Annotated in this window: 59 protein-coding genes and 1 riboswitch (1 of these 60 cut by a window edge); of the genes, 40 read left to right on the top strand and 19 right to left on the bottom strand. The window is 71.6% G+C overall.

Translation table 11 applies throughout. The annotated features are described in order from the left end of the window. Position 1: 1 nt before the first annotated feature. Positions 2 to 997 (bottom strand): L-glyceraldehyde 3-phosphate reductase, encoded by a 996-nt coding sequence (gene mgrA, locus ADL15_RS23940; protein ID WP_067695298.1) that lies wholly within the window; start codon positions 995 to 997, stop codon positions 2 to 4. 59 nt (positions 998 to 1,056) lie between these two features. Beyond that, a riboswitch (glycine riboswitch) is annotated at positions 1,057 to 1,163 on the top strand. A gap of 96 nt (positions 1,164 to 1,259) precedes the next feature. On the opposite strand from mgrA, the gene gcvP reads away from it, so the two are divergent. Next, entirely contained in the window at positions 1,260 to 4,073 is a 2,814-nt protein-coding gene (gene gcvP, locus ADL15_RS23935; protein ID WP_067695295.1) for an aminomethyl-transferring glycine dehydrogenase, read from the top strand. A gap of 113 nt (positions 4,074 to 4,186) precedes the next feature. Here the strand turns inward: gcvP and ADL15_RS23930 are convergent, their stop codons facing one another. Then, positions 4,187 to 4,387 (bottom strand): DUF5999 family protein, encoded by a 201-nt coding sequence (locus tag ADL15_RS23930; RefSeq protein WP_067695293.1) that lies wholly within the window; start codon positions 4,385 to 4,387, stop codon positions 4,187 to 4,189. Positions 4,388 to 4,507: 120 nt separating this feature from the next. Here ADL15_RS23930 and ADL15_RS23925 point away from each other — a divergent pair, with 120 nt between their 5' ends. The 5 genes from ADL15_RS23925 (at position 4,508) to ADL15_RS23905 (ending at position 8,510) form a co-directional block, all read left to right on the top strand. Next, positions 4,508 to 5,725 (top strand): chorismate-binding protein, encoded by a 1,218-nt coding sequence (locus ADL15_RS23925; RefSeq protein WP_083971664.1) that lies wholly within the window; start codon positions 4,508 to 4,510, stop codon positions 5,723 to 5,725. A gap of 154 nt (positions 5,726 to 5,879) precedes the next feature. Further along, entirely contained in the window at positions 5,880 to 6,413 is a 534-nt protein-coding gene (locus ADL15_RS23920; RefSeq protein ID WP_067695290.1) for a sigma-70 family RNA polymerase sigma factor, read from the top strand. Between the two features lie 214 nt (positions 6,414 to 6,627). Then, positions 6,628 to 7,287 carry an AAA family ATPase gene (locus tag ADL15_RS23915; protein WP_067695289.1) on the top strand — a complete coding sequence of 220 codons (660 nt, stop codon included), beginning with the start codon at positions 6,628 to 6,630 and terminating at the stop codon, positions 7,285 to 7,287. A 21-nt stretch (positions 7,288 to 7,308) separates the two neighbouring features. After that, positions 7,309 to 7,800, top strand: a complete 492-nt coding sequence (locus ADL15_RS23910; RefSeq protein ID WP_067695287.1) for a peptide deformylase — start codon at positions 7,309 to 7,311, stop codon at positions 7,798 to 7,800. Beyond that, positions 7,797 to 8,510 (top strand): class I SAM-dependent methyltransferase, encoded by a 714-nt coding sequence (locus tag ADL15_RS23905; RefSeq protein WP_067695284.1) that lies wholly within the window; start codon positions 7,797 to 7,799, stop codon positions 8,508 to 8,510. The genes ADL15_RS23910 and ADL15_RS23905 overlap by 4 nt, the downstream gene beginning before the upstream one ends. Before the next feature lie 76 nt (positions 8,511 to 8,586). Here ADL15_RS23905 and ADL15_RS23900 read toward each other — a convergent pair whose 3' ends face one another. From ADL15_RS23900 to ADL15_RS23890, 3 genes are all read right to left on the bottom strand, one after another. Further along, the gene (locus tag ADL15_RS23900) at positions 8,587 to 9,282 is read right to left on the bottom strand and encodes a hypothetical protein (protein WP_198170986.1); all 696 of its coding nucleotides are present in this window, start codon (positions 9,280 to 9,282) and stop codon (positions 8,587 to 8,589) included. Between the two features lie 155 nt (positions 9,283 to 9,437). After that, positions 9,438 to 10,013, bottom strand: a complete 576-nt coding sequence (locus ADL15_RS23895) for a hypothetical protein (RefSeq protein WP_067695281.1) — start codon at positions 10,011 to 10,013, stop codon at positions 9,438 to 9,440. Positions 10,014 to 10,173: 160 nt separating this feature from the next. Continuing rightward, the gene (locus ADL15_RS23890) at positions 10,174 to 11,358 is read right to left on the bottom strand and encodes an endonuclease (RefSeq protein ID WP_067695278.1); all 1,185 of its coding nucleotides are present in this window, start codon (positions 11,356 to 11,358) and stop codon (positions 10,174 to 10,176) included. A 220-nt stretch (positions 11,359 to 11,578) separates the two neighbouring features. On the opposite strand from ADL15_RS23890, the gene ADL15_RS23885 reads away from it, so the two are divergent. The 4 genes from ADL15_RS23885 to ADL15_RS23870 are packed head-to-tail and all read left to right on the top strand — an operon-like array spanning position 11,579 to position 14,355. Continuing rightward, the gene (locus tag ADL15_RS23885; protein WP_067695275.1) at positions 11,579 to 12,667 is read left to right on the top strand and encodes a serine hydrolase domain-containing protein; all 1,089 of its coding nucleotides are present in this window, start codon (positions 11,579 to 11,581) and stop codon (positions 12,665 to 12,667) included. A gap of 57 nt (positions 12,668 to 12,724) precedes the next feature. After that, a complete protein-coding gene (locus tag ADL15_RS23880; protein WP_067695273.1) occupies positions 12,725 to 13,393 on the top strand; it encodes a maleylpyruvate isomerase family mycothiol-dependent enzyme in 669 nt (222 codons plus the stop codon). Between the two features lie 54 nt (positions 13,394 to 13,447). Further along, a complete protein-coding gene (locus tag ADL15_RS23875; protein ID WP_067695271.1) occupies positions 13,448 to 13,873 on the top strand; it encodes a RidA family protein in 426 nt (141 codons plus the stop codon). A gap of 2 nt (positions 13,874 to 13,875) precedes the next feature. After that, positions 13,876 to 14,355, top strand: a complete 480-nt coding sequence (locus ADL15_RS23870; RefSeq protein ID WP_198170985.1) for an NUDIX hydrolase — start codon at positions 13,876 to 13,878, stop codon at positions 14,353 to 14,355. Positions 14,356 to 14,909: 554 nt separating this feature from the next. Here ADL15_RS23870 and ADL15_RS23865 read toward each other — a convergent pair. Then, a complete protein-coding gene (locus ADL15_RS23865; RefSeq protein WP_067695429.1) occupies positions 14,910 to 15,677 on the bottom strand; it encodes an HAD-IIA family hydrolase in 768 nt (255 codons plus the stop codon). A gap of 284 nt (positions 15,678 to 15,961) precedes the next feature. On the opposite strand from ADL15_RS23865, the gene ADL15_RS23860 reads away from it, so the two are divergent. Both ADL15_RS23860 and ADL15_RS23855 read left to right on the top strand, forming a co-directional pair. Continuing rightward, entirely contained in the window at positions 15,962 to 16,594 is a 633-nt protein-coding gene (locus ADL15_RS23860; RefSeq protein WP_067695426.1) for a formylglycine-generating enzyme family protein, read from the top strand. Then, positions 16,594 to 17,148 (top strand): DEAD/DEAH box helicase family protein, encoded by a 555-nt coding sequence (locus ADL15_RS23855; RefSeq protein WP_157441571.1) that lies wholly within the window; start codon positions 16,594 to 16,596, stop codon positions 17,146 to 17,148. Before ADL15_RS23860 ends, ADL15_RS23855 begins: the two co-directional genes overlap by 1 nt. On the opposite strand, the gene ADL15_RS23850 is transcribed toward ADL15_RS23855, so the two are convergent. Together ADL15_RS23850 and ADL15_RS23845 are read right to left on the bottom strand one after the other, a co-directional pair. Next, entirely contained in the window at positions 17,102 to 17,899 is a 798-nt protein-coding gene (locus ADL15_RS23850; RefSeq protein WP_198170984.1) for a phosphotransferase family protein, read from the bottom strand. The two genes, ADL15_RS23855 and ADL15_RS23850, sit on opposite strands and share 47 nt — an antisense overlap. 9 nt (positions 17,900 to 17,908) lie before the next feature. Further along, complete coding sequence (locus tag ADL15_RS23845) at positions 17,909 to 18,511, bottom strand: TetR/AcrR family transcriptional regulator (RefSeq protein WP_083971650.1); 603 nt, start codon at positions 18,509 to 18,511, stop codon at positions 17,909 to 17,911. 96 nt (positions 18,512 to 18,607) lie between these two features. Between ADL15_RS23845 and ADL15_RS23840 the strand changes: the two genes are divergently transcribed. The 8 genes from ADL15_RS23840 to ADL15_RS23805 all read left to right on the top strand — a co-directional run bounded on the left by ADL15_RS23840 (position 18,608) and on the right by ADL15_RS23805 (position 29,868). Next, the gene (locus ADL15_RS23840) at positions 18,608 to 19,321 is read left to right on the top strand and encodes a siderophore-interacting protein (RefSeq protein WP_198170983.1); all 714 of its coding nucleotides are present in this window, start codon (positions 18,608 to 18,610) and stop codon (positions 19,319 to 19,321) included. A gap of 100 nt (positions 19,322 to 19,421) precedes the next feature. Next, positions 19,422 to 19,745, top strand: a complete 324-nt coding sequence (locus tag ADL15_RS23835) for a YciI family protein (RefSeq protein WP_067695258.1) — start codon at positions 19,422 to 19,424, stop codon at positions 19,743 to 19,745. Further along, the gene (locus tag ADL15_RS23830) at positions 19,742 to 20,977 is read left to right on the top strand and encodes an RNA polymerase sigma factor (protein ID WP_067695255.1); all 1,236 of its coding nucleotides are present in this window, start codon (positions 19,742 to 19,744) and stop codon (positions 20,975 to 20,977) included. Before ADL15_RS23835 ends, ADL15_RS23830 begins: the two co-directional genes overlap by 4 nt. A gap of 163 nt (positions 20,978 to 21,140) precedes the next feature. After that, positions 21,141 to 22,148, top strand: coding sequence for a glycosyltransferase family 2 protein (locus ADL15_RS23825; protein WP_232344303.1), 1,008 nt, complete (start codon positions 21,141 to 21,143; stop codon positions 22,146 to 22,148). Between the two features lie 11 nt (positions 22,149 to 22,159). Continuing rightward, a complete protein-coding gene (locus tag ADL15_RS23820) occupies positions 22,160 to 23,362 on the top strand; it encodes a mannosyltransferase family protein (protein WP_067695254.1) in 1,203 nt (400 codons plus the stop codon). A 157-nt stretch (positions 23,363 to 23,519) separates the two neighbouring features. Then, complete coding sequence (locus ADL15_RS23815; RefSeq protein ID WP_067695252.1) at positions 23,520 to 25,988, top strand: IPT/TIG domain-containing protein; 2,469 nt, start codon at positions 23,520 to 23,522, stop codon at positions 25,986 to 25,988. A gap of 248 nt (positions 25,989 to 26,236) precedes the next feature. Then, positions 26,237 to 26,506, top strand: coding sequence for a hypothetical protein (locus tag ADL15_RS23810; protein WP_157441570.1), 270 nt, complete (start codon positions 26,237 to 26,239; stop codon positions 26,504 to 26,506). 149 nt (positions 26,507 to 26,655) lie between these two features. After that, positions 26,656 to 29,868 carry a PAS domain S-box protein gene (locus tag ADL15_RS23805; RefSeq protein WP_067695247.1) on the top strand — a complete coding sequence of 1,071 codons (3,213 nt, stop codon included), beginning with the start codon at positions 26,656 to 26,658 and terminating at the stop codon, positions 29,866 to 29,868. On the opposite strand, the gene ADL15_RS23800 is transcribed toward ADL15_RS23805, so the two are convergent. Continuing rightward, on the bottom strand, positions 29,849 to 30,892 hold the full coding sequence (locus ADL15_RS23800; protein WP_232344302.1) for a hypothetical protein: 1,044 nt from the start codon (positions 30,890 to 30,892) through the stop codon (positions 29,849 to 29,851). The two genes, ADL15_RS23805 and ADL15_RS23800, sit on opposite strands and share 20 nt — an antisense overlap. 94 nt (positions 30,893 to 30,986) lie before the next feature. On the opposite strand from ADL15_RS23800, the gene ADL15_RS23795 reads away from it, so the two are divergent. From ADL15_RS23795 to ADL15_RS23775, 5 genes are read left to right on the top strand one after another with little or no spacing between them, the layout of a single operon-like run. Continuing rightward, positions 30,987 to 31,856: a hypothetical protein gene (locus ADL15_RS23795; protein WP_067695244.1), complete on the top strand. Its 870-nt coding sequence runs from the start codon at positions 30,987 to 30,989 to the stop codon at positions 31,854 to 31,856. Beyond that, on the top strand, positions 31,853 to 32,488 hold the full coding sequence (locus tag ADL15_RS23790) for a DUF4129 domain-containing protein (protein WP_067695241.1): 636 nt from the start codon (positions 31,853 to 31,855) through the stop codon (positions 32,486 to 32,488). Before ADL15_RS23795 ends, ADL15_RS23790 begins: the two co-directional genes overlap by 4 nt. Then, positions 32,485 to 33,765: a DUF4350 domain-containing protein gene (locus tag ADL15_RS23785; protein WP_067695239.1), complete on the top strand. Its 1,281-nt coding sequence runs from the start codon at positions 32,485 to 32,487 to the stop codon at positions 33,763 to 33,765. Before ADL15_RS23790 ends, ADL15_RS23785 begins: the two co-directional genes overlap by 4 nt. After that, positions 33,762 to 34,724, top strand: a complete 963-nt coding sequence (locus ADL15_RS23780; protein WP_067695236.1) for an AAA family ATPase — start codon at positions 33,762 to 33,764, stop codon at positions 34,722 to 34,724. Before ADL15_RS23785 ends, ADL15_RS23780 begins: the two co-directional genes overlap by 4 nt. Then, complete coding sequence (locus ADL15_RS23775) at positions 34,721 to 36,037, top strand: DUF58 domain-containing protein (RefSeq protein ID WP_157441568.1); 1,317 nt, start codon at positions 34,721 to 34,723, stop codon at positions 36,035 to 36,037. Before ADL15_RS23780 ends, ADL15_RS23775 begins: the two co-directional genes overlap by 4 nt. A 55-nt stretch (positions 36,038 to 36,092) precedes the next feature. On the opposite strand, the gene ADL15_RS23770 is transcribed toward ADL15_RS23775, so the two are convergent. After that, positions 36,093 to 37,058, bottom strand: coding sequence for a stage II sporulation protein M (locus ADL15_RS23770; RefSeq protein WP_232344301.1), 966 nt, complete (start codon positions 37,056 to 37,058; stop codon positions 36,093 to 36,095). 84 nt (positions 37,059 to 37,142) lie between these two features. Here ADL15_RS23770 and ADL15_RS23765 point away from each other — a divergent pair, with 84 nt between their 5' ends. Further along, on the top strand, positions 37,143 to 38,051 hold the full coding sequence (locus ADL15_RS23765) for an RDD family protein (protein ID WP_232344300.1): 909 nt from the start codon (positions 37,143 to 37,145) through the stop codon (positions 38,049 to 38,051). Here ADL15_RS23765 and ADL15_RS23760 read toward each other — a convergent pair. Further along, on the bottom strand, positions 38,044 to 38,898 hold the full coding sequence (locus tag ADL15_RS23760) for an oxidoreductase (protein WP_067695226.1): 855 nt from the start codon (positions 38,896 to 38,898) through the stop codon (positions 38,044 to 38,046). The genes ADL15_RS23765 and ADL15_RS23760 overlap by 8 nt on opposite strands. Positions 38,899 to 39,093: 195 nt before the next feature. Next, positions 39,094 to 39,510, bottom strand: coding sequence for a DUF4870 domain-containing protein (locus ADL15_RS23755; RefSeq protein ID WP_083971647.1), 417 nt, complete (start codon positions 39,508 to 39,510; stop codon positions 39,094 to 39,096). A gap of 45 nt (positions 39,511 to 39,555) precedes the next feature. Between ADL15_RS23755 and ADL15_RS23750 the strand changes: the two genes are divergently transcribed. Continuing rightward, complete coding sequence (locus tag ADL15_RS23750; protein ID WP_067695215.1) at positions 39,556 to 40,299, top strand: class I SAM-dependent methyltransferase; 744 nt, start codon at positions 39,556 to 39,558, stop codon at positions 40,297 to 40,299. On the opposite strand, the gene ADL15_RS23745 is transcribed toward ADL15_RS23750, so the two are convergent. Beyond that, positions 40,292 to 40,810, bottom strand: a complete 519-nt coding sequence (locus ADL15_RS23745) for a hypothetical protein (RefSeq protein WP_157441567.1) — start codon at positions 40,808 to 40,810, stop codon at positions 40,292 to 40,294. The genes ADL15_RS23750 and ADL15_RS23745 overlap by 8 nt on opposite strands. Positions 40,811 to 41,504: 694 nt before the next feature. Here ADL15_RS23745 and ADL15_RS54385 point away from each other — a divergent pair. Both ADL15_RS54385 and ADL15_RS54380 read left to right on the top strand, forming a co-directional pair. Further along, on the top strand, positions 41,505 to 42,581 hold the full coding sequence (locus ADL15_RS54385; RefSeq protein WP_198170982.1) for a hypothetical protein: 1,077 nt from the start codon (positions 41,505 to 41,507) through the stop codon (positions 42,579 to 42,581). 46 nt (positions 42,582 to 42,627) lie between these two features. After that, positions 42,628 to 43,371 carry a GNAT family N-acetyltransferase gene (locus tag ADL15_RS54380; RefSeq protein WP_198170981.1) on the top strand — a complete coding sequence of 248 codons (744 nt, stop codon included), beginning with the start codon at positions 42,628 to 42,630 and terminating at the stop codon, positions 43,369 to 43,371. Positions 43,372 to 43,593: 222 nt separating this feature from the next. On the opposite strand, the gene ADL15_RS23735 is transcribed toward ADL15_RS54380, so the two are convergent. The 4 genes from ADL15_RS23735 to ADL15_RS23720 all read right to left on the bottom strand — a co-directional run bounded on the left by ADL15_RS23735 (position 43,594) and on the right by ADL15_RS23720 (position 46,180). Then, a complete protein-coding gene (locus ADL15_RS23735) occupies positions 43,594 to 44,082 on the bottom strand; it encodes an SRPBCC family protein (protein ID WP_198170980.1) in 489 nt (162 codons plus the stop codon). 85 nt (positions 44,083 to 44,167) lie between these two features. After that, a complete protein-coding gene (locus tag ADL15_RS23730; protein ID WP_067695200.1) occupies positions 44,168 to 44,467 on the bottom strand; it encodes a hypothetical protein in 300 nt (99 codons plus the stop codon). Next, positions 44,464 to 45,426, bottom strand: coding sequence for a LacI family DNA-binding transcriptional regulator (locus ADL15_RS23725; RefSeq protein WP_067695197.1), 963 nt, complete (start codon positions 45,424 to 45,426; stop codon positions 44,464 to 44,466). The genes ADL15_RS23730 and ADL15_RS23725 overlap by 4 nt, the downstream gene beginning before the upstream one ends. A 22-nt stretch (positions 45,427 to 45,448) precedes the next feature. Next, positions 45,449 to 46,180 carry an AAA family ATPase gene (locus tag ADL15_RS23720; protein WP_067695195.1) on the bottom strand — a complete coding sequence of 244 codons (732 nt, stop codon included), beginning with the start codon at positions 46,178 to 46,180 and terminating at the stop codon, positions 45,449 to 45,451. 66 nt (positions 46,181 to 46,246) lie between these two features. On the opposite strand from ADL15_RS23720, the gene ADL15_RS23715 reads away from it, so the two are divergent. Further along, the gene (locus tag ADL15_RS23715; protein ID WP_067695192.1) at positions 46,247 to 46,642 is read left to right on the top strand and encodes a MarR family winged helix-turn-helix transcriptional regulator; all 396 of its coding nucleotides are present in this window, start codon (positions 46,247 to 46,249) and stop codon (positions 46,640 to 46,642) included. A 9-nt stretch (positions 46,643 to 46,651) separates the two neighbouring features. On the opposite strand, the gene ADL15_RS23710 is transcribed toward ADL15_RS23715, so the two are convergent. Continuing rightward, positions 46,652 to 47,620: an aldo/keto reductase gene (locus tag ADL15_RS23710; RefSeq protein WP_067695186.1), complete on the bottom strand. Its 969-nt coding sequence runs from the start codon at positions 47,618 to 47,620 to the stop codon at positions 46,652 to 46,654. 62 nt (positions 47,621 to 47,682) lie between these two features. Here ADL15_RS23710 and ADL15_RS23705 point away from each other — a divergent pair, with 62 nt between their 5' ends. Genes ADL15_RS23705 through ADL15_RS23695 form a run of 3 tightly spaced genes read left to right on the top strand, consistent with a single transcriptional unit; the run spans position 47,683 to position 50,121 of the window. After that, entirely contained in the window at positions 47,683 to 48,636 is a 954-nt protein-coding gene (locus ADL15_RS23705) for an ArsR/SmtB family transcription factor (protein WP_157441566.1), read from the top strand. Positions 48,637 to 48,638: 2 nt separating this feature from the next. After that, the gene (locus ADL15_RS23700) at positions 48,639 to 49,304 is read left to right on the top strand and encodes a hypothetical protein (RefSeq protein ID WP_067695184.1); all 666 of its coding nucleotides are present in this window, start codon (positions 48,639 to 48,641) and stop codon (positions 49,302 to 49,304) included. Continuing rightward, a complete protein-coding gene (locus ADL15_RS23695) occupies positions 49,297 to 50,121 on the top strand; it encodes a CPCC family cysteine-rich protein (protein ID WP_067695182.1) in 825 nt (274 codons plus the stop codon). Before ADL15_RS23700 ends, ADL15_RS23695 begins: the two co-directional genes overlap by 8 nt. A 31-nt stretch (positions 50,122 to 50,152) precedes the next feature. Here the strand turns inward: ADL15_RS23695 and ADL15_RS23690 are convergent, their stop codons facing one another. Beyond that, positions 50,153 to 50,464, bottom strand: a complete 312-nt coding sequence (locus ADL15_RS23690) for an EthD family reductase (RefSeq protein WP_067695179.1) — start codon at positions 50,462 to 50,464, stop codon at positions 50,153 to 50,155. A gap of 168 nt (positions 50,465 to 50,632) precedes the next feature. On the opposite strand from ADL15_RS23690, the gene ADL15_RS23685 reads away from it, so the two are divergent. The 7 genes from ADL15_RS23685 to ADL15_RS23655 all read left to right on the top strand — a co-directional run. Further along, complete coding sequence (locus tag ADL15_RS23685; protein WP_067695176.1) at positions 50,633 to 50,920, top strand: winged helix-turn-helix transcriptional regulator; 288 nt, start codon at positions 50,633 to 50,635, stop codon at positions 50,918 to 50,920. Between the two features lie 66 nt (positions 50,921 to 50,986). After that, positions 50,987 to 51,550, top strand: a complete 564-nt coding sequence (locus tag ADL15_RS23680; protein WP_067695409.1) for a carboxymuconolactone decarboxylase family protein — start codon at positions 50,987 to 50,989, stop codon at positions 51,548 to 51,550. A gap of 32 nt (positions 51,551 to 51,582) precedes the next feature. Beyond that, complete coding sequence (locus ADL15_RS23675) at positions 51,583 to 51,843, top strand: hypothetical protein (protein ID WP_157441565.1); 261 nt, start codon at positions 51,583 to 51,585, stop codon at positions 51,841 to 51,843. 45 nt (positions 51,844 to 51,888) lie between these two features. After that, positions 51,889 to 52,365 carry a nitroreductase/quinone reductase family protein gene (locus ADL15_RS23670; RefSeq protein ID WP_067695171.1) on the top strand — a complete coding sequence of 159 codons (477 nt, stop codon included), beginning with the start codon at positions 51,889 to 51,891 and terminating at the stop codon, positions 52,363 to 52,365. Positions 52,366 to 52,414: 49 nt separating this feature from the next. Continuing rightward, on the top strand, positions 52,415 to 53,230 hold the full coding sequence (locus ADL15_RS23665) for an NAD-dependent epimerase/dehydratase family protein (RefSeq protein ID WP_067695407.1): 816 nt from the start codon (positions 52,415 to 52,417) through the stop codon (positions 53,228 to 53,230). Between the two features lie 159 nt (positions 53,231 to 53,389). Next, positions 53,390 to 54,106 (top strand): hypothetical protein, encoded by a 717-nt coding sequence (locus ADL15_RS23660; RefSeq protein WP_157441564.1) that lies wholly within the window; start codon positions 53,390 to 53,392, stop codon positions 54,104 to 54,106. A 563-nt stretch (positions 54,107 to 54,669) separates the two neighbouring features. Then, positions 54,670 to 54,828 carry the 5' portion of a ParA family protein gene (locus tag ADL15_RS23655; RefSeq protein WP_067695167.1) on the top strand. It continues 786 nt past the right edge of the window, so 159 of the gene's 945 nt are visible here — the first part of the coding sequence; it begins with the start codon at positions 54,670 to 54,672; its stop codon lies beyond the right edge, outside the window.

The raw sequence follows: 54,828 nt of genomic DNA, 5'->3' as shown, positions 1-54,828 counted from the left end.
TTTACAGGTCGAGGACCGTGGCGTCGATGGCGTCCAGCTCCTCCTGCGACAGCGGGAGGTTGTCCAGCGCGGCGATGTTGTTCTCCAGCTGTTCGACGCTGGACGCGCCGATGATCAGGCTGGTCATCCGCGGGTCGCGCAGCGCCCAGGCCAGGGCCAGCTGGGCCAGGGACTGGCCGCGGCGCTTCGCGATGTCGTTCAGCGCGTGCAGCCGGCCCATGGTCTTCGCGTCCAGGGCGTTCTCGTTGAGGAACACGCTGGTGCGGATCCGCGAGTCGTCCGGGATGCCGTCCAGGTACCGGTCGGTGAGCAGGCCCTGCTGCAGCGGGCTGAACGCGATCGCTCCGGCGCCGGCCTCCTCCAGGGTGTCCAGCAGGTTGTCGTGCTCGGTCCAGCGGTTCAGGATCGAGTACGACGGCTGGTGGATCAGCAGCGGCGTGCCCAGCTCACGCAGGATCGCGGCGGCCTGCGCGGTCTGCTCGGCCTTGTAGTTGCTCAGGCCGACGTAGAGCGCCTTGCCGGACCGGACGATCTGGTCGAGCGCGCTCATCGTCTCCTCGAGCGGCGTCTCCGGGTCCGGCCGGTGGTGGTAGAAGATGTCGACGTACTCGACGCCGAGCCGCTTCAGCGACTGGTCCGCCGAGCTGATCAGGTACTTGCGGGAGCCGAAGTCGCTGTACGGGCCGTCCCACATGGTGTAGCCGGCCTTGCTGGAGATGATCAGCTCGTCGCGGTGGTGCTTGAGGTCGCCGTTGAGGATCCTGCCGAAGTTGGTCTCGGCGCTGCCCGGCGGCGGGCCGTAGTTGTTGGCCAGGTCGAAGTGGGTGACCCCGAGGTCGAAGGCGCGGCGCACGATGTCGCGCTGACGGTCGGCCGGTCGGGTGTCGCCGAAGTTGTGCCAGAGGCCGAGGGAGATGGCGGGTAGCTTGAGCCCGCTGCGCCCGGCGCGGCGGTACGTCATCGACTCGTAGCGGTCGTCGGCAGGGGTGTAGGTCACAGCCCCAGCCTAGGCATGCCGATCATGGTCATGTCCGCTGGTAGGTTGGTGAGGCCGGCTACACCCGCGCGGGAGAGACCTGGGTCCTGATTCTGTCAGGGTCCGTCGGCGCCGAAGAGGCAAATCCTCCCCGGAAACTTTCAGGCAAAAGGACCGCGTGGGCAGGCGACTCTGAAGTGCTCCGTCTTTCGAACGTGAAGGGCTGGGTATGACAGAGGGGGAGGTTGCGTGTCGACCTTCTCAACGCCCGGGAGCTGCCCCTATGACGTCGTCGTTCACCCACCGCCACATCGGCCCGCAGGCCGACGAGCAGGCGGAGATGCTCAAGGCCATCGGGTACGGATCACTCGATGCCCTGATGGATGCCGCGATCCCCGAGTCGATCCGGTTCCACGGTGAGCTCGACCTGCCGGCCGGCGCCTCCGAGGAGGAGACGATCGCCGAGCTGCGCGCGATCGCCGGCCGCAACACGGTGGCCACCCCGATGATCGGCCTCGGCTACTACGGCACGCACACCCCCGCCGTGATCAAGCGGAACGTGCTGGAGAGCCCGGCCTGGTACACCGCGTACACGCCGTACCAGCCGGAGATCAGCCAGGGCCGGCTCGAGGCGCTGCTCAACTTCCAGACCATGGTCACCGACCTGACCGGGCTGACCACGGCGAACGCGTCGATGCTCGACGAGGCCACGGCGGTCGCGGAGGCCATGACGCTCGCCCGCCGCGCCTCCAAGGTCAAGACTCCGGTGTACGTCGTGGACGCCGATACCTTCCCGCAGACCCTGGCGGTGCTGCGTACCCGGGCCGAGCCCCTCGGGATCGAGGTCACGCTCGTCGACCTGGACGCCGGCGACGCGCTGCCCGAGGAGTATTTCGGGCTGCACCTGCAGTACCCGGGCGCGTCCGGCGCGGTCCGTGACCACGCCGACCTGATCACCGCGGCGCACGCCAAGGGCGCCCTGGTCACGGTCGCCGCCGACCTGCTGGCGCTGACTCTGCTGCGCGCACCGGGTGAGATCGGCGCGGACATCGCGGCCGGTACGACGCAGCGCTTCGGCGTACCCCTGGGCTTCGGCGGCCCGCACGCCGGCTATCTGGCGGTGCGCAGCGGTCTGGAGCGCAGCCTGCCCGGGCGCCTGGTCGGTGTCAGCAAGGACGCCGACGGCGCGCCCGCCTACCGCCTCGCCCTGCAGACCCGTGAGCAGCACATCCGCCGGGAGAAGGCGACCAGCAACATCTGCACCGCGCAGGTCCTGCTCGCCGTGATGGCCGGCATGTACGCGGTCTACCACGGCCCGGCCGGGCTGCGGGAGATCGCGCAGCGCACCCACCGCAAGGCGCGCGCGCTCGCCGCCGGCCTCGCCGCGGCGCGTATCGAGACCACCCAGGCCGCGTTCTTCGACACGGTGACCGCGCGGGTGCCGGGCCGGGCCGCCGAGATCGTCGCCGGAGCCGCGGCCGCCGGGATCGACCTGCGGCTCGTCGACGCCGACCACGTCGCGATGTCGGCCGACGAGACCACCACGGACGCGCACGTGGCCGCGGTGCTGGCGGCGTTCGGCGCGCCGGAGAAGACCACCGGCCCCCGGGTGATCCCGGACGCGCTCGTGCGGACCAGCGACTACCTGAGCCACCCGGTGTTCAACACCCACCACTCCGAGACGGGCATGCTGCGCTACCTGCGCAAGCTCTCCGACCGTGACTACGCGCTGGACCGCGGAATGATCCCGCTGGGCTCGTGCACGATGAAGCTGAACGCCACCACCGAGATGGAGGCGGTCAGCTGGCCGGAGTTCGCGAACATCCACCCGTTCGCGCCGGCCGACCAGACCCGCGGCTACGAGGACCTGGTGGCCCAGCTCGAGGGCTGGCTCGCCGAGATCACCGGGTACGACGCGGTCAGCGTCCAGCCGAACGCCGGCTCGCAGGGTGAACTGGCCGGGCTGCTCGCGATCCGCGGCTACCACCGCTCGCGCGGCGAGACCCACCGCGACGTCTGCCTGATCCCGTCCTCGGCGCACGGCACCAACGCGGCCAGCGCGGTGATGGCCGGCATGCGCGTGGTCGTGGTGGCCTGCGACGAGAACGGCAACGTCGACCTCACCGACCTGGCCGCCAAGATCGAGAAGCACCGCGACCAGCTCTCCGCGATCATGGTGACCTACCCGTCCACCCACGGCGTGTACGAGACCTCGATCGCCGACCTGTGCGCGAGCGTGCACGAGGCCGGCGGCCAGGTGTACGTCGACGGCGCGAACCTCAACGCGCTGGTGGGCTTCGCCAAGCCGGGCAAGTTCGGCGCCGACGTGTCGCACCTGAACCTGCACAAGACGTTCTGCATCCCGCACGGCGGTGGCGGCCCCGGCGTCGGCCCGGTCGCGGTCCGCGCGCACCTGGCGGACTTCCTGCCCGGTAACCCCCTCGAGCCGGGCGACCACCACGCCGTCTCGGCCGCCCCGCACGGCTCGGCCGGCATCCTGCCGATCTCCTGGGCGTACGTACGGATGATGGGCCCGGACGGTCTCGCGCAGGCCACCGCGACCGCGGTCCTGGCCGCCAACTACGTCGCGGCCCGGTTGCGCGAGCACTACCCGGTGCTCTATGCCGGGGAGAACGGCCTGGTCGCGCACGAGTGCATCCTGGACCTGCGGCCGATCACCAAGGCCACCGGCGTCTCGGTCGACGACGTCGCCAAGCGGCTGATCGACTACGGCTTCCACGCGCCGACCATGTCGTTCCCGGTCGCCGGCACCCTGATGGTGGAGCCGACCGAGAGCGAGGACCTGGCCGAGCTGGACCGGTTCTGCGCCGCGCTGATCGCGATCAAGAAGGAGATCGACCAGGTCGCCGCGGGCGTCTGGCCCAAGGACGACAACCCCCTGGCGAACGCGCCGCACACCGCGTCGTCGGTCTCCGCGGACGAGTGGTCGCACCCCTACCCGCGGTCGGTGGCCGGTTTCCCGGAGGGCGTGGACCGGACGGCGAAGTACTGGCCGCCGGTGCGCCGCATCGACGGGGCCTACGGGGATCGCAACCTGGTCTGCTCGTGCCCCTCGCCGGAGGCCTACGAGAACTGATATCTAGGATGCGTGCGCAGGTCGCGGTCTTCGGATCGCGGCCTGCGCCGTCTCTCGCCAGGGCCGTCGAACCTCCGCCAATAAAACGGCCGTTTCGTTACCCTGAGTGATATTTACGCGGCGAGGCAGTGCACTGCCGGGCCGCGGTGCGGTTCGATCGTCGTGCCGTCCGGCAGCAGTTCGCCGGTGTCCTCGAACACGATGACGCCGTTGCAGAGCAGGCTCCAGCCCTGTTCCTGGAAGGTCGCCACGGTACGGGCGGCCTCCCGATCGATGGCTTCGGCTGAGGGGCATTGCGCTAGGTGCTGGCACATCAGGTTTACTCCGGTAGGGGGCTGTGTGAAGGTTCACAAAGTCGAGGCCGAACGTTACCTCACATCGAACGACAGCGGTTCACAGCGGTGACGGCGTCCGCCCACGAATTCACAAGTTCGATAGTCCACGCACACGGCCTCGGCGACCACTCTCCGGTACCTCCTCTCGGTGCTCCGCCGGGTGCTCCGGCGTCCTGCGGTGCCCGTCACCATGCGTTACGTACGTTCCAGTGGTTCCGGGGTGATTCCGGTGACCCTGCCGAGCTTGTGACGGCCTTCCTGGAGGGCAACGGACTGCCGGTGCGAAAGCTCGGCCGAACGGGTGACAAAGACCGGCCGGATGGCCATGGCGCTATTTGCGGGGCGTCGCTCTACGTATCCGCGGATGCCGGATGCGTGATGATCAACGCCACTGCCGGCGGCCCCAGTCCGGTCCCCGCGGTCCCGGACGTGTACGCCGTCATCTGGGTGCACGCCGAGGTGCCCGCGCAGGGTTCAACGGACGACTGGGCACTCGGTTCCTGGCACGCGAGCTGGACCCCCGGGCAGCACGCCGGCGCGGTGCAGCGGGTCCGCGACGCGATCGGCCGCGGCGACGTCTACCAGGTGAACGTGGTCGGGCACGCGTCCGCGCCGTACACCGGGAATCCGGCCGCGGCCCTGCGCCGCGTCGCCGCTCTGCCCGGAGCGCGGTACGGCGGCGTCCTGGCCGGCCCCGGCGGCCGGTGGGCGATCGCGACCGCCTCGCCGGAGACCCTGGTCGAGGTCCGCGACGGCCGGGTGATCACCCGCCCGATCAAGGGCACCCGCCCGGCCACCGCGGCCGGGCACCGGGAGCTGCTCGCCTCGGCCAAGGAACGCGCCGAACACATCATGATCGTCGACCTGGAGCGCAACGACCTGGCCCGGCTGCCCGGCACCGGCCCGGTCCGCGTCGACGAGCTGTTCGCGGTACGCCGGTGGAGTGGTCTCTGGCAGGCCGAGTCGGTCGTCTCGGCGGCCCTGGACGGCGACGTCGGCCTCGCCGAGCTGCTCCGCGCGGTCTGCCCCGGCGGCAGCGTCACCGGGGCGCCCAAGCACGCCGCGCTCGACCAGATCGCCGCCCTGGAGCCGGTGGGCCGCGGGGTGAGCATGGGTGGCCTGGGCTGGATCGGACACGACCACGTCGACCTGGGGCTGAGCATCCGGACCGTGGCGGTCGACGGCGCCCGGGTGCACGCCTGGGCGGGCGGCGGGATCACCGCGGACAGCGACCCGGCCGACGAGGTCGCCGAGGCCGCGGCGAAAGCCGGACCGCTGCGCGCCGCCCTGGCCGGGACGGTCACAGGCGCCGCATAGCCCCTTCCGAGCGTTCTCTACCTATTGCGTGCCACTCTCACCGTCCGCCCCCACGGCCGGGGGCCGAGCGCGTACCTTGGCGCACGCGTTTCACCGAGACGGTCCACAGTGGCGACCAGGCCGCGGTGGCTGCAGAGAAGGCGACACCCAGGTCATGCTCGAACTCCTCGACCCACCGGCGGTTCCCGCCCCGCGCTCCGCGAGCCCCGGGTTCCCGCGCTTCGCGCACGACAGCTCGCAGCGGCTGCACCACAGTGCGTATCAACTCTGCCGGGATTGGCACCTCGCCCAGGACCTGACCCAGACCACGCTGACCAAGCTGTTCCTGAGCTGGGACCGGGCCGCGGAGAGCGACAACCTTTCGGCGTACGCCCAGAAGGTCCTGCTCCGGACGTATCTGGACCACAGGCGCCGCCGCAGCTCCACCGAGTCCACTCCGGGCGAATTGCGCGAACCGTCCTACACGTCCGATCCCGATCTGCGGATCACCATGATGATCGCGGTGGACCGGTTGCCGGCCCGGGACCGGGCGATCGTGCTGCTGCGCTACTTCGCCGACCACACCGTCGAGCAGGTCGCCGCCGAGCTGAACGTCCCGATCACCGTGGTCAAGAGCCAGACCCGGCGCTCCCTGATCAAGCTGAAGCACATGCTGGTCGGCGACCGCGCGGCCCTGTTTGCGGCCTGACGCTATCGTCGCCCGCGAAGGGGAGTAGTCCTTTCGTCGGTCGTTCGACATCCTGGCGCCTCGCGGCGCCCGGCGGCCGGGCCCCGGGTCACGTACCCGGGGCGGACGAGACCTTCGGCCCTGCAGGTGACGTGTGTCGCCGCGACAGGGACCGGAGTCTCGGCGGTCGCGGGAAAACGGTCCTCTGCCCCGGTGGCGGGAAGAGGAAACGACCATGGCGACAGCCCTTGCCACCGCTTCGATCGCTCCGAGTGCCGCCCGCGACCTCCGCGGGCAGCGGGTCGGGGAGCTCAACTTTCCGGCGGGGTCGCTGCTGGTGGTGGCCGGTGTGCCGGGAGCGGGCAAGACCACGCTGCTGAAGCGGCTGCTGCCGCAGGCGGGGGTGCGGCTGCTCGACTCCGAGTACGGGCGGGTGCGGCTGAGCCGGTACTTCGGGGCGCTGCCGTACAAGTACTGGCGGCCGCTGGTGCACGCCAGCCACTACGTGCGGCTGTACCGCGCGCTGCGGGGACCGGAATCGATCGTGGTGCACGAGTCCGGGACGCGGAGCTGGGCGCGCCGGCTGATCACCGGGGCGGCGCGGCGGGCGGATCGTCGTACCCATCTGTTGCTCCTCGACGTCGACCCGGGCGAGGCTCTCGCCGGACAGCGGACCCGGAACCGGAAGGTCCGCCCGTCGGTCTTCGCCGCGCACTGCCGCAACTGGCAGCGGCTCCTGCGCGAGGTGGCCGATTCTGGTCACCCGATCCACCGGGAGGCCGCGACCATCACCGTGATCGACCGCGCGGTGGCGACCGAGCTGAGCGCGATCCGGTTCGCCGGTCCGCACCTGCTGCCGGACGCCCCGGTCCGGCAGCTGTCGGCGGTGGCGTAACGAGCCGATAGGCTTTCAGGCATGACAGTGAGGCCCATCCGGATCTACGGCGACCCGGTCCTGCGCACGCCCGCCGACCCGGTCACCGCGTTCGACGCCACCCTGCGCGAGATCGTCCGCGACCTGGAGGACACCGTCCGCGAACCCGGCCGCGCCGGTGTCGCCGGACCGCAGATCGGCGTGAGTCTGCGGGTGTTCTCCTACAACGTGGGCGGCGAGGTGGGACACATGATCAACCCGGTGCTGTCCGATTTCGAGGGGGAGCAGGAGGACGAGGAGGGCTGTCTGTCGCTGCCCGGCCTCGGCTACTCCACGAAGCGATCGATGTCGGTCACGGCCAGCGGCTTCGACCAGCACGGCGAGCCCCTGGTGATCCGCGGTACCGAGTTCCTGGCCCGGGCGCTGCAGCACGAGACCGACCACCTCGACGGCCGCCTCTACATCGACACCCTGACCGGCGACGTCCGCCGCCAGGCACTGCGCGAACTGCGCCGGGTCGTCCCCCGCCGATGACCGAGCCACCCGCGCCCCCGCCCACCGACACCCGGCGGTTCGCGGCCGCGTCGCTGGCGGCCGGGGACGCGACCGGCTGGTTCGAGGAGCTCTATGCCTCGGCGCGGGACGGCGACGCGGTCGTGCCGTGGGACGTGGCGGCGGCGAGCGTGCACCTGCGGGAGTTCCCGCTGCCGCCGGGCGAGGGCCGGCGCGCCCTGGTCGTCGGCTGCGGTCCGGGCCGCGACGCGGAGCATCTCGCGGCTCTGGGGTATGCCGTGACCGCTTTTGACATCGCAGCCACCGCGATCGAGCTGGCTCGTTCACGGCACCCGGAGTCACCGGTCGCCTATCAGGTGGCCGACCTGCTCGACCCGCCGGCGGCGTGGACCCGGGCCTTCGACCTGGTCCTGGAGAGCAACAACGTGCAGGCCCTGCCCGCCGGGATCCGCGCCCGGGCGATCGCCGGGGTGGGCGAGTTCGTCGCACCGGGCGGAACCCTCCTGGTCCTGGCCGCCGCAGCCACCGACTTCCCGCCACCGGCCAATGCCCCGGCGGCGCCCGCCGTTCCGCCGGGGACCAGTGGGGTGGGGGACGGCCCACCGTGGCCACTGACCCGGGCGGAGGTCGACGCTTTCGCCGGCCCCGGACTGCGCCCGATCTCGGTAGAGGAGATCGGGGCACCCGGCACCCGGCTGATCCGCCGCTGGCGAGCCGTCTTCACCCGCTGACCCGGCACGCCGAGCCCGCCGGGGGTCGGGCGGTGCGCCGGGCCCCCGCCCGGCGCACCTCAGGTGGGGCCGGCTGTCAGTGAGCGGCGAAGAACAGGAACATGTTGGTCGGGATCGGGCCGACCACGTTCTTGTTCTTGGCCTTGATCAGGCCGGACAGGTAGGTCCAGCTCTGGTGCTTCTGGATGGCCTTGTAGGTGGTGGCGCTGGTGACCCCGACCACCTGCACGTCCCACCACTCCGCCTTGCCCTTGTTCTTGGTGGTGATGAAGTGGTCGTGCCCCGGCGTGGTGAAGTTCTCCAGGGCCGGCTTCAGCTTCTCCGGAGTGGTCTTGTAGACCGGGGCGAGCGCCTCCGCCAGGCGCGTCATGTCCAGGTTCATCGGGTGGTCGACGCAGGTCAGCTTGTCCGGGCAGTCCAGGCCCTTGGCGGTGAAGCCGAGCGGCACCGTGATGAAGAGCGGGTCGAAGTCCTTGGCCGGCGCCACCTTGGCCTTCTCGCCGACCTCGCAGCCGGTGGTCGACGCCGCGGTCACGTGCGAGTCGCAGTAGAAGCCGTGGTTGTAGGTGAAGCTGGACCCATGACCGGCGTGGTTGCCCATGGTCATGCCGAATTCGTTCGGGCCGCGTCCACCGGTCGCGGTGGTGGCCTCGCCCTTCGGGTCGCTGCTGGAGGCGGCGTGCGCGATGGCGCCACCTCCGGCGGAGAGGGCGATCGCCGCGGCCATCAGCGGAATGGCTCGGGCGGTGTTGCGGCGGATGAGATCGAGCATGTCGGCGTCCCCTTTGACGCTCGCGGGCGCGCCCTCTGGCGGCGGCCCTGTTCGAGGAGTTCGGGGCCGCGCGGAAGCCGGATTGCCGCAGAAGCCACCTATCACTCGTAAGGGGTAAACCTAGTCATAAATCGCACCGGGTGGCGTGGAACCCGCTATCGGGCCGGGGAGCCGTCCAGCTTCTCGGCCACCCAGGAACGCAGGAACTCGCTGTCGGTACGGTTCACCCCGCGCGCCAGCCAGGCGAGGCCGGCACCCAGCAGTGCGACCGCCGTACCGGCACCGACGACCACCGGACCGATCAACGCCTCCCGGAACGACCCGTGCACCAGCGGCACGACAGTGTCGACGACACCGAGCAACACGATCAGCGAGCCGGCGACGGCCCCGGCCCAGAGCAGCGCCCGGCCCGGCTGGCTGCCACCCGGCGTGCAGCGGATCTCGCAGCCGGCCGGGACGGCGACGATCTCCCCTCGCAGCGACGGCTGGCGCAGATGGCGCGAGAACCGCACCCGCAGCAGCATCAGCCGGAATCCGTCCTCGCCGACGTGGCCGTACACCACCCGGTCGTCGGGGACCATCATCGGCGCCCGCCGCCAGGCCTGTGTCCCGCTCACGACCGCCGCACCCAGCCGCCGCCGGGCCTCCTGCGCCGGCACCGCCGAGACCAGGACGAAATCCGGGTCCCGCCCTCCGCGCGCCACACCGCCGATCCACCGACCGATCCCCATCCCGCGAGTGTCGGCCTGCCGCACAAGGGCGCAGACACGCCGACGCCCGGCGCGAGGGCCGGGCGTCGACGGGGGAACCGGGGGGACGGTCGTGGTGGTGGGGGTGGTGCGCCGAGGTCGGGCCGGCCGCACGCCTGGGCCCGACCTCAGCGGCCTGTGATCACCCGAAGATCGAGCTGACCCATTCCGGGTGGTCGATGAACGGGTTCCGGTTGTGCTGGTACGTGCTGTAGATGACCTGGTTGCGGTTCTTCTCGAACGCGTCCGGCGGGTCGGCGGCGTTCCACTGCAGCAGGACCGAGAGCTTGCCGATGTACGGGTTGGAACCGTTGGAGACCGAGTTGTTGACCTCCAGGTCGGCGAAGCCGTCGTCACCCGAGTAGCGGACGGCCATGTAGAAGATCATGCGGGCCACGTCGCCCTTGACCGCGGCGCGCGGCTCGAACGAGTCCGAGTCGGTGTAGTTGCCGGCCGCGCCGGAGACCGCCGAGCCACCGGTGTCGAAGTCCTTGTTGTCACGGATCGAGTTGACCGTGACGTCCTCCGGGCGCAGGTGGTGCAGGTCGGTGCCGGGGCCGGTGACGGTGCCGAAGTCACCGTGCGACTTGGCGTAGACGTGCTCGCGGTTCCAGTCGCCGACGTCGCCACCGTTGAGCGTCTTGGACCGGCTGGTGCCCGAGTAGAGCAGGATCACGTTCGACGAGTTCGACGGGTCCTGGTCGGTGACCTTCAGGGCGTTCCACACCCCGTCGTACGAGAGCTTGGTGACGCCGGTGGAGATGATCTTGTGCAGCGCGGACTTCAGCGCGGCGCCGGACTTGCCGGAGGCGGCCGCGTAGTACGCGTCGGTGCTGCTGGACGCGGTCGGCGTGGCGGTGGCCGTGGTGGTCGCGGTCGGGCTGGTGGTCGACGTCGAGCCCAGGGTCATCGCGGTCGGCGACTTCAGGCCGGCGTGCGAGAAGTACGCCTCCAGCGAGCCGCTGACGGTCAGCGCCTTGCCGATCAGCGACGGGTTGCTGAGCAGCCCGAACGAGGACCGGTAGGAGCTGGTGATCTGGACGTACAGCATCTTGGTGGTGCTGGTCTCGGTCTTGCTGTCGGCGATCGCCAGGGCGGTGTCGCCGGTGAAGTTGCTGAACTTCACGGTGCTGGTGGCGGTCGGCTCGCCGACGATGTAGCCGAGCACCGTGCCGGAGCCGCTCTGGCCGGCGATCGCCTGGGCGACGGTCAGCGAGGCGGCAGCCGTGGCGGGCGTCGAGGCCAGCGTGAAGAGCAGGGCCAGCAACGCGAGGAACGTGGGGACGGTCACCGCCAGAATGCGGCGATGCTGTTTCGGGACGGGCATGGGGGTGCTCCGTTTCGCCAGGCTGTATAGACAGCTTTGAGTGTGGGTGACCGGCGGCGATCGCCGTACATACCACATGAGTCATATCTGCCCGGCCGTTCTGGACGTGTGGATTTAACCTCAATGGTGCGTACCCGAAAGATGTTTCAGCCTGTCGGGTTCACCCAGGGTGCGACGCGCTCTCAGGGACGGTCGTTACCCTGCGTCCCGGGGAGGCTTCGTGACGATCGAACATGCGGCGCGGCGGGTCTGGGACGAGACGCCCGCCGAGGAGCTCGGCGTGGCACCGGCGGCGGTGCGGACCATGCTCGCGATGGCGGCCGCGCGCGGTGCGGCCGCGCAACTGGTGGTGCTGCGGCACGGCGAAGTGCTGATCGACAGGTCCTTCGGCGCGCCGCCGGACGTGCCGTTCCTGCTCTTCTCGGCCGGCAAACCATTGATCGCCGTGCTCGTCCATCAGCTCGCTGAGCAGGGGTTGCTGCGACTCGACGCGCCGCTGTCCGCTTACTGGCCCGGCTTCGAGGAAAACCACAAACAAGACATCACGGTACGACAGGTGCTGCAGCATCGGTCCGGTCTCCCGTACGTGAAAAGTCTGTACCGCGACGCCCTGCTCGCGCCGGACTGGCACCGATCGGTGCGCGCCCTGGCCGCGGCCCGCCCGCACCACGCGCCCGGACGGCTGCCCGCCTACCACACGCTGAGCTACGGGTTCCTGCTCGGCGAGCTCATCCAGCGGGTCACCGGGCGTTCACTGCGCGATGTCCTGCACGAGGGGATCCGGCAACCGCTCGGCCTGCGCGACACCCACCTGAACGCGCCGCCCCGGCGGATCCCGATGCGCGGCGCCCCGTCCGGCGGCCCGCGGGCGCTGCAGTGGGCGGCGAACCGGCGGGTCACCCGGGACGCGGTGATCCCGGCGGCCACCATCTCCAGCACGGCCCGGGACCTGGCCGTCTTCTACCAGTCCCTGCTGGACGCCCGGCTGCTCGCGGCGGACGCGGTGGCCGAGGCCTGCGCGCCGTCGACCAGCGGCGAGAAGGATTTGATCCTCGGCAACCGGATCCGGTGGTCGGCCGGGTTCCAGCTGGGCGGGCACGAGAACGATCCGCTGCGGCCCCGGCCGATGGGCAGACGCAGCAGCCGGCGGGCGTTCGGCCACAACGGCTCCAACGCCTGCCTGGGCTGGGCCGACCCGTCGCGCGGGCTGGTGATGGTCTACCTGACCAACCGCCTCGAGGGCAGTCCGGAGGGCTCGCCGTACCAGTGCGAGCTCAGCGACACCCTGCTGGCCGGGGTGCGGGAGTGATTTTGTTGCGGTGGCGTGCCCCTTGCTCGCCGGGGCGCGGCGGTAGAGTCGCGGCGCATGGAGCTGGATCATCTGGCGCATCTGCAGCGGGAACTGGCCGCTTTCCACGACTGCCTGAGCGATGACCTGACGGCGCCGGTCGTGCACTGCGGGGAGTGGACCCTGCGCGACCTGGCCGACCACCTGGGCAACGGCAACCTGTGGGCGGCCACCGCGGTCACGGAACGGCACGGGCGGTTCCCGCGGCCACCCGCGCCGGCCGACATCGGCCCGTGGTTCGCCGGCACCGCGCAGACGTTGACGTCCGCGCTCGCGGTGGACCCGGCGACCGAGGCGTGGACGTTCGCGCCGCCGCACACCGTCGGGTTCTGGCGACGGCGGCGCTGCCTGGAGACGCTGGTGCACCGGTGGGACGCGGAGCACGCGCTGGGTGGGGCGGGCGCGCTGGACCCGGCGTTGTGCGCGGACGGGATCGACGAGGTCTTCGACACCTTCGCGCCGCGGCAGGTGCGGATGGGCCGGATGCCCGTACCGAAGAAGTCGGTGGAGTTCGTGGCGACCGACCTGGACCGATCGTGGACCGTGGGCCCGGACCGCCCGGTGGCGACACTGGAGGGTTCGGCGGCGGACCTGTTCCTGGCCCTGTGGAACCGGCTGCCGTGGTCCGCGCTCAGCGGTGACCCCGAGGCCGCGCAGGCAGCGCTCCCAGGCCCGCTCGTCCCCTAGGCACCGGCGGAATAATCGGCAGACGGGTGCGGGAGGCGTCACGATAATGGGCCGGTGATCACTAAATTCAGTCCGGACACGGTGCATGAGACGGCTGGGTACAGCCATGTGACGATCTCGGAGGCGGGGCGGCTGGCGCATCTGGCCGGGCAGTGTCCGCTCGACCTGGGTGGCGCGGTGGTCGGGGAGGCCGGTGACTACGCCGGGCAGACCGCGCAGGTGATCGTCAACTGCCTCGCGGTGCTGGCGGCGGCCGGGGCGGCGCCCGAGGACGTGGTGCGGTCGGTGATCTATGTGGTCAGCCCGGACAGCACGGTGCTCGCGGCGGTGTGGGATCAGCTCAACGCGTCGCCGCTGGCGCCGGCGTTCGGCACCGCGAGCACGCTGGTGGGAGTGGCCTCGCTCGGCTATCGGGGCCAGCTCGTCGAGGTCGACCTGACCGCCGCCCTGCGGGACGAGCCGACGACTGACCGGGACTGACGGTGGCGGTCACCGAGATGCGGCTGGCGGCGTACGCGATCTGCGTCGAGGAGGACCGCGTGCTGCTCGTCCGGTGTCCGCCGGTGATCGGGCCGGCGCTGTGGACGCTGCCCGGCGGGCGGGTCGAGCACGGCGAGGACCCGGTGGACGCGGTGATCCGGGAGGTCGCCGAGGAGACCGGCTGCGACGGTGTGGTGGAGCGGCTGCTCGGCGTCGACTCGCGGGTGATCCCGTCCGCCGAGCGGCTGAATCGTGGTCCTGACCTGCACAATGTCGGTGTCTTCTACCAGGTTCGGCTCACCGGGGGCTCGCTCCGGCCGGAGCCCGGCGGCGCGACGATCGGGCCGGCCTGGGTCCGGGTCGGCGACGTCGCGGGCGAGGTCCGCTCGTCACTGGTCGATATCGGGCTGGCGCTGGCCCGGCAGAAGCCGGTCACGGGCCACGTCGCCCCGGTCGAGATCGCCGGACTGCTGCGCCACTGACCGTGACCGCCGCTGTCACCCCCGGATCGCCCCGCGACTCCCTGACCGCGGCTGGTGCTGAGGGTTGTCTCCAGGCCTTCCAGGCACCCCTCAGCACCAGCCGGAGTCGGTTTTGCGGGGATCGGACTGGCCGTGGCAGGCGGCTGCGGGGGCTGGTTGTCTCGGCCGTCGCAGGGGCGGTGCGGGTACGCGGTGCCTGTTCGCGGATGTCTGCCGCCCCCAGGTGGGCGGTAGGAGTCCGCAGGACCCGATCGCGTGCTCCTACCGCCCTCGGATACCGCCGAACGCGGATTCCCACTGCCCCCGCCAGCACCAACGCGGACCCCTACCGCCCTAGCAGCGCTGATCGCGTGCTCCCACCGCCCCATCGGCAACCGGATACTCGCTTGTGGAGAGCCTGCCTTCCCTTAACCGACAGGGCCTGCGGACGGGTGTTTCTCCTGGGGCTATCGCCGGGGAAATCCGGAGGCCGGGCTGAGGTGCCGTTCGGGTGCGATCGGCGGTTGGGTGGTCGGGCCGGAGACTGGCCGAGAGGGATCAGGGGTGCGGGTGGGTCAGGGCGGCGGGAACAGGGCGGGGAGGTCGGCTATGGAGTTGATGGTGTGGGTGGGGCGGGGGAGGGCTCCGGTGGCCTGCTGGTCGAGGTATTTGCCGGTGCGGACCTGGACCGAGGTGGCTCCGGCGGTGATGGCCATCGGGATGTCGGTGGTGCCGTCGTCGCCGACCACCCACAGCAGGTCGGCCGGGGCGGACTGGGCGGCCAGCCGCAGGAAGTCCTGGCTGGGCTTGCCCAGGACCCGGGCCGGTTTGCCGGCCGCGAACTCGATCGCGGCGACGATCGCGCCGGTGTCGACGTGGTCGCCGTCGGCGGCGCGGAAATAGCGGCCGCGCTGCAGGGCCAGCAGCTCGGCGCCGGCACGGACCGCGCGGAAGGCCGCGTCGAGTGCCGGGTAGCTGAGCGTCTCGCGGCAGTCGCCGACGACGACGTGGGTCGGCGGGCCGGCGTCCGGGCTGCGGTGGGCGGCCAACTCGTCCCGGACCGCGCGGTCGGCCAGGACCAGGACGCGGCTGCCCGGCGTGGCGGCGAGGATCTCCCGGGCCGCGATCACCGGGGTGAAGATCTCGCCGAGGGCGACCGGGATGCCCAGGCCGCGGATCCGGTCGACCAGGGTGGCCTCGGACTGCGAATCCGTGTTGGTGAAGATGCGGACGGTGTGGCCGGCTCGGCGCAACTCCACCACGGCGCGGGCTGCGCCCGGCACCGGCTGGCCGCGTTCGATGAGAGTGCCGTCCAGATCGAGCAGTACCACGCGCGGTTCCATGAGCTCCCGTCCGCCGGTGAACCGGAGCAGCCTATCGCGGAGGTCGTCGATATCGGCCACCTCGCGGCCGGGCGTGTGGTTCCGGAACGTGGCGGGGCCATCCGGGGAAAACGTCGGGGTCGCTCGAGGAGTGTGCCGCGGACTCCGGCGAGGAGTTCACCGCCGGACAGCGTGCTGCCGTGGAGCAGCGGCACGCGACGGTGCCCGGCAGTCACCGCTGAGCCGGGAAACCCGGTCGAGGAATTCCGGGTAGGAGGATAGGTTTTCCGACTGTGCATGCCGAGATGATTTCTGTGCCGGGTGGGCGGACGACGCTGTCGGATCGTCGTACGCAAAGGTCGTGGGATGTTGAATTTGATTCTTATCTGCTCGGTGCGGTGCCGGTCACGCAGGCGGAATACGCCGAGGTGACCGGGGAACGGCCGGGCAGTGTGCCGGGTGAACGGCTGCCAGTGGAGAGTGTTTCCTGGTGGGACGTGGTGCGATATTGCAATGCGCGGTCGGAACGGGAAGGTCTGCGCCCGGCCTATCAGGGTGGGGAATGGGACCCGGACGCCGACGGATATCGGCTGCCGACCGAGGCGGAATGGGAGAACGCGTGCCGGGCCGGCACCGGCGGGCCGCGGTACGGGGAACTCGACGAGATCGCCTGGTACCGGGGTAATTCCGGTGAGCGGCCGCACGAGGTGGGCACCCGGGCGCCGAACGCGTGGGGTTTTCACGACATGCTCGGCAACGTGTGGGACTGGTGCTGGGACGTCTACGACGCCGAGGTGTACGGCGAGTACCGGGTGCTGCGCGGTGGCGGATGGTTCGACGAGCAGTGGAGTTGCCGGGCCTCGGTGCGCCGCCGCAGCCACCCGGACCTGAAGATCGAGGACGTCGGGTTCCGGGTGGCCAGAAACGGACGTCCGTGATGAGAGCGGTGTGGATCAACGGGGTGTCCGGGTCGGGCAAGAGCGCGCTCGCCGCGGTCCTGGCCGGGCGGGGCCTGCCCGCGATCGACGCGGACGAGGACCCGGCGCTGGCCGGCTGGGTCGACGAGGACGGCCGGCCGGTCGCCGAGTCGCAGACCGACGCCGACTGGCTGCGCCAGCACCTCTGGGTGTGGCACCCGGAGCGGCTGGACGAGCTGATCGGCGCGCCCGGGAGCGCGGACGCCGGCACGGTCTACGTGTGCGGGAACGCCGCCAACGACGCCGAACTGTGGGACCGGTTCGCGCGGGTCGTGCTGCTGGTCGTCGACGAGCCGACGATGCTGGCCCGGCTGGACGACCCGGCGCGGGACAACGACTTCGGCCGGTCGCCCGACGAGCGGGCCCTGTGCGTGGAGTGGCTGCCGAGCTTCCAGCGCGAGCGGCTGGCCCTCGGCGCGATCCCGATCGACGCGAGCCAGCCGCTGGAGCAGGTAGCGGACGCCGTCATCAGAATAGCCACCCCAGGGCCCGGAGCGACTTCTCCACATACCTGATCCGGCCCGCCTCCAGGCCGTACGCCAGATCCTCCAGGACACCGCACCGGGCGTAGAACACCGCCCGGTCCCGCAGCGACGGATCACCCGGCAGCGCGGCCGGCCCGAGATCGCGGAACAGCCGGCCGAGGTCGCAGGCCGGGTCGACCAGCGCCGCGTCACTCCAGTCGATCACGCCGGTGACCTCACCGGCCGCGTCGACGAGCACGTGCTCGATGCCCAGGTCGTTGTGCGAGAAGACCAGGGTGTCACCGTCGGCCGGCGGGGCGGTGTCCAGGAATGTCTCGACCCGGCCGCGGAACGGCGCCGGGAGGTCGCCGGCCACCGCCGGGTAGGTGGCCACCGCCTCGCGCAGCCATTCGGCCAGGGGCAGGTCGTCGACCTCGACCAGGCCCTCCACCCGTGCGGCCGGGACCGCGTGCAGGGCGGCGAGCAGTCCTGTGAGCGCGGCCGGGTGCACCGGCACGGCCAGGTCGAGCAGCGGGGTGCCGGCCAGTTTGCGGTAGGCGAGACAGCCCTGCTCGGCCAGGACGAACACCGGGGTGGGCACCGGCACCGGGGAGACCTCGGCGACCAGGGTGAGCAGGCGCGCCTCCCGGTCGGTCTGTGCCGGGTCGGGGTCCTTGCTCATCCGTACGATGAGATCGTTGTTGATCTCGTAGGCGAAATGGTCGACGCCTTCGCCGATGAGGTCCACCGAGTCGGCCCGCAGGTCGGGCAGGCCCGCGGCCAGGGCACTCCGCACGTCCACCGGCTCAGGTTACGGCCCGCCGGTCAGGTAGCGGGTCAGCATCGTGATCATCTCCTGCTCGAGGGAGGACTGGTCGACCTCCGCCGCGCTCAGCCAGTGCACACCCATCTCGACCGTGGTGATCAGCAGGTGGGCCGCGGTGGTGGTGTTCGCGACGTCGACCTCCGGATAGCGGTCGAGCAGGTCACGGATCTCGACGACCCGGTCCTGGTACTGCTCGGTGATCTTGGTGAGCACGTCCGGCCAGCGCAGTGCCTGCTCCATCAGCACGTGCAGCAGCTGCGGGTCGTCCTGGTGCGCCTCGATCGAGGCCTGGACGATGGCCTGCAACTCCTCGGCGAGCGACCCGGCGGGCTCTGCTGAAGCGGGCTTGCCGCGGTCCATGTGCCGGGCGAACAGCTCGACCAGGATGGCGTCCTTGCTCGGGTAGTACTGGTACAGCGACCCGATCGACACCCCGGCCCGTTCCGCGATCCGGTTGGTGGTGCCGGCGGCGTAGCCGTGCTCGGCGAAAACGTGAGCAGCCGCGGCCAGGATCCGCTGCCGGGTCAGCTCGGCGCGCACCTGGCGGGGTGTTCGCCGTGGTTGCAGGTTCGTGTCGTCGGGTGTCACGGCGGGTTCCTCACCGGAATAAAAGCGAGTAGCGGACGATGCGAGCAATTGCTCATAATTACGGCTCGACCTGCGGAAACACTTGAGGTGAGAGCTGTGCCGACCCTACTCGACCGACTCGTTCGCCGCGCCCCGGTGCAGCGCGTCACGCCGGTGACCCCCTGGATGGTGGAGGTCCGGATCGCCGGCCCGGCCCTGCGCGACCTGCCCTGGACACCGGGCCAGCACCTGACCGTGCTGCCCGGTTCGCCGCACGGGATGTTCGGCGCGCTGCGCACCGGCTGGCGCAGTTACACGATCTGGGACCTGCACCCGGACGGGGTCCTGGACCTGCGGATCGTCACGCACGGCCACGACGGACCGGGGACTCGATGGGCGCGGTCGGTCCAGGTGGGCGACGAGGTCGCGGTCACCCCGCCGGAAGGACGCCTTACGGTACGACCGGAAGCGCCGTACCACCTGCTCGTCGGGGAGGAGACCGGCGCCGTGGCGATGGGGGCGATCGCCCGCGCGGTCCCGCCCGGCGCACCGGTGCACGGGGTGATCGAGGTGGACACCCCGGACGACCGGCCGGCGATGCCGCGCGGCGACGAGCTGCAGTGGGCGTACCGCAACGGCGCGAGCGCGGCGTCGTCCCCGGCCCTGCTGGGCGCGCTCAAGACGCTGGTGCTGCCGGACGAGCCCGGTGTCGCCTACGTGGCGGGCGAGGCGAGGACGTGTCAGAAGGTCCGCGCGCACCTGCTGCACGACCGGGGCTGGCCGCGCGCCACCATCCGCCTGCACGCGTACTGGACGGCGAAAATGTCCTGAAAGAATTCTCCGGTGGCGCTGTCGGATCGGGGTGACGGCGTTCGTAGCAGGGGTGAGCGGCGCCCACCCGGGCCGGCCGGACCAGAGGAGATGTTCAGCGATGCAGTACCTGTTCTCGGTGATCCACGACAGTGAGGCCCCGGCCACCGACGAGGAGATGGCGGCCATCGACGTGTTCAACGACCGGCTGCAGGCCGACGGGCACTGGGTGTTCGCCGGCGGGCTGGGCTTCCCGTACTCGGCCACCGTGATCGACAACCGGGGCGGCGACGCGCTGGTCACCGACGGGCCGTTCGTGGAGTCGAAGGAATACCTCGCCGGCTTCTGGATCATCGAGGCGGCCGACCTGGACGTGGCGCTCCGGCTCGCCACCGAGGCGTCGCGGCACTGCAACCGCAAGGTCGAGGTCCGGCCGTTCCTGTGAGCGCCACCGACGTTCCCGCGGCGATCACCGCGGCCCACCGGTCCGAGTGGGCCCGGGTGGTCGCCGCGCTGGCCCGGCGCTTCGGTGACCTCGACATCGCCGAGGAGGCGGCCGCCGAGGCCTGGGCGACAGCTGTCGAGCGGTGGCCGGCCGACGGGGTGCCGCCGAACCCGGGCGCCTGGCTGACCACCACCGCCACCCGCAAGGCCATCGACCGGATCCGCCGCGAGAACAAGCGCGACGACAAACACCGGGAGGCCCTGATCCTGTACGACGACGGAGCGCCCGAGCCGACCGGCCCGATCGACGACGAACGGCTCCGGCTGATCTTCACCTGCTGTCACCCGGCGCTGGCCCCGCAGACCCGGGTGGCGCTGACCCTGCGCCTGGTCGGCGGGCTGACCGTGGCCGAGATCGCCCGCGCCTTCCTGGTGCAGGAGTCCACGATGGGCCAGCGGATCACCCGGGCCAAAGCCAAGATCGCCCAGGCGCGGATCCCGTACCGGGTACCGTCCGCCGAGGACCTGCCGGCCCGGGTCGCCGGGGTGCTCGCCGTGCTGTTCCTGGTCTACAACGAGGGGTACCTGGCGACCGGCCCGGACACCGACCCGGTCCGGCGCGACCTGACCAGCGAGGCGATCCGGCTCACCCGGCTGATCCGCGCGCTGCTGCCCGACGACGGCGAGGTGGCCGGGCTGCTGGCGCTGATGCTGCTCACCGAGTCCCGGCACGCCGCCCGGGTGTCGGCCACCGGCGAGCTGGTCACCCTGGACGAGCAGGACCGGGGCAGCTGGGACACCGACCTGATCGCCGAGGGCCACCGGCTGGTCCGCGAGCGGCTGGCCGCCCGGGTGGCGCCGGGCCGCTACCAGATCCTCGCCGCGATCAACGCGGTGCACACCTCGGCGCGCGACATCCGCGACACCGACTGGTCACAGATCGTCGCGCTCTACGACCAGCTGGTCCATGTCGACCCGTCGCCGATCGTGGTGCTGAACCGGGCCATCGCGGTCGCCGAACTGGACGGTCCGGACGTGGCACTGGCCGCTGCCGACCGGCTCGACGGCGCCCTGGCCGGGTACCACGCCTACCACGCGACCCGCGCCGACCTGTTGCGCCGGCTGGGCCGCGGACCGGAGGCGCGGGCGGCCTACGACCGGGCGATCGCGCTGGCCGGCAACACCGCGGAGATCGCGTACCTGAGCCGCCGGCGCGACCAGTTGGGACGGTAGCGCGAACTTTCCGCCGGGGGCGTGCAACCGATCCGGCCGCCGATCCGTCACGCTCAGTGCCGATATTCCCGGGTTCGTGCCACACCCCGGGAGAACCCGGGCGCGTGCGTCCGTCATGGACCAGCCTCGTCGCGGAGATGATCACGACGAGGGGGAGATGGCGATGATGACGCAGCGACATCGCGGGACGGGCGCCGGCGAGGACACACCGCGGCTGTCCGTGGTCGTACCGGTGTTCAACGAACAGGAGGTGCTGCCGCTGTTCGCGGCCAGGTTGCGGCCGGTGCTGGACCGTCTCGGGATGTCGTACGAGGTGCTGACCGTCGACGACGGCAGCCGCGACGCGACAGCGGCCGTGCTCGAGGCGATGCGCGGGTCGTGGCCGCAGCTGCGGGTGGTCCGGCTGCGCCGCAACAGCGGGCACCAGAACGCGCTCACCGCGGGCCTGCACCGCTCCCGGGGGCAGTACGTGGTCAGCATCGACGTGGACCTGCAGGACCCGCCGGAGGTGATCGCCGAGATGCTGCGGCTCGCCGAGGCGGAGAACCTGGACGTGGTGCACGGCGTCCGCTCCGACCGCAGCTCGGACAGCGCGTTCAAGCGCGGTACGGCCGGGCTGTACTACCGGCTGATCCGGCGCGTGGTCGGCGCCGCGGTGCCGCCCAACGCCGGTGACTTCCGGCTGCTCAGCCGGACCGCGGTGAACGGGCTCGTCGACCTGCCCGAGCACCTGCCGGTCTACCGGCTGCTGGTGCCGTGGCTGGGGCTGCCCAGCGGCGAGGTGGCCTACGTCCGGGAGAAACGCGCGGCCGGCCGGTCGAAGTACCCGCTGGCCAAGATGATCCGGCTGGCGCTGGACAGCGTCACCGGGTTCTCGGCCGCGCCGCTGCGGGTCGCCACCTGGCTGGGCTGCGCCGGGATCGCCCTGTGCGCGGTGCTGGCGCTGGGCGGGACGGCCGCCTACGTGCGGGGTGACGTGGTGCCCGGCTGGACCTCGATCGTGCTGGCGGTGGTGTTCCTCGGCGCGCTGCAACTGCTCTGCCTGGGTCTGCTCGGCGAGTACGTGGCGCGGATCTTCACCACGCTGCAGGGCCGGCCGGCGTACGTGGTCGCGTCGGACTCCGGGTCGGCCGCCGCGCCGGTCCGCGAGTACGCGACGTCCGGGCGATAGGGGAGGGCACCATGCCGACTCTGCTGGCTCCTGAGAAGTCTGCTGTCGTCGTACCGGAAAGTCTGCTTCTGCCGCGCCGCGGCCCGTGGCGGACCGCCTGCCTGGCGGCGCTCGCGGTCTGGTCGGTGATGACCGTCATGCATGTCGCGGTGAGCGTGCTCGCCTGGCTGCCCCGCAGGGACGGCCAGGTCCCGGACCTGTGGTCGGTCCTGCTCGGCTGGAACAGCTGGGACGCCGGGCACTACCTGACGATCGCCGAGCACGGCTACCACCTGGGCCCCGGCTACCCGGCGTTCTTCCCGCTCTACCCGCTGCTGATCCACGTCGTGGACGCGGTGCTGCCCGGACCGGGACTGATCGCGGCGCTGGTCGTGGCGAACCTCGCCGCGTTCGGTGCCCTCGCGGTGCTGTACCGGCTCGCCGACCACGAGTTCGGCCCGCGGGTGGCGCAGCGGGCCACCTGGTACCTGGCGGTGTTCCCGACCGGTTTCTTCCTGTTCATCGGCTACAACGAATCGCTGTTCCTGCTGCTCGCCGTCGGTGCGCTCTACGCCGGGCGGCGCGGGCACTGGTGGCTGGCCGGCCTGCTCGGCGGGTTGTCGTCGGCGACCCGGCTGTTCGGGGTGCTGCTGGTGCTGCCGCTCGCGGTCGAATACCTGCGGCAGCTCGGCTGGCGGCCGCGCCGGATCCGCCCGGACGTGCTGGCCCTGGCGCTGGTGCCGGTGGGCGTGATCGCCTACAGCGTGTTCTGCCTGATCGACCTGGGCAGCCCCCTGGCGTTCAGCATCGCCCAGGACCAATGGGGACGGCGCTACACCATCCCCGGCGGGGCGTGGGTGTCCTCGATCGATCAGATGGGCGGGCACGGCCCGCTGCACCCGTCGACGCTGGCCGCGATCCTGGACGCCGGCACGGTGCTGGTCGCGGTGGTGCTGCTGGTGTGCAGCGTGCGCGGCCGGTTCCGGTTCCGCCGCGACCAGGTCTACCTCGTGGTGCAGGGCGCGCTCACCCTGCTGATGCTGATGTCGACCGAGGTGGCCGGCCGGTCCATGCAGTCGTCGGCGCGGTACGCCATGGAGGCGGTGGCGATCTTCTTCGTGCTGGGCCGGATGGGCGCCAACCAGCTCGTCGACCGCGCCGTCCTGATCGTCGGGGTGTCGTTGCACGCGGTGTTCCTGGTGGTCTTCATGGCGAGCACGTTCCTGGTCGCCTGACCGCTTCCGTCCGACCTATCCGCGATATGTGACTCTCGGCAATTGCCGTCATACGGCAAGTTACGCTCCCTGGCGAGATGGCCCGTCAGCAGGCGAGATGCACGGGCGCAACCCCAACTTTCACCAACGGTTTCGCGGAACCGTGGGAGGACAACGCATGTCCAGAATTCTGCGCCGCACCCGCACGCGGCTGGTCCGGGCCGGACTGACGACCGGGGTGGTGGGCGCTGCCCTCCTGGTCGCGCCGCAGGCCGCGTTCGCCGCGCCGAGCATCGGCCCGGCGGTGGTCGCGCCGGGTGGCAACGCGTCGCTGATGGATCCGCAGGTCACCTTCGCGGCGAACCCGGCGGTGCAGCTGGTGCCGCCGACCGCCGCCGCCTGCCCGGCCAAGTTCAGCGCGATCTCCGCGGCCGGCCCGTGGAACGCCACGAACGCGTCCCGGCCGAACGCCAACATGGTCGGGTTCACGGTGCCGGCGGTGAACGGTCCGACGGCGGGCACCAACGGCGCGGTGCGGCCGTACCTCGCCTGCGTCTACGAGGGCACCAACGTCGCCGTCAGCTCCCTGCAGGGCGGCACCTCGTTCTACCTGGGCACGCCGGTGTCGGCCACCCCGTCCAGCGGGGCGGGCGGCGGTGGCGGTCAGGTGACCGTGTCCGCGGCGACACCGCTGTTCACCGGGCTGTCCGCGGTGAGCGCGATGTTCACCACCGGCGCCTGCACGACGTACCCGACCGCGAACACCCCGCAGAACATGGTCGGCACGGTCAGCAAACTGACCGCCGCCGGGCTGTCGCTGACCGTGCCGTCCGGTGTGGTCGCCGCCGGCGCGTCCCCGGCGCAGTACAGCATCTGCCTCTACGACGCCTCGACCTCGGCCGCGGCCGGGGCGCTGCTCTCCGTCGGGCAGTACACCGCCACCCTGGTCAGCGTCACCCCGAGCGGCGGCTCCTACCTCAACAGCGTGGGGATCACCGCCAGCTCCGGGAGCGCCTTCCTCTCCGGGGTCACCACGCCGGCCGTGCTGCTCGTCGCGAACGGCGGCTGCCCGGGCACCTGGTCCACCGCGGCGGTCAACGGCACCCCGCCGGTGGTCGTCGCGGGTTCCGGCGTGCGCCGGCTGTCGAACACCCGGGCCGCGGTGACCGTGCCGCCGCTGCCGATCAGCAACGGTCAGCCGACGCCGTACCAGGTGTGCTTCTATGCCAACAACACCACCGGGGCGCTGCTCGGCAGCAGCGTCTACACCGCCGCGATCGTGGCCACGCCCAGCTCGGTGAGCCCGGCGGCGGGACCGGCCGCGGGTGGCAACACCATCACGGTGGTGGGCGCCGACTTCCCGACCGATCCGGGACGGATCACCGCCACGCTCGGTGGTGCGGCGCTGACCAACATCCAGTCGCTGAGTGACAAGGCGTTCACCGCGCTGGCGCCGCCGCACTCGGTCGAGAACAACGTCGCGCTGGTGGTGAGCACGCCGGCCGGGACACGGGCGCTGGCCGGGGCGTACTCGTACCTGAACCCGATCCGGGTGAGCCCGAACACGGCGCCGAACACCACCCCGGCGGTCGACGTCTCGGTGCTGGGCACCGGGCTGATGGGCACCAACTTCGGCAGCGGCGGGAACGCCGGGCGGGTGTTCCTGGTGGACGGGTTGTACAACGGTGCCGACGCCGGGGCCGGGGTGCGCGCGAACGGGCCGGTCGCCGAGTGTCTCAACGTCCTGGTGATCAGCGACGAGGAGCTGATCTGCACGCTGCAGCTGAACCGCCGGCTCAACGCGCAGGGCGGTGACTTCTTCAACCCGATGACCTACACCAACCTGCTGACCACGGACGTCTCCACCACGGCCGGCAGCCGGGTGATCATGTCGGCGGCCGGTAAGTTCAACGCCAACGACGCCGGCCAGCCGATCGTCCAGGCCGCCAACGCCAACATCCCGGTGAACAGCATCGTCACCGCGGTGCTCAGCCCCACCAAGGCGGTCATCTCGGCGCCGGCCACCGCCACCTCCGGCGCCGCGTTCACCGCGACGATCGGCAACAGCACCGCGGTCCGGACGTTCCCGAACGCGCTGATCACGACGGCCGGCAGTGTCACCGTGAGCCTGGCGTCCGGCGCCTTCACCCGGGCCGACGTGGGTCGGCAGTTCTTCGCCACGCCGGGCGTGCCGAACGGCACCACGATCGTGTCGATGGCGCCGGGCGGTGCCACCGCCACGCTGTCCGCGCCGGCCACCCTCGGCACCGCCGGGACGCTGAGCAACGTCTCGTTCAGCGACACCACCACCACGCTGACCGGGTCGTCGCTGCTCGCCACGGACGTCAACGCGGTGATCGGCGCGAACCAGCTGGGCATCCCGGCCGGCACCGTGCTGACCGCGGTCACCCCGGGCACCAGCGCCACGCTGTCGGCGGCCGCGACGGCCACGACGGCCGCGGGCGGCGTGAACCTTCCGGTCAACCGGCCGGTCGCCGCGTCGCTCTACGCGGCCGCGCCGGTCGTCGAGGGCGCGTACAACCTGGTGGTGGTCAGCAACGGAGCGCCGGACGCAATGGCCAACGATCCGGACTACTACCAGACCGACGTGACGAGCAGTTCGACGTTCACGGTGGCCTCGTTCTGAGCGGTCCGTTCCACCTGTGAGAGCACGCGGCCCGGCGCACTCGCGCCGGGCCGCGTCGCGTTCCGGCGACAACGGTGAACGGCGGACTGACCTGCATGCCGTGACCGATCGGGTGGCGGTCAGTTAGACGGACAGCTGAACCTGCGGGATGGACACCAACGATCTTCGTGGGCGTTTCTCGCGCACTGACGATCAACGGCACCCATGCTGTCGTCAATCGTCATCACAACGGAGTTGGGGAGACATCGGTGTCTGTGGGAACCACGCTCGATCGACTGGTGGACGAATTCGTCACGGCGATGTACCAGCACGGGCTGGACATTGATCGGCAGGTGGTGGAGGCGGAGATGCGGGAGCGGATCGAGGCGATCGCCGAGCGGCTCCGGCTCGACCCGCAGACGGTCCTGCGCGACCACGTCCGCGACGGCTGGGGCCGGCAGATGTCGGTCGCGGTGATCGAGCAGGTCCGGGGAGAGCGGCTGGTCGAGGCGGGCGGGCCGCCGCTGTTCGCCGGCTGACGTCGTCGCCGGCGTTCTTTGCCGGGATTCTCCGGTCGCGCCGTTTCGTGCCGGCGCTCTTCGTCGGCGTTCTCAGGTCGCGCCGTTTTGTGCCGACGTGGCCAGTGATGGATACCACGGTTGAACCGGCGCTTTCGGGGCACACGGCGGTGAACGATCCCGGCCGGCTCGCCGCCGTGACGGCGACCGGCCTGCTGGAGACCACCTCGCCGGCGTTGGACGAGCTCACCGCGCTGGCGGCCCGGCTGGTCGGCACCCGGGTGGCGCTGGTCAACCTGGTCGGCGCGGAATCGCAGATCTCGGTCAGTCACCACGGGGTGCCGGCGTCGCCGGGGGCGCGGCAGTTGCCGCTGACGCACTCGTACTGCCGGCACGTGGTGGAATCCGGGGAGCCGCTCGTGGTCCCGGACGCCCGGGAGCATCCGCTGCTGCGCGGCAACCCGGCGATCGCGGACTTCCGGGCCCTGGCCTACCTGGGCGTGCCGGTGCGGTCGCCGGACGGTCTTGTGCTGGGCACGTTGTGCGCCTTCCACAGCGACGTCCGGACCTGGTCGGACGCCGACGTGGCGACGATGACCGGGCTCGCCGCGGTCGCCTCCGGCGAGGTGGCGACCCGCACCGCGCTGACCGGGCGGCAGCGCGGCGACAACCGCGAGCTGCGGCAGGTCCTGGACAGCGTCCTGGACGCGTTCGTCGCCGCCGGCCCGGACGGCCTGGTGACCGGCTGGAACCGGGCGGCCGAGCAGCTGTTCGGCTGGACCGAGGCGGAGGTGCTCGGGCGGCCGGTCGGGGAGCTGCTGACCGCCGGCGCGGGCCGGCCGGCGTTCACCACCTGGCTCGCCGCGGTGAGCGCCACCCGGTCGGCCGACCAGCGCGGCGAGTTCGAGGCGATGCACAGCCTGGGACCGCGCCGATTCCCGGTCGAGGTGTCGGCGACCGCGCGGGAACCGGTCGTGCACATGTTCGTCCGGGACCTCTCCGCGGTCCGGCGCAGCGAGCAGCTCCGCAAACTCGAGTACGCGGTGGCCGGCGCGCTGGCCGCCGCCCAGAGCGCCGAACAGGCCGCCGAGGCCGTCGTCGCCCGGGTCGGCGAAGGGCTGCGCTGGCCGTACGTGGAGTTCTGGCACCTGGACACCACCGTCGACGAGCGCCTGGTCCGGCTCGCGGAGTGGTCCAGCGACACGGCGCGGACCGCGCCGATGCGGGCCGTGGTCGAGCTCGGCCGCGACGCCGGGGTGCTCGGCGAGGTGCGGGACTCCTCGGCGGCCCGCTGGATCACCGGCCTGCCCGGGGCGGATCCGCTGCGAGGCGCTGTCGCGGGGGCGGCCGGCCTGCTGACCGGGGTGGCCGTCCCGGTGCGCAACGGCACCGACGTGGTCGGCATCCTGGCCGCCTTCGACCGCCGCGACACCCCGCCGGACACCGAGCTGACGGCCGCCCTCGAGTCGATCGCCGCACACATCGGCCAGTACGTCCACCGGCGCCGCGCGATCGACCTCGAACTCGAGCTCAGCCGGGCCCAGCGGCACTTCGACCTGGTGGTCGGCAACCTCGACGACTTCCTCTGGACCGTACGGGTCACCACCGACGGCGCGGTCCGCATGATCTACGCCAGTCCCAACAACACCGGGATCTTCGGCGGGACCGCACCGGCCGGCGGCGACCTGGGCCTGGCGATGGCCGGCATGATGCACCCGGACGACCGGGCCGAGTTCCTCACCTTCCGCGACACCCTGGTCGCCGGGCAGCCGTCCCAGGTGGTGAGCCGGCTGATCGGCCGGGACGGGGTGACCCGCTGGGTGTGGACCCGGGGCTACCCGCGCAGCGACAACGGCCAGCTGTTCGTCGACGGCGTGTGCAGCGACGTCACCGAACGGCACCTGGACAACGTACGGCTGCGCCAGCAGGCCGAACTGCTCGACCTGGCGCCGACCGCGGTGATCGTCCGGGACCTCGAGCACCGGATCACCTACTGGAACCGTGGTGCCGAAGCGGTCTACGGCTGGAAGTCGGCCGCCGTGCTCGGCCGGTACACCCACCGCCTGCTCGACACCCGGTACCCGGTCTCCCGCACCATCGTCGACCAGACGCTCGCCGACACCGGCGGGTGGATCGGCGAGGTGGGCCACCTGCGCAGCGACGGCACCCGGATCGTGGTGCTCTCCCACCAGGGTGTGCAGCGCGACGACGACGGCCAGCCGATGGCCATCCTCGAGGTCAACGTCGACGTCACCGCGCGCCGGCACGCCGAACGCCGGCTGGCCGACAGCGAGAAGCGGCTGCGGACCCAGTTCTCCCTGGTCACCGTCGGACAGGCGGCGATCTCCCTGGAGGGCCGGTTCCAGGAGGTCAACCCGGCCCTGGCCGACATCCTCGGCCGGACCGTCACCGACCTCGAAGGGGTCACCCTCGACCAGGTCACCCACCCCGACGACCGCGACGACAACCACCGGACCGCCGCCTACATGTTCACCGAGGACCAGCCCACCGGCCGCTACCTGCGCCTGCTGCACGCCGACGGCCGGGCCGTCGACGCCGAGGTCGGGATGTCGCTGGTCCGGGACAGCGACGGCCAGCCGGTCAGCTTCATCGCCGTGGTCCAGGACGTCACCGCCCGGCTGGCCGCCGAACGGGAACGCGACGCCGCCGCCCTGCAGCTCGCCGACCGCAACACCGAGCTGCAGCACATCAACGGCCGGCTCGCCGACGCGAACACTCTCAAGCTCGACCTGATGGGCATGATGTCCCACGAGATCGGCACACCGCTGAACACCATCGGCGGGTACGCCGACATGATGCTCGCCGACGCCGAGCAGCTCTCCCCGGCGCACCGCAAGGGCCTCGGCGTGATCGTCCGCTCCACCGAGCGCCTCAACCAGCTGCGCGCCGAGATCCTCACCATGTGCACCATCGACGGCGGTCACCTGCAGGCCAGCCCGGAACCGGTCCGGCTGGCCCCGGCCCTGCACGACACGATCACCAGCCTGGAGATCGACGTGCCGGTGCACTGCCCGGACGACCTGCTGGCCCTGGTGCATCCGAGCCACCTGCAGCAGATCGTCACCAACTTCTGCACCAACGCCGGCAAGTACGCCGGTGGCGTCACCACGATCACCGCCGAACGGCACGGCGACCGGGTCCGGATCGCGGTGCACGACGACGGGCCGGGCATCCCCGCGCTGCTGCGGCCGCACCTGTTCGAGCGGTTCACCCGCTCCACCGACAACAACCCGGCGGTGCAGGGCCACGGCCTCGGCCTCTACATCGTCAAGGGCCTGGCCGAGGCGAACAAAGGTTCCGTCGCCCACCAGCCCGCCGAACCCACCGGCAGCATCTTCTCCCTCACCCTCCCGGCGGGGTGAACGCCCTCAACCCGAGGCGTTCCCCGACGTGCTCGGTGAACCAGGCGGCATAGTCATCATCAAGATCAAGATCATTTTGTACGGCCGCGCACCACTCCGGGCGGTCCAGAACGACGCGGATCCGGCCTTCTGGATCGGTGCCGAGGTCGCCCGCCCCGCCGTGGTCCAGCTGATTGACGAGGACGGCAGCCTGCACGAACCGCTCGGAACTCGGCGACTGCCCGCCGAGGTGGTCCGCGAAGGCGGCCAGCACGATCGGTGCGGCCGGATAGCCCCGCAGAGTTTGCCCCATGCCGTCGGCAGCGGCCATCTGGCACAGCAACCGGCCGGTGTGGTCGATCAGCTCGTCGTCAGGATCCGCGGCCACGATCGCGGTGTGCAGATCGGCGGCGACCGCCACCCGACCGGCGAAGTAGCCGTTGAGGAAGTCGCCGTCGCAGGAGTGGCGCAGCAGCCAGTCCCGGGCCACGCTGATCCCGACCGGGAGGAGGGCCTCGACCACGTAGACGCGGCCCCAGCCGGCGACCCGCTGAGCCAGCCAGAGCAGGGCCTCCCCGCCGCCACGGCGTCGTTGCAACGCGTGGGCGGCCAGCGGGCCGAAATGGTTGGAGAGCAGGCCGATGGTCTGGATCAGCGGGATGTCCGCCCCGGTCCAGTCGGCGGCGAGCAGCGCCAGACCGACCGTGGCCGAGTTGCGGTCGGTGCTGTGCCGGACCAGGTGGCGGCCGGTCGCCCGGACCCGATCCCGATCGGCCCGCAGCGCCGCGGCGGTGATGTGGTCGTTGAGGTGGATCGGCACGTCGATGGCGCGGAACGCGCCGGTCAGGTCGCCCGGCTGGGCGGTCGGATCGGCGAAGTGCCGATCGAGGACGGCGGCGGCGTCGATGCCTCGCCGCCGCCGGTCGTCGCCGGAGTCGGGCCGGTCATCATCGGCGTCGGGGTAGGGATCGCCGTCGCGGGGGAGCGGGGCGTCCGGGGTGAGCCGATGCAGGCGCAGGGCGTGGTCGAACAGGGTGGCGCTCACCAGGCGGTGGCGAACTCGATTCCGTGGTTCATGAATGGATCATGGCACAGCCCGGCGCACAGGGCGTGCACAGCGATCTCTTAGGATGCCCGCCATGCGTGCAGAGGCGGCGGGGGCGGGCCGGGTGCCGGCGATCCTGCCGTTGCGGGCGACGACCTTCGGGGAGTCGCTCGACGGGGCGATCGTGCTGTTGCGGCGGCGGGCGCTGCCGTTGTTGCTGGTCGCGGCGGTGCTGGCGGCGGGGGAGCAGGTGCTGCTGACCTCGCTGCGGGCCGACGCCGGGCTGATGCCGCCGTTCTACCTGCCGGGGGCCGACGCCGGTGACTGGTGGCGGACCGTGGTGACCGGGCTGGCGGCCGAGGTCGGGATCATCGCGCTGCTCGGCGCGTACGCCGGAGCCGCCACCGGACCGGCGCTGCTCGGCCGCGCGGCCGGCGGCTGGCGGTTGTGGCTGCGGACCCGCCCGTGGTGGAGCGTGCCGGTCGCCCTGCTGCTCGCCGCCCTGGCCTGGCCGGCCGGGTGGGCCGGGCTTTTCGGCCTGGTCGTGCTGTACGGCCTGTTCGGGCTGGCCACCCCGCTGCTCACCCTGGACCGGGTGTCGGGTCCGCTGACCGCGCTGGGCCGGTCCGCGCGGCTCTCCACCCGCGGCGGGCTGCGGGTCACCCGGATCCGGATCGTGGGCTACCTGACCTGGCTGGGGATCCGGTTCGCGCTCGGCACCGGCTGGATCGCGGTGGCGTCGCTGGTCACCGACGTGACCGACGTGTCCGGGGCGGACTGGCTGCACTGGGCGCTGCCGATCGCGTGGGGGCTGGCGAACACCGTGGCGTACGCGGCGCTGGCCTGCCTGGACGCGGTGCTGCTGGTCGAGGCGCGGATCCGGACCGAGGGGCTGGACATCGTGCTGGGCCGGGCCCGGGCGCGCGGCGAGGACGACGCGGCGGCGCTGGTGGCCGGGCGATGAGGGGCTACGAGGAGTTCGTCGCGCGGGTGTTCGACGTGCTGTCGCCGCAGACCGTCCTGCTGCTGCTGATCGTGCTGACCGGGCTGGTGGCCGCACTCTGGTACTGGTTCGCGGCGTGGGTGCCGCGCCGGCTTCCCCGTGTCAAGCTGCCCCGGATAAAGCTGCCCCGTTTCAGACTGCCCCGTTTCAAGCTGCCCCGGTTCACCCGGCCCCGGTTCACGCTGCCGCGCGTGAAACTGCCCCGGCTGCAAAGGAAGAAAGCGACAAGACAACCAGCGGTGATTCCCCCACCGGACGACCTCGAGGTGACCGCCGCGCCGCGCCCCGGGATGTCGCTGGCCGACCGGCTCGCGGCCGAGGGCCGGTACGCCGAGGCGATCCGCGAACGGCTGCGCGACACCGTGCGGGACCTGACCCGGGCCGGAGTGATCACACCGCAGCCCGGCACCACCGTGGTCGAGCTGACCGCTGCCGCCGCCGCGCACCGGCCCGCCGTCGGAGCACCGCTGAGCGGCGCCACCGAGATCTTCTCGGAGATCTGGTACGGCCGCCGCGACGCCTCGCCCGGCCACGACGACCGGATGCGCACACTCACCGCCGAGGTCCGCGACGCGCTGGGAGCTCCGCGGTGACGGCCCGGGTGAAACGCCGTCGGCTGCGGGTCGTCGTACCGTTCATGGTCCTGATCGCCCTGGTCAGCACGACCCTGATCGTGCACGCGACGCAGCAGCCGGACCCGGCGGACAGCGACTTCCTGTCCCCGGTCAGCAGCGCCGGGATCGGCTCCGGCGTGCTCGCCGGGCGGCTGGGCGAGCGGGGCGTGACCGTCGACCGGCAGACCGGCCTCACCGCCGCGCTGACCGAGCTGTGGCGCGGCGGCGACCCGGCCACCCTGTTCGTCACCACCCCGGACCTGGCCGATCTGGATCGGCTGAGCCGGCCCGGCGCGATCCCGCCGCTCACCCGGGTGGTCGTGGTCGCACCGTCCGAGGAGTCCCTGGTGACGTCGGCCTGGCCGCTGCACGTGCTCGGCACCCGGTGGACCACCGGTGTCGCCGCGCCGGGCTGCGCCGACCCGGTCGCGTCCACGGCCGGCCCGGCCGCGGTGAACTGGCGGCGCTACACCCCGGACACCGGGGCGAGTTGCTACGGCGACGCGCTGCTGACCGTCGCCGCCGGTGGTGTCGCGGTCACCGTGGTCGGCTCACCCGACCCGTTCCGCAACGACCGGATCGCCGAGCACGGCAACGCCGCCCTCGCGGTCGGGCTGCTCGCGCAGACGTCCCGGGTGGTCTGGCTCGACCTGCACCAGCGCGAGGTCACGCTGGAACCCAGCCCGTCGCCGTCGTCCACCCGCCCGGAACCGGAGTCCTCGTCGTCGGCACCGGACGCCCGGCCCCGGCCGACCGGCGCGCCGCAGCAGACCCCGGGCGACCCGGCCGCGCCACCGCCGGTCGCCCAGCCGGACGAGCCGAACCCGCTCACCGAGGCGTTCCCGGCGGCGTTCTGGGCGACCCTGCTGCTCGTCGCGCTGGCGCTGCTCGCGCTGGCCGCCGCGGCGGCCCGCCGGCTCGGAACGCCGGTCGCCGAGCCGCTGCTGTCCCGGGTGCCGTCGAACGAGACGATGCTCGGGCACGCCCGGCTCTACCAGCGCGGCCGGGCCCGCGGTGCGTCCCTGGACCTGCTGCGGGGCGCCGCCCGGCGCCGGCTCGCCGCGCACCTCGGCCTGCCGGTCGGCGCCACCCTCGCCCGGATCGCGGAGCAGTCCGGGTTGGAGGAGGACGACGTACGGGAGGTCCTGGCCGGCGTCCACCCGGACAACGACAGCGAGCTGATCGAGGCGGCTCTCGCCGTGCAGCAACTGGAACGCGACATCACCAGCCCCGACGAAGGAGTTCAGCAACCGTGACCACCGAATCTCAAGAGGCCCGCGTCGCACTGGGCCGGCTGCGCGCCGAGGTCGGCAAGGCGGTCATCGGTCAGGACGCGATCGTCGGCGGTGTCCTGGTGGCGCTGCTCTGCGGCGGTCACGTGCTGCTCGAAGGGGTGCCCGGGGTGGCCAAGACCCTGCTGGTGCGGGCCCTGGCCGCGGCGTTGGACCTGGACACCAAGCGGGTGCAGTTCACCCCGGACCTGATGCCCGGCGACGTCACCGGCTCGCTGGTCTACGACGCGCGGACCGCCGCGTTCAACTTCCGTCCCGGCCCGGTCTTCACCAACCTGATGCTGGCCGACGAGATCAACCGGACGCCGCCGAAGACCCAGGCCGCGCTGCTCGAGGCGATGGAGGAACGCCAGGTCAGCGTCGACGGCACGCCCCGGCCGCTGCCGCAGCCGTTCCTGGTCGCCGCGACCCAGAACCCGATCGAGTACGAGGGCACCTACCCGCTGCCGGAGGCGCAGCTGGACCGGTTCCTGCTGAAGCTGAGCGTGCCGCTGCCGGAACGCGACGCCGAGCTCGACGTGCTGCGCGCGCACCACCGCGGCTTCGACCCGCGGGACCTCAAGGCCGCCGGGATCACCCCGGTGGCCGGCGCCGTCGAGCTGGCCGCCGGGCGGGCCGCGGTGCAGCGCGTCGAGGTCGCCGACCCGGTTCTCGCGTACATCGTGGACCTGTGCCGGGCCACCCGGGTCACCCCGGCGCTGGAACTCGGCGCGTCCCCGCGCGGCGCGACCGCGCTGCTCGCCGTGTCCAAGGCGCACGCCTGGCTGAACGGCCGCGAGTACGTGGTGCCGGACGACGTGAAGGGCTACACCCTGCCGACCCTGCGCCACCGGGTCCGGCTGCGCGCCGACGCCGCCCTGGACGGGGTCACCGTCGAGTCGGTGCTGGCCGCGGTCCTGGCGGCCGTGCCCGCCCCGCGATGATCACCAGGCGTTTCGCCGCGCTGCTCGCGTTCGGCGTGCCGCTGCCGGCGTTGCTGCCCGCGCCGTGGCTCGCGCTCGGCGGGGTGCTGGTGTTCGCCGCCGGGCTGGCCCTGATCGACCTGGTCGTGGCCGGGCCGCTGGACGGGCTGCGGCTGCGGCGCGACGGTGATCGCACGGTGTGGCTCGGCAACCCGGCACGTGCCACGCTGACCGTCACCAACACCGGTGGCCGGTCGGTGCGGCTGAGCCTGCGCGACAGCTGGGTGCCGTCCGCCGGGGCCGGTGCCCGTCGCCACGAGCTGGACCTGCCGCCCGGCGAGTCGCGGGACGTGATCACCACGCTCACGCCGACCCGGCACGGGGACCGGCCCGCCGTCCGGGTCACCTTGCGGTCGCTCGGGCCGTTCGGGCTGGCGTACCGGCAGCGGCGCCGTAGCTGGAACGAGCAGGTCACCCCGGCGTGGACGCTGCGGGTGCTGCCGCGCTTCCCGTCGCGGCGGATCCTGCCGGAGAAGCTCGCCCGGATCCGGGTGCTGGACGGCGCCGTGGTCACCCGCGGCCGCGGGCACGGGACCGAGTTCGACGTGCTGCGTGAGTACGTGGTGGGCGACGACGTCCGCTCGATCGACTGGCGGGCCAGCGCCCGGCACCACGACGTGGTGGTGCGCACCTGGCGCCCGGAGCGCGACCGCCGGGTCTACTGCGTGCTGGACACCGGCCGTACCGCCGCGGTCCGGGTCGGCGACGCGCCCCGCCTCGACGCCGCGATCGACGCCGCGCTGCTGCTGTCCGTGCTGGCCTCGCGCGCCGACGACCGGGTCGACCTGCTGGCCCTGGACACCGCGGTGCGCGCCCGGGTCGAGGGTGGCGGTCACCGTACCCAGCTGCCCCGCCTGATCGACGCGATGGCCTCGCTGGAACCCGCTCTGGCCGAGACCGACTTCACCCTGCTGGGCCGCGAACTGCTCCGCCGCGACCGCAAACGATCCCTCGTAGTGATCTTCACAGCGCTGGACACCGCGCCGATGATCGAGGGCCTGCTCCCGGTCCTGCCCAAGCTCGCCGCCCGCCACAAGATCATCGTCGCGGGCGTCCGCGATCCGGCGATCTCCCGCCTGGCCACGCTGCCTTCCGCACCGGCGGCCGCCGACGTGCACGCGGCCGCCGCCGCGGAGCGGGTCCTGGCCGAACGCGACCGCGTCCGCGACGTCCTGCGCCACTCCGGCGCGACCGTCGTGGACACCGACGCCGACGCCTTCGCCAGCCGGGTGGCCGACGTATACCTGCTGCTCAAGGCGACTGGCCGGCTCTGAAACCCCTCCGGCGCGCGCCAGGTCCGCCGCGGCTTCCGGTCCTTCTTCGGTACGACTACGGACGGGGCTCGGTATTCGTACCGAATAGGTGTTTGTCGGCGATCTTGCCCCAGAGCAGTGCGTAAGCCAGGAACGCCAGCCACACGACCGCGCCGATGGTGATGCGCAGCGCGGCGGGCAGGGCCGACGGGGTGACGAAGGCCTCGAGGGTGCCGGCGATCGCGAGCGTCGGGACCAGGCCGACGGCGATGAGCATGCCCTCGCGGACCCAGGCGACCAGGGACTCGCGGCGGGTCAGCAGCGGGCCCGGGGCGATCCATGACCAGCCGAGGCGCAGGCCGACGCCGGCGCCGATGAACAGGCAGGTCAACTCGAGCAGGCCGTGCGGGGCGAGGTAGGTCAGGAACGTGTCGCCGGCGTCCTCGCCGACCATCATGGCGCCGACCACGCCGGTGTTCAGCAGGTTCGTCCAGAGCAGGTAGAGCACCGGCAGGATGAGCACGCCGGCGGCCAGGCACTGCGCGGTGATCAGGGCGTTGTTCGTCCAGACCTGCAGGGCGAAGTTCTGTGCCTGGTATTCGCTGTAGTAGCCGACGAACTCCTGCTGGATGTCGTCGCCGTCGGAGAACAGGGCCAGCACGGACGGGTGCGCCGACAGGTACCAGATCAGCGCCGCGCACGCCGCGACCAGCAGCACGCCGAGGGTGCCCCACCAGTGGCGGGTGCGGTAGAGCGCGGCGGGCAGGCGGTAGGCGAAGTAGCCGGTGAACGGCCGCCAGGAGAAGCCGCTGCCACCGCGGGTGACCGCGGCCCGGCCGGCCAGCACCAGCCGCGACAGGTCGGCGAGCACGATCGGGTCGGGGTTGCGGCTGCGCAGCACCGACAGGTGGGTGGCCGCCCGCTGGTACAGCATGACCAGCTCGTCGGCGTCGTCCGGGCTCAGCGGGCGCCGCTCCGCGAGCACCTCGAGCCGGTGCCACTCACCGCCGCGCTCGGTCACGTACGCGTCGAGATCCATCATCGTGCCGCCCCCGGTGGTCCGCCTGCCGGGCAGCGTAGTGGACGCGGTGTTCGCGGTCCGGGCCCGGTGGTGTTCACTGTCCGGGTGTCGCTCGCCCTCGGTCCCGCACCCGTACCGTCCAGCGCGACCGGGCTGGTCACCGCGGAGGCCGTCGCGCTCGATCTGCGGCCGGCCCGGCTCGGCTCCCGGGCCATCGCCCTGATGATCGACATCCTGGTGCAGGCCGCGCTGGCCGGCGTGCTGATGCTGGTGGCCGGCGTGATCATGGCGGTGCTGCCGGAGAAGCTGGTCGACGACGCGCTGTCGGCGACCGTGTGGCGGGTGCTGGTGGTGGCGGTGCTGCTGGCGTACCCGACGATCGTCGAGACCAGGACCAACGGGCGCAGCGTGGGCAAGACCGCGATGGGGCTGCGGGTGATCCGTGAGGACGGCGGGCCCATCGGGGTACGGCAGGCGTTCACCCGGGCGCTGATCGGCTTCACGCTGGAGTGGCCGGGGCTGCTGCTGCCGTTCCTGACCTGGGCCGGCAGCCTGGCCATCATGATCGGCTCGGATCGGGGCCGCCGTCTCGGTGACCTGGCCGCCGGGACGCTGGTGGTGCACGAGCGGCGCCCGCTGCCGTTCCGGTACGTACCCGGGATGCCCGCCGACCTCGCACCCTGGGCGGCGGCCGCCGACCTGTCCGCGGTGGACGACGAGCTGGCCGGTGCGGTCCGGCATTACCTGTCGCGGGCCCAGGAACTGGCCGAGCCGGCGTCGAGCGCGCTGCTGCAGTCGCTGGCCGTGGAGGTGGGCGCCCGGGTGACCCCGCCACCGCCGTCCGGGACACCGCCGTGGTTGTTCCTGTGCGCGGTGCTCGCCGAACGGCGGCGGCGGTATGCGGCCCAGCTGGCGGCGGGACGGCTGGTCACCGAGCGGCTGCTGCCGGGGTTCGGGCGCCGCCCGCTCTACCCGTCGATCCCGCCGGTGCGCCGGGCGGCGCCGTCTAGCTGAACGCTGCGGGCAACTGCTCCGGCAGGGTGAGCGCGGCGCCGGCGAGGTTCTCGCGCAGGTGGGCGACCGAGGACGTACCCGGGATGAGCATGATGTTCGGCGAACGCCGCAGCAGCCAGGCGAGCGCGACCGACATCGGCGTCGCGCCGAGCTCGTCGGCGAAGTGCTGCAGCTCGGTGGTCTGCACCGGGGTGAAGCCGCCGAGCGGGAAGTACGGCACGTACGCGATGCCCTGCGCCGCGAGGGAGTCGATCAGCGCGTCGTCCTCGCGGTTCGCGATGTTGTAGAAGTTCTGCACGCAGACGACCGGCGCGATGGCCTGCGCCTCGGCGATCTGCTCGGCGTTGACCGTGCTCAGGCCCAGGTGCCGGATCAGGCCCTGCTCGCGCAGCTCGGCGAGCGCGCCGAACTGCTCGGCGATCGACCCGGGCTCGGGCCGGTCGAAACCGCCGACCCGCAGGTTGACCACGTCGATGGTGTCCAGGCCGAGCCGCTTCAGGTTGTCGTGGACCTGATCGCGCAGCTCCTGCGGGCTGCGGGCGTGCGGCCAGCCACCGTCCGCGTCCCGCCGCGCGCCGACCTTGGTCACGATGTGCAGATCCTCCGGGTACGGCGTCAGCGCCTCGCGGATGATCTCGTTGGTCACGTGCGGGCCGTAGAAGTCCGCGGTGTCGATGTGGTTGATGCCGAGCTCGACCGCGGTGCGCAGCACGGCGACCGCGGCGTCCCGGTCCTTCGGCGGGCCGAACACCTGCGGACCGGCGAGCTGCATCGCGCCGTAGCCGAAGCGGGTCAGGTCGAGGTCACCGACGCGGTACCGGCCGCCGGGAAGTTCCTTGCTGTTCATGACCGCAACGATGCCCCGGTTCCGCCGCGATCGGCAGGGTTGTGTTCATCCTGGTAGTGACAGGACCAGGAAGCCGTCCCGATCGACCTGGAAGCGTCGCTGCGCAGGGTGGCGTCCCGTGCCGACGGCACCGCGCTCGCGGTCTTCCAGGCGACAGCCGAGCCGGGCCGGGTGGTGGTCCGCTGACCGGCCCGGTCAGCGGATGAACCTGATCGCGGTGGGGTAGCGGTAGCGGTCGTCCCGGGCCGAGAGGATCACGCCGCAGCAGCCGAGGGTCAGCGGGATCCAGATCATCGCGAACGGGGCCAGCTCGGGTTCCTTGTTCGTGTAGACCGAGACGACGACGGCCAGCACCGTGAGCAGCGCCCAGGTCAGGTAGAAGTTGAGCGTGGCCACCGCGTGCCCGCGCACCACGGCCGAGCGTCGGCCGGCGGCGAGGAGCACGATCAGCGGGGCCACCCAGCCGAGCAGGGCGCCGGCGAGGACACCGAACAGGCCGCCCCAGTGGGCGAACCGTGCCCACGCCCGCTCGCGCGCGGGATGCATCCGCCGGGGTGGGACGACATCGTCGGGGACGGGCTCCGGGACGTGCGACTCCCTCAGGTGCTCCATCACCGCACAGTAGAACAGGGCGGCCCGGCCACTAGGCTCGGCGCAGTGGTGTCCCGATCAGCGTCGGTCAGTGCCGAGCGGCCGTTCTACAGCCGGCATGCCGACGCCTACGACCTGCTGATCACCGATCCGGTCGCGCCGTGGACCGAGGCCGTTCACGCCCGGCTCCGGCCCGGCTCCACAGTCCTGGACGCGGGCTGCGGCACCGGCCGGCACGCCGCCGCGCTGATCGCGAACGGACACCGGGTCGACCTCGCCGACGCCTCCGCCGAGCTGTTGGCGCGGGCCGCCGCTCGCTGCCCCGGCGCGAGACCGCTGCTGGTCGACCTTTGCGAGATCAAGACCCCGTTTTCGTACGACGGGGTGACGTGCCGCGGCGTCCTCAACGACATGACCACCACGCCGGAGCGAGACTCAGTGGTCGCCGCGCTCGCTGGCTGCCTGCGCCCGGGTGGTCGATTGTTCCTGGACGTACGCGAAAAGGAAGCCTCCCGCCGGCGCGCCGACGGCACCACGCGGCAGGTCCTCGCGGATCTCGGCGGCGGCCGGCAGTTGCGCTTCACCAGCCGGGCCGCTTGGGAGCGTGGTCTGCTGCGGGTCGAGGAGCACTACACGCTCGTCGAGCGGGACCGGGTGGTGGAGGAGTCCACCTACGCGTTCGCCATGCGGCCGTGGAGCCGCGCGGAGCTGTCCGCGACGCTGCACCGCCACGGCCTGCGCCACATCGAGATCCTTCCCGGAGTCGGGCGACGCACGCCGGACCGCTTGTTCGTGGTCGCCGTCAGGTGAGTCCCGTGACGATCCCCGCAGCGATCCGCACCTGCTCGTCGAGGTGCCCCCGCGTCACCACCTCGGCGTGCAGGATCTGCGCGGCCCCGAGTAGAGCCACCCGGAACGACTCCAACGGCATCTCGCCGGCCACCAGCGATTCGAGTTCGCCCTCGTGGTTCTCGCGGTTGCCCTCGAGGTAGATCACCGGCTCGGCGTCGGCGGTCCGGCGATAGGCCAGGGCGAACGGCCCGTCGAAGAAATAGGACGACGCCTGCGCGATGTCCTCGGGGAGGTCTTCCTGAAATCCGCCATCGCGGAGTTCCGCATAGGCCGCCAGAGCCGACCCGATCACCGACAGCGGCAGGTCCCACCAGCCGGCGTCAGGGAAGGCGACCCCGTCCACGGTGATCCACACCCGGGAGGAGACCAGGTCATCCGCCGGAGTCCGCGGCGGCTTCACATCCGCGACATGCCACGCCAAGTTGATCATCACCGGCCATTGTCGCCCCAGCCCGGCGACGAGGTGCACCCCACCCGGCACAATCCCGACGCGACCGGCACCCTGATCGCCCGATCGTGACCAGTCTGCGTCCGTCGCTGCTGGCGAAAGTACCCGTCGATCGCCCGGAGGTCGCTCCGGAATATGCCGAAATGCCCTTCCCGGTCTGCAGTCACCTCCTGTTCGTCGGGCGCGATGGACCTGTCGATGTTGGCAGGCTCCTCGGTACACTCAAGTGTTCGACACCAGCACTGTCGACCTCGTGCGAGCCCGAGTCCGGCAGCGACCTCATTAGCTCGCCCATCGCGGTCACGTCGCACGAGGCGAACACCGCGTCCAGCCTCGGACCCCGGGCCAGCAGGGCCAGGTCGCCTGGGCGTCGGTGAAGTCGCCGTCGACGGAGATCACGGCGCGGGCGGCGCCGTCCATCGCGCGCGGGAAGCCGGCCGTGCGTTTCCGGGCGCACGGGGTCGGCCGTGATGTCCGCGACGTGCCACGCTGAGTCGATCATCACCGGCCGTTGTCGCCCGGTGCCGGGGCGGGCTTCCACCTGCGGCACAGCTACCAGGAAACCGGCCACCTGCCCGGCATGCCGGACGACACCATCAAGCACTTCGTCCACAACACCTGAAGGGATAGGTCCCTCACGTGGTAAGCCGAGGGCCGGCACCGGTGCCCGACCAGCCGGTTTCGCCATCGTGGACCGGGCCGTACGGTCGGCGACGTGGCCCGCGTGAATCTCGCCGTCGTGACGACGACCGTCGTCCTGCTCGGCCTGTCCGCAGGCTGTTCTTCGCGGTCCAGGGAGCCGGCCCTGGTTCCGCCGGTGGTGAATGCCGAGAGTTCCGGCACTGATCCCCAGCCCGTGGTCATCCCGTCCGGGGGCGGCAGCCTGCGCGGCATCGTCTATGCCAATTGTTCGGGCAGCGGTACCTACGATCTGGCATCGGTGGATCCGAGCACCGGAGCGGCCGGTGAGCGGCGAACGTTTCTGATCGAGGGCGACGAGTCGGTGGCGATGGACTGCAACGCCACGGTTCCCGGTGGTTTCGTCAAGCGGCAGATGTTCAACCGGGACTTCACCCGGATGGCGGCATCGATCACCGTGGGGAACGACGAGACGCATATCGGCTACGTCACGTTGCAGCGCACCATGATCGATTTGACGCCGCTTTCCCGTGGCTACGGCGGTACCCGCCCTGACTACGTCGGTGGCGTGTTCAATCCGGCCGACGGGCGGATTTGGTTCGAGTCGAAGACCAGCCTCGGGTCGGTCGACGCGGATGCGGGACCACCCAGCCTGAAGATGTCGGCAACGGACGCCTTCGGCAGTTCACTGGGTGACTTCAGATCGCTGTTCTGGTTCTCGCCGGATGGCAAGGTCCCGCAGGGCGGCTTCGGCTTTTCCGCGTTCTCCCCGGATGGCAAGACCCAGGTCGAGTACAGCCCGTCGGGCTTCACCATCGGCCCCGAGATCGGTGAGGGCACGACGACCGTCTCCGGTCCGGAGCTGTGCTGGCCCAAGCAGTTCGTCGACGACAAGCGGTTCCTGTGCCTGCAGGCCGGTGGCGCCCACCAGGTGTACCTGATGACCGTCAGCGATGATCGCAAGAGGCTGACTCAGAAACCACTGCTGCCGGAGAGTGACAAGACCGTCAGCGACGTGCTGCCGAGCCCGGATGCGACCGCGATGGCGTTCGTCAGCGACGGCATGCTCTACACCGTGCCGCTGTCCGGGAGCGAGGAACCGGCTCAGGTCGGCGACGGCAGCAGCGGCTCGCTGCTCGCCTGGCTGCCCTGAGGCCCTCGTCAGTGCCCGGGGCCGCACCGCCCGGCAGGATGCCGACGTGACCACGATTTCCACCGGCCAGGGCGACCCGGAGCTGCAGCAGTTGCTCTCCGATGAACTGGACCGTCTCAACCGCGCCGCCATCACCTCAGACGACGAGACCCCACTGTCGATCCGCGCCACCGACGCGACCGGCACCCTCATCGGCGGCCTCACCGGCTACACCTGGGGCGGCTGCGGCGCGATCTCCTCCCTCTGGCTCGCCGGCGAGTATCGGGGCCACGGTCTGGGCGCCGAACTGCTGGCCGCGGCCGAGGCCGAGATCCGCCGGCGCGGCTGCGACCGGGTCATCCTGTCCACGATGTCGTTCCAGGCGCCGGGTTTCTACCTGCGGCACGGCTACCAGGAAACCTGGCCACCTACCCGGCATACCGGACGACACCACCAAGCACTTCTTCTACCAGCCCCTAAACCCGCCCACCTGACAAACACGCCCACCCGCATCGCAGCCCGCCACAAAATCGGGGAGCACGCCGACCCTGTCGATGTCGACAGACGTTTCCCCTGTCCCAGGAGGCCGGCTGGCCCTGAGGGTCGCCTCAAAGCCGCCGACCCAACCCCCAGAACCAGCCGTGCTCTCCCAGCTGGCCCCGACGGCCGTTATGCGCCTGGTGTAAGGGCCTCCAGAGCCAGCCGGGCTCTCCCAGCTGGCCGTGGCGGCCGTTATGCGCCAGGTATAAGGGCCTCCAAGGCCAGCTGGGGTATTCCGGCTGGTCCTGGCGGCCGTTCTGCGCTCGGTTAGCGGCACCGAAGACCAGCTCGGCTCTCCCGGCTGGTGCTGAGGGTTGTCTCAGCGACTTCGAGGCAGCCCTCAGCACCAGCCGGCCCGCAACGCGCGCTGCCGCCGACCGGACGGCCCGCACTCACGATCGTCTGGGCATCGGTCCCGCCCGCGCCTCCCGACGGTGGCTGGTCCTCAGGGGTGTGTCCGGGTCACGGACACACCCCTGAGAGCCAGCCGGTATCAGTCGGTGGCCGACGGGTCTGCGCTCATGGCGGCGATGGTGGCCAGCATGTTGGCGCAGAGGGTGACCAGGCGATCGTCCATTGCCGCCGCGGCGTCGGCTTCCTCGCGGGCGCCGGTGTCGCCCGGCCCGTGCCGGAACGTCTGCCGGACCACCGTCGTGCCGCCGTCGCCCGCACTCAGGTGGTAACGCCACAGTGACCCGGCGGCCCCGTCCTCGTCGAGCACCGACCAGGCGAAGACCTCACCGGGCACCACCTCGGTGATCTCGCAGACGGCGGTTGCCTCGAGCCCGTTCGGGAACCGGTTGCGCCCGGTGAAGCGGGTACCAGGCACGAGTTTCGGCTCGTCGTCGCCCCAGCCGCCGTCGATCGTCTCCGGACTCCACTCACCGATCCGGTCGACCGCGGTGACCAGCTCCCACATCCGTTCCGGCGGCACCGGCACCACCCGCGCGACAGTGACCTCCGTACCCGTGATCAGATCCACCTGACTGCTCCTCTCGCCATCGGTCTCGATGAAGCGACGAACGAGGAGCGCCGTCCAGGACACCGGGACCATCAGTGATCGGCGATCAGCGCCAGGCGTAGGTCGAGCGGTTGACCAACGCCGCCCGTGCGGCCTGGTCCAGCTCCGGGTGGTCGGCGCGCAGGGTTTCTTCGACGCGGTGGGCGTAGACGGTCAGGTCGGTGCCGGGCAGGATGCGGTCGACGGTCCTGATCAGGACGGCTATCCGCCGCAGGAGTTCCGGGGCGGCGTCGCCGAAGGCCCGGCTGACCGCGCCGGGATGCGACGACGGCCAGGGCCGGCCCTGATCACCCCACACGAAGACCGTGACGGCTCGGTTCAGCTCGGCGTCGGGCTCGGTGGTCAACTCGATCCGCGCACCGTCAGCAGGGTCGGCAGGCGGCCCGGGGCCGGCAGCGCCGGGTCCAGCAGGTGGTGCACGGCGGCCGCGGCCTCGTCCTCGACCGGCATGTAGACCGACGACAGGTCCGCCGCCTCGGCCAGGGCGCTGCCGTCGAAGCCGACCACCGCGACGTCCTGCGGGACCCGCCGGCTGGCCTCGCGCAGCGCCTGCAGCACGCCCATCGCGGTCACGTCGCACGACGCGAACACCGCGTCCAGCCCCGGGTCCCGGGCCAGCAGCTCCTGGGTCGCCGCATACGCCCGGGCACGGGTGAAGTCGCCGTCGACGGAGAGCACGGCGCGGGCCACGCCGTCCATCACCCGCAGGAAACCGGCCTTGCGCTCCTGCGCGCACGGGGTGGGCGGGCCGAAGACCGCGCCGATCCGCCGGCGGCCGGTGGTGACCAGGTGCATGGCGGCCTGGTATCCGCCGCCCTCGTTGTCCGGGGCGACGAACGCGACGCCGGGCGCGGACCGGCCCAGCGCGATCGTGCGGCTGCGCCGGGCGTACGCGGCGCTCGCCGGGCCCGGCATGTTGATCAGGATCTGGCCGAACGGCGGGTCGGCGTCGACGGCCGGTGCGGTGGACACCCGGCGGACCTCGAGGGAGATGTCCTGGTCGCCGATGGCCCGCAGGGCGCCGGTCAGCACCCGGCCGTAGAACGGTTTGGCGGCCATCGCGTCCGGGTCCGGGTCGACGATCAGGACCTGGACGCGTTCGCGGCGGTTCGCGCTGGTGCGGCCGGTGGCCAGGGCGCGGGCCACGGCGTGCGGCTCGAAGCCGAGCCGGGCCGCGACGGCGCGGACGTGGTCACGGACCTCTTCCGAGGTGCCGTACCGGCCGTTGATCGCCCGGGACGCGGCGGCGCGGGACACTCCGGCCACCCGGGCGACGTCGGCGAGGGTGGTACGCCGGTTCTCCATGGGGGAACGATATCGCCGGGCCTCAATCGGCGAGCAGGTGGCGCAGGGTGCGCTGCGGGTCGGCCAGGAAATTTCGGGTGACCTGGACCGCGTCGGCCTCGTCGTACGTGACGCGGCGGAGCCGCCCGTCGTCCTCGACCTGCAGGATCGTGGCGCCGGGCAGCGCGAGCAGGATCGGCGAGTGCGTGGCGATCAGCATCTGGGAGCCGGCCTCGGTCAGGTCGTGCAGCCGGGCCAGCGCGATCAGCAGCCCGCGCGGTGACAGCGCCGCCTCCGGCTCGTCCAGCAGGTAGAGCCCGCCGGGGTGGAAGCGGTTCGCGATCAGGTCGAGGAAGGACTCGCCGTGGGAGCGTTCGTGCAGGCTGTGGCCGCCGTAGCCGTCCGCGACGCCGAGGTTGTCGATCTCGGTGACCACGTTGTAGAACGACTCGGCGCGGAAGAAGAAGTTGGAGCGTTCCCGGCGTCCGGCCTGCCGGCCCACGGTCAGGTGCCGGCCGAGCGCCGACTCGGTGGACTGGGTGGCGAACTGGAAGTTGCGGCTGCCGCCCTCGGCGTTGAACCCGGCTGCCACCGCGATCGCCTCGACCAGCGTGGACTTGCCGGAACCGTTGTCACCGGTGAGGAATGTGACGCCCGGGGAGAGATCAAGGTGACCGGTAGCGATCAGACCGCGCACGATCGGCAGACGGAAGGGGTACGCCGTGGTGTCGACGTCATGGTCGACCGCGATGTCGCGCAGGAACCGGCCGGTCACCCGCCGAGTGTAGGAAGGATCCGCTGGCCGGGAGCGGCCGGGGGCCCTCACGAGTAGGGTGAGGCGGTGAGCACGACGGACGCGCTGGTGCAGCTCTCCTTCCAGATCCAGCGGATCCTGGCCGAGGCCGGCATCGAGCGCGACTTGTCGATCGCGCAGCTGCGCCTGCTCGGCATCGTGCGCGACCGTCCGGCCGGCATGCTCCACCTCGGCGGCCACCTCGGTCTCGACAGGTCCGCGATGGCCGGGCTGGTGTCCGGCGCCGAGGAACGCGGCCTGGTGCGCAGCCTGCCGTCCCCGCGCGACTCCCGGGTGGTCCTGGTCGAGTCGACCCCGCGGGGGCGCCGGGTCGCCCAGGAGTGCGCCCGCGAGATCGAGCGCCAGGTCGCCGAGCTCATCGCCGGGCTGTCCGCGACCGATCAGGAACTGCTGACCGCGCTGGCGGCCGAGCCGCTGCCCTGACCCGGCGGATCACCAGGCCCACGCCTCCGGGGCCGGGCCGCCGTTGCCGATCGGCGGGAAGATGTCGTCGAGGGTGGCCAGCACCTCGCCGGTCAGCGGCTCCAGCGGCAGGTCCAGCTGCTCCCGGGTCCGCGGCCCGAGCACCGCCGCGGTCACCTCCGGACGGGACAGCAGCCACCCGATCGCCACCGCGGCCGGCTCCGTGCCGAGCTCCGCGCAGAACTCCTCGAAGCGCTGAAGCGCGGCCCGGTGCGGCTCCACCCGTTCCGGCGCGTGCAGCACGCTGCGTCCCGGCACCCCCTCACGCTGTTTGCGCAGCGCACCGGAGAGCGCCCCGAAGTGCAGCGGCGAGTACGGCAGGATCCCGATGCCCAGCTCCGCCGCGGCCGGCAGCACCTCCAGCTCGGCGTGCCGGGTGAGCAGGTTGTACTTGCACTGCTCGGACACCACGCCGAGGAAGTTCCGGTGGTCCGCGACGGCTTGCGCCCGGGCCAGGTGCCAGCCCGCGAAATTCGACGACCCGACGTACCGGATCTTGCCTTGCGCGGTCAGGACCTCCATGGCCTGCCAGATCTCCGCCCACCCGGTGTGGCGATCCACATGATGCATCTGGAACAGATCGATCCGGTCGGTCCCGAGCCGGCGCAGCGACGCCTCGCACGAGGCGATGATGTTGCGGGCGGACAGCCCGCGGTCGTTGGGGTCGTCGGACATCGGCGCGTAGACCTTGGTGGCCAGCACGGTCCGGTCCCGGCGGCCGGACGTCGCCAGCCAGGAACCGATGAACCGCTCGCTGAGGCCGTCACCGTCCTCGCGGCCGTACATGTTCGCGGTGTCCACGAAGGTGATGCCGATCTCGGCGGCGTGGTCGAGGATCGCGTGGCTGTCGGCCTCGCCGAGCTGCCAGCCGAAGTTCATGGTGCCGAGGCAGAGGCGGCTGACGGTCAGGCCGGTGCGGCCGAGACGGGTGTATTCCATGACGTCTTTCTGCCATGCCGCCCGGATGGCCCGAAGCCGTTCGACCGTGCTCGAATGGTGGCGTGATCGCCTGGGAGTTCGGGCCGGCCGACGTGGCCGGGTTGCGGTTCGCCCACTCGCCGATGGCCGAGCTGGTGGCCAGCGTGTTCGCGCTGCGGGCCCGGTCGGCGTGGCTGCGTCCGCAGTGGTCGGCCCGGGTCGGCGCGGCCCTCGCCGGGTGGCCGACGTTCCGGGCGGTGCTGTGCGGGCCGCTCGGTTACGCGCCGGACTTCCTCACCCCGGTGCCGCTCGTCGCCCGCCCGCGCCTCGACGACGAACTCGCCCTGATCGCCGCGACCGCGCCGGACCGGGTCGTCGACCAGGTCCTCGCCGGCTGGACCGGGCACGCCGCGCCCGCCGAGATCAACCGGTTCGCGCACGCGCCGGCGGCCGCCCTGGCGGTGCTGCTCGGTGAGATCCGGGCGTACCACGCGACCGCGATCGCGCCGCTCTGGCCCCGTCTGCGTGCCGTCGCCGACGCCGAGATCGCCACCCGGGTCCGGGTCGCCGCCGACCACAGCCCGCGCCGCATGATCGACACCCTGCACCCGCGGCTGGGCTGGGACGGCGCCGCACTGCAGCTCCGCTACCCGCACAAACACGGCAGTTGGTCCGGCGGCGGGCAGGATCTGACGTTGCTGCCGACCGGCTTCGCCGGATCTGAGGTGTACGCCATGACGACCGGCCGCTCCCTCTGGTACGCCCCGGCCGGCTACGGCACCCTGTGGTCACCGGCCCCCGCCGCACCGGCCGCCGCCCTCTCCGCCCTGCTCGGCCCGACCCGCGCGACCGTGCTGACCCTGCTCGCCGCCCCGCACAGCACCGGCGACGTCGCCACCCGGCTCGGCCTGGCCCCGGCCACCGCGTCGCACCACCTGACCACCCTGCGCGACGCCGGCCTGCTCACCGCGGAGCGCTCCGGCCGCCGCCTGCTCTACCACCGCACCCACCTGGGTGACCACCTCACTAACCTGTGAGCATGCGGTTGCCCAAGCCGGCCTTCGGCGTCCTGCTCGTCGCCGGGGCGGTCGCCGTCGTCGGCGCGCTGTTCTCCCTGCCCTGGCCGCTCGGCGCCGGGTGGGTGGTGGCGCTGGCCGTGCTGGCGCTGCACCCGCTGCCGGCCCGCCCGGTCCTGCCCGGCCCGCCGCGCCTGCTGCTCGGCGCCGGCCTGCTCGGTCTCGCGCTCGCGGTGCTGCTGCAGGCCTGGACGTTAGGGGCGTTCCGCTCGGCGATCGACGGCGCGTCGCTGGCCGACCTGGTGGCGCTGGACCACGACGCGGGCCAGTACCGGGCCCAGACGCTGCGCGGGCTGGCGAGCGCGGGGTGCGAGCTGCTGGCCTGCGCGGCGTTCGCGGTCGCGCTGACCAGGATGCGGCGTCCGGTGCCCCGGCCGGTGCTGACCGGCTTCGCGACCCTGGCGGTGATCGCCGTGGCGATGACCGGCTTCGCGATCGCGGCCTGGACCACCACCCCGGAGCCGGTGATGACCGTGCCCGCCGACCTGCCACCCGAGCTGGCCAGGGAGGTGGCGACCACGGTGCCGGGCCAGATGATGAGCCTCGACCCGTTCGGCGCGATCATCCTCGGCATCATGCTCTACGCCACGTTCCAGCTGGTCGACGGCTACGCCCGGGGCGATGGCTGACCTCGTGCCGGTCATCGGGCCGGACGATCTGGCGCGGGCCGTCCGGGCGATGGGCGAGACCCTCGAACCGCTGCTGGACCGCGACTGGTCGGTCCCGGCCGGCACGCTCGACTGGAGCTGCCGCGCCACGCTCGCGCACATCGGCCACGACCTGCTCGCCTACGCGCTGCAGGTGGCCGGTCAGGCCCAGCACGCCTATCTGCCGGCCGATCTGAGGATCCGCGACGAGGCCACCATGGCCGAGGTGCTCACGATCGTCGAAGGCTGCGGCGCCCTGCTCGTCGCCACCCTGCGGGCCGCGGGCCCGGACGTCAGAGCCTGGCATTTCGGACCGTCCGACACCTCCGGGTTCGCCGCGCTCGGCGTCGCTGAGATCATCCTGCATGTGTACGACATCAGCCGCGGTTTGCAGGCCCCGTGGTGGCCCCCGGCGAAGTTCAGTTCGCGGGTGCTGGCCCGGCTCGCCCCGGACGCCACCGCCGAGCAGCAGCGCGCGACCGGCCGGCGGCAGCACTCCACGCAGGTGCTGCTCCGCTACACCGGCCGGGTCGGCGACCCGGTCCCGTGGCGCTGGCAGGTGCCCCCGGTTCCCCCGCTCATCGCGCCGCCGCGCCACACCTGCCCGTGCTGCGGCCACGTCACCTTGACCGCGCGCGGCGCCTTCGAGATCTGCGACGAGTGCTGGTGGGAGGACGACGGCCAGGACGACCACGACAGTGCGGACGTCCACGGCGGCCCGAACGGCGACCTGAGCCTGGACGAGGCCCGCCGCCGATACGTGGCCAAGGGCCGAGGCCGAACCCTGCGCCCGCGTTAGGACACCGGGCCCGGCCCCGGTCAGATCCGGCTCAGTCGGTGCCGCCCTGCACCGGATAGTGGATGACGACCGCACCACCGGTGGCGTAGTTGGTGACATCGGCGGACACCCGCCGGCCCTCCGGCGACGCCGTCGCCGCGCCCATCGCCGCCGCGTCGGCGAACTCGGCTTCGAAGACCGCGAAATACGGCGTCTGGCCCTGCGCCGCTGCCACGTCGAAGCTGTAGCGCCACGCGAGCAGGCCGGGCATCTGCGTGACCAGCGGGAGATGAGTGGTCACGTAGTAGTCGCGGAAGTGGTCGGGATCGGTGGGCTCGGGATACAGAACCACCATCTTGTGCATGCCAACCTCCGTGCCAGCACTCGAACCCGCCGGGTGCTTCGGAATTCGAATCGGTCGACTCGGAAGTTACTGTGTCGGATACCGAATCATCAAGTGGGGCGGGATGACGCGATGACGACACCCCGGCCGGGACGGCCGGTACGAGGATCGAGTACCGGCCGTCCCCTGATGGCCGCCCTCGATCTGTTCGGGCGCCGCTGGAACCTGCGCATCATCTGGGAGCTGCAGCACGGGCCGGTCGGCTTCCGCGCGTTGCAGCAGCGCTGCGACAACATGTCCTCCAGCGTGCTGCGGCAGCGGCTGACCGAACTGCTCGACGCGCACCTGGTCGACCAGCAGCCGGACACGACCTACGGTCTCACGGAGCTCGGCCACGACGCCTGTCTGGCGCTGCGCCCGCTAGCCCGGTGGTCCGGCCGCTGGGCCGGCGTCATGGCCGAGGACGGTGAGGCGTAGCAGCCCTGGTGCTTCGAAAAGAGAATCGCTATGGTGCTTCTGAATCCGAATCACCGGAGCGTGGCCATGGCTCGTCTACCCGCGTTGGAACCGCCGTTCACCACCGACGTCGCCACCCGGCTCGCCGCGATGATGCCGCCCGGCGCGCCGCCGATCGGGCTGTTCCGCACGTTCGCCAAGAACCTGCCGATGACCGCCGCCATGAGCCCCTGGGGCGGCTACGAACTCAGCCGGCAGCTGTCCCTCACGCTGCGCGAGCGCGAGATCGTCATCGTTCGCACCTGTGCACGCTGCGGCTGCGAATACGAATGGGGTGTCCACGTGATGGTCTTCGCCGACCGTGCCGGACTGACCCGGTCCGAGATCGCCTCGCTCACCCACGGACACGCGGACGACTCGTGCTGGAGCGCCGGCCGGGAACGAGTGCTCATCCAGGTGGCCGACGCCCTGCACGACGCATCGGACATCAGCGACGAGCTCTGGGACTCCGCCCGTGCGGTTCTGGACGAGCCGCAGCTGCTGGACCTCCTCATGCTCTGCGGGTGGTACCACGCCGTCAGCTTCGCCGCCCGGGCCACCCGCGTCGACCTCGAGCCCGGCGCACCGCGCTTCGCCGACGTCACGCCCTGACCGGCCGCCTACTGGTCGATAGGCTGCCGGGCGTGATGGAACCAGCGGAGCGGGCCAGGCGGGTCGGGGTTCTGACCACGATGGCGGGGACCATGCTCGCCGCGGGCGCCGACCCGGACCAGATCGCGCGGGAACTGCTGCGGCGCACCGACTCCCCGATCTCGGCGATCAAAGCCGTCGCCGATGCCACCGGGATGGGTCTGGGTGACGCCAAGGAGGTGGTGCACCGGAACCTGGCTCCACCGGTCCGGGAGGCCGCGGAGCAGCTGTGGCGGGACCTGCTCGACTCGTAGGGCGGGTGCTTGCCGCGGCTTCCGTCGTACGGAAAAGTCTGTGTCATGGCGGATGAGCGCTCACCTGGTGCCGGCAGAGCCCAGACCCTGGCCCTGCAGGGCGTCGCCAATGCGATCGTGCGGGTGTTGCTGCGGGTGCCCGTGGTGTCGCGGGGGATCGGCAAACGCCTGGTCACGCTGTATGTGGTCGGTCGCAGGTCGGGCAAGCGGTACACCGTTCCGGTCGCCTACACCCGGCACGAGGGCGCGCTGCTGATCGGCTCACCGTTCGGGTGGGGCCGCAACCTGCGCACCGGTGAGCCGGTGGAGGTCCGGTTCCAGGGCCGCCGGCGGGTGGCGGACGTGGTGGTGCACACCGATGAGGACGCGGTGGTCCGGGACTACGCGGTCATCGCCCGGGACAACCGCAACTTCACCGGCTTCAACAAGATCGGCTTCACCGCGAACGGCGACCCGGACCCGGCCGACCTGCACCTGGCGTGGGCCGCGGGCGCCAGATCGTTCCACCTGCGCCTGCGCTGATCTCTTCTCTCTCGGTGGAGTGTTGACAATGACAGTCGGGTTGGTCGCGGTGACAGGGACTTCGGGCCGGGTCGGCGATGCCGTCGCGCGGGACCTCGAAGCCGCCGGCTGGACGACCCGCGGCGCGGACCTCGTACCCGGCCCGCGAACCACCATCGTCGGTGACCTGCGAGACCTGCGGGTCCGCCGTGCCCTCGTGCACGGAGCCGACCTTGTGGTCCACGCGGCGGCCCTGCACGCCCCGCACGTCGGCCGGGTCGCCGACGAGGAGTTCCGGTCGGTCAACGTCGACGCCACCGCCGCCCTGCTCCACGACGCCGAGGCGGCGGGCGTGCGCCGGGTCGTCTACATCAGCAGTACGAGCGTCTACGGGAACGCTTTGGTCCCGGCCGACCGGGCGGTCTGGGTCGACGAGCAGCTCCCGCCGCAGCCCCGGGACATCTACGACGAGACGAAGCTCGCGGCCGAGGCGTCGGCCGCCGCGGCCTCGATGCCGTCGGTGACCCTGCGGATCGCCAGGTGTTTCCCCGAGCCACTGCCGGTGCTGGCCGTGCGTCTGCTGCACCGCGCCGTGCTGCTCACGGACGTCGCCGCCGCGGTGGTAGGCGTAGCGGCGCAGGACACGGTGACCGGCGTGTTCAACATCGCCGGCCGCTATCCGTTCACACGAGCAGACTGCGTCGCCTTATTTGACGACGCGGCCGCGGTGATCGCCGACCGCGCTCCGCAGGTCGCGGCAGAGTTCCGGTCCCGAGGCTGGCCGCTGCCGAAGAGCCTCGACCGGGTCTACGACTCGGCCGCGGCGGCGGCCGCGTTCAGCTACCAGCCCACCGAGGCCGCCCTGCGCCTGCTTCGTGAGCCGTGACGTGGAGAAGCTCCGTAAGTGAACAAGGTGCTGGCCCCGTTAGGCGACCACAGGCGGTCCTAGAGCAATGAAACAAGTAGCCGAGAGTAGTGCAGCTGGTTGAGGTCCGCCATCCCTGTTGCTCGACACAGCCATGGCATGGTGATAGATCTTCGTGTCGTGGTGGAGAGCGAATTCCGTGCTGGCGACGTGCTGAAGGTTTCCTGCTCGTTTACCCCGGCGAGGGTGATCGACGTTTCCAGCGCACACGTTTCGATCCGCTGGCCATGGTGGCAGAGCGATCCGGATGCCGTGGGATTCGACTGGAACGGGAACGTCGCCATCGCCCGCGGCGCCGACATGCCTGACTGGTCCGCCGAGCTGTTCCGCACCGAGCCTTCCGCCGAGACGCTCCAAGCTGGAGCAGATTGCCGGGTCGGTATTCCTCCCACTGTCGTGCACGTGATCGAGGTACAGAGCTTCGATCCGCCGATCGAGACGGGTTGGCTGCCGCGCCCGCACTGCGAGATTGTGGTCCTACGCCGCGGCGTGTCAGAGGATGTCAACGCGGTTGAGCAGGGAAGCGGCATCAACCCGTACGATGACATTCCCTTGATTATCGATCTTGTTTTCCGGCCGTACGCTTTTCTGAACATCGGCGATGATGTCGCCGACTGCCGTGGGCGGTTGTGGCGTTTCGACGGACCATGGGACTTGTATGCTTACGACCGGCAAGAAGGAATTCCTACCTGGCCGTTGGCTCTGGTAGCCGGCGGCGATGGCTCGGTGGACGCTGAGCGTCAGGCGCTGGTGGCTGCCGCCACCACGATTGGCTCCCACGAGACAGAGATCGAAACGTGGCGGCGAGCCGTCCATGCAGAACCTCCGGCGCGCTGAAGCAGGAGGCCGGGAACCACCACTCTGCAAAGCTCGGCCAGGCCATGAGTCGGCATCCGGATCTGCCGCGAAGCGATCGCTACGAAGCGTCACGGGCTTCCAGCCTTCCGCTGCACTACTTCGCCGATGAAAATGTGCGATCCGGTAGCGCCCGTAAGGAGCTTTGTCGTGTGGTGGCATCGGTGAGGATTTCTTCGAGTCGTGTTCGGCATCCGGTCACGGAGGCTGGATGGGTTTCCCGTAGTAGCTGATTCCGGTGATGTGCCTACTGCGACGGCCCACGCTCGGGCGCGGATCCAGGTCAGTTCCTCGAGGTTGACGGTGTTCCAGCAGGCCCGGCGTGCTGGAGATGGCAGATCCCGAATGGGAGATTGTTCGGCGTCGGGGAAGCCGACGGACAGGCAGCCGAGGTGATCAATGCGGGGCTGCACGCACTTTAGTGCCACCCGGCCGGTCAGGAAGTTGCATGGTGCCGTTCAGGGTTCAGTGCGACTCAAGCGCGACACACACCTTGTGTACTGACGAGGCCGCCGAACGAGGGTTCCGGCGGCCTTGGAGGAACGATGAAAGTCGTATCCGTCATCAACTTCAAGGGCGGTGTCGGCAAGACAACCGTGACGGCCAACCTGGGCGCCGAGCTGGCCCGGCGTGGGTACCGGGTGCTGCTCATCGACCTTGACCCGCAGGCGAGCCTGACGTTCTCGTTCTACCGACCCAAGGAG

The sequence above is a fragment of the Actinoplanes awajinensis subsp. mycoplanecinus genome (genome assembly GCF_001509495.1).
Classification (GTDB): domain Bacteria; phylum Actinomycetota; class Actinomycetes; order Mycobacteriales; family Micromonosporaceae; genus Actinoplanes; species Actinoplanes palleronii.
Note: the sequence above shows the minus strand (reverse complement) of the source record. Positions and strands in the feature narration are given on the sequence as shown.

What these genes read in the sequence shown, in the direction of transcription:
- ADL15_RS23895 (WP_067695281.1), bottom strand. Translation starts at nt 10,013, where the DNA reads ATGGGGATCGGTCGGTGGATCGGCGGTGTGGCGCGCGGAGGGCGGGAC.
- ADL15_RS23905 (WP_067695284.1), top strand. Translation starts at nt 7,797, where the DNA reads ATGACCGAGCCACCCGCGCCCCCGCCCACCGACACCCGGCGGTTCGCG.
- ADL15_RS23690 (WP_067695179.1), bottom strand. Translation starts at nt 50,464, where the DNA reads ATGCACAAGATGGTGGTTCTGTATCCCGAGCCCACCGATCCCGACCAC.
- ADL15_RS23680 (WP_067695409.1), top strand. Translation starts at nt 50,987, where the DNA reads ATGGCTCGTCTACCCGCGTTGGAACCGCCGTTCACCACCGACGTCGCC.
- ADL15_RS23820 (WP_067695254.1), top strand. Translation starts at nt 22,160, where the DNA reads ATGCCGACTCTGCTGGCTCCTGAGAAGTCTGCTGTCGTCGTACCGGAA.
- ADL15_RS23770 (WP_232344301.1), bottom strand. Translation starts at nt 37,058, where the DNA reads ATGATGGATCTCGACGCGTACGTGACCGAGCGCGGCGGTGAGTGGCAC.
- ADL15_RS23930 (WP_067695293.1), bottom strand. Translation starts at nt 4,387, where the DNA reads ATGTGCCAGCACCTAGCGCAATGCCCCTCAGCCGAAGCCATCGATCGG.
- ADL15_RS23900 (WP_198170986.1), bottom strand. Translation starts at nt 9,282, where the DNA reads ATGCTCGATCTCATCCGCCGCAACACCGCCCGAGCCATTCCGCTGATG.
- ADL15_RS23775 (WP_157441568.1), top strand. Translation starts at nt 34,721, where the DNA reads ATGATCACCAGGCGTTTCGCCGCGCTGCTCGCGTTCGGCGTGCCGCTG.
- ADL15_RS23795 (WP_067695244.1), top strand. Translation starts at nt 30,987, where the DNA reads ATGCGTGCAGAGGCGGCGGGGGCGGGCCGGGTGCCGGCGATCCTGCCG.
- ADL15_RS23695 (WP_067695182.1), top strand. Translation starts at nt 49,297, where the DNA reads ATGGCTGACCTCGTGCCGGTCATCGGGCCGGACGATCTGGCGCGGGCC.
- ADL15_RS23890 (WP_067695278.1), bottom strand. Translation starts at nt 11,358, where the DNA reads ATGCCCGTCCCGAAACAGCATCGCCGCATTCTGGCGGTGACCGTCCCC.
- ADL15_RS23855 (WP_157441571.1), top strand. Translation starts at nt 16,594, where the DNA reads ATGAGAGCGGTGTGGATCAACGGGGTGTCCGGGTCGGGCAAGAGCGCG.
- ADL15_RS23825 (WP_232344303.1), top strand. Translation starts at nt 21,141, where the DNA reads ATGATGACGCAGCGACATCGCGGGACGGGCGCCGGCGAGGACACACCG.
- ADL15_RS23865 (WP_067695429.1), bottom strand. Translation starts at nt 15,677, where the DNA reads ATGGAACCGCGCGTGGTACTGCTCGATCTGGACGGCACTCTCATCGAA.
- gcvP (WP_067695295.1), top strand. Translation starts at nt 1,260, where the DNA reads ATGACGTCGTCGTTCACCCACCGCCACATCGGCCCGCAGGCCGACGAG.
- ADL15_RS23725 (WP_067695197.1), bottom strand. Translation starts at nt 45,426, where the DNA reads ATGGAGAACCGGCGTACCACCCTCGCCGACGTCGCCCGGGTGGCCGGA.
- ADL15_RS23880 (WP_067695273.1), top strand. Translation starts at nt 12,725, where the DNA reads ATGGAGCTGGATCATCTGGCGCATCTGCAGCGGGAACTGGCCGCTTTC.
- ADL15_RS23710 (WP_067695186.1), bottom strand. Translation starts at nt 47,620, where the DNA reads ATGGAATACACCCGTCTCGGCCGCACCGGCCTGACCGTCAGCCGCCTC.
- ADL15_RS23670 (WP_067695171.1), top strand. Translation starts at nt 51,889, where the DNA reads ATGGCGGATGAGCGCTCACCTGGTGCCGGCAGAGCCCAGACCCTGGCC.
- ADL15_RS23910 (WP_067695287.1), top strand. Translation starts at nt 7,309, where the DNA reads ATGACAGTGAGGCCCATCCGGATCTACGGCGACCCGGTCCTGCGCACG.
- ADL15_RS23755 (WP_083971647.1), bottom strand. Translation starts at nt 39,510, where the DNA reads ATGGAGCACCTGAGGGAGTCGCACGTCCCGGAGCCCGTCCCCGACGAT.
- ADL15_RS23915 (WP_067695289.1), top strand. Translation starts at nt 6,628, where the DNA reads ATGGCGACAGCCCTTGCCACCGCTTCGATCGCTCCGAGTGCCGCCCGC.
- ADL15_RS23685 (WP_067695176.1), top strand. Translation starts at nt 50,633, where the DNA reads ATGGCCGCCCTCGATCTGTTCGGGCGCCGCTGGAACCTGCGCATCATC.
- ADL15_RS23860 (WP_067695426.1), top strand. Translation starts at nt 15,962, where the DNA reads ATGATTTCTGTGCCGGGTGGGCGGACGACGCTGTCGGATCGTCGTACG.
- ADL15_RS23815 (WP_067695252.1), top strand. Translation starts at nt 23,520, where the DNA reads ATGTCCAGAATTCTGCGCCGCACCCGCACGCGGCTGGTCCGGGCCGGA.
- ADL15_RS23700 (WP_067695184.1), top strand. Translation starts at nt 48,639, where the DNA reads ATGCGGTTGCCCAAGCCGGCCTTCGGCGTCCTGCTCGTCGCCGGGGCG.
- ADL15_RS23760 (WP_067695226.1), bottom strand. Translation starts at nt 38,898, where the DNA reads ATGAACAGCAAGGAACTTCCCGGCGGCCGGTACCGCGTCGGTGACCTC.
- ADL15_RS23920 (WP_067695290.1), top strand. Translation starts at nt 5,880, where the DNA reads ATGCTCGAACTCCTCGACCCACCGGCGGTTCCCGCCCCGCGCTCCGCG.
- ADL15_RS23790 (WP_067695241.1), top strand. Translation starts at nt 31,853, where the DNA reads ATGAGGGGCTACGAGGAGTTCGTCGCGCGGGTGTTCGACGTGCTGTCG.
- ADL15_RS23835 (WP_067695258.1), top strand. Translation starts at nt 19,422, where the DNA reads ATGCAGTACCTGTTCTCGGTGATCCACGACAGTGAGGCCCCGGCCACC.